Source organism: Haloarcula sp. CBA1131, assembly GCF_008728975.1.
In the GTDB taxonomy this organism is placed as follows: Archaea; Halobacteriota; Halobacteria; order Halobacteriales; family Haloarculaceae; genus Haloarcula; species Haloarcula hispanica.
This window is the reverse complement of the sequence record NZ_RPCY01000001.1, coordinates 2,890,494-2,945,621: the sequence shown is the minus strand read 5'-3', so window position 1 is coordinate 2,945,621 and position 55,128 is coordinate 2,890,494. Positions and strand designations below refer to the sequence as shown.

60 protein-coding genes, 1 tRNA gene and 1 pseudogene (2 of these 62 running past the window's edge) are annotated in these 55,128 nt (G+C 63.0%); 32 read left to right on the top strand and 30 right to left on the bottom strand.

Features of this window, described 5'->3' with window-relative positions:
* The 8 genes from Har1131_RS14990 to Har1131_RS14955 all read right to left on the bottom strand — a co-directional run.
* Positions 1-1,250: the 5' portion of an ABC transporter permease gene (locus Har1131_RS14990; RefSeq protein WP_151147104.1), read on the bottom strand. The gene continues 208 nt to the left of window position 1, outside the view; 1,250 of the gene's 1,458 nt are visible here — the first part of the coding sequence; it begins with the start codon at positions 1,248-1,250; the stop codon falls past the left edge of the window.
* Positions 1,250-2,290 (bottom strand): ABC transporter permease, encoded by a 1,041-nt coding sequence (locus Har1131_RS14985; protein WP_014039512.1) that lies wholly within the window; start codon positions 2,288-2,290, stop codon positions 1,250-1,252. Before Har1131_RS14985 ends, Har1131_RS14990 begins: the two co-directional genes overlap by 1 nt.
* 111 nt (positions 2,291-2,401) lie before the next feature.
* On the bottom strand, positions 2,402-4,252 hold the full coding sequence (locus Har1131_RS14980; protein WP_050037545.1) for an ABC transporter substrate-binding protein: 1,851 nt from the start codon (positions 4,250-4,252) through the stop codon (positions 2,402-2,404).
* A gap of 268 nt (positions 4,253-4,520) precedes the next feature.
* On the bottom strand, positions 4,521-4,862 hold the full coding sequence (locus tag Har1131_RS14975) for a hypothetical protein (RefSeq protein ID WP_014039514.1): 342 nt from the start codon (positions 4,860-4,862) through the stop codon (positions 4,521-4,523).
* Positions 4,863-4,919: 57 nt separating this feature from the next.
* Positions 4,920-5,705 (bottom strand): MOSC domain-containing protein, encoded by a 786-nt coding sequence (locus Har1131_RS14970; protein ID WP_014039515.1) that lies wholly within the window; start codon positions 5,703-5,705, stop codon positions 4,920-4,922.
* Between the two features lie 39 nt (positions 5,706-5,744).
* Entirely contained in the window at positions 5,745-6,293 is a 549-nt protein-coding gene (locus Har1131_RS14965) for a peptidylprolyl isomerase (RefSeq protein WP_014039516.1), read from the bottom strand.
* Positions 6,294-6,459: 166 nt separating this feature from the next.
* A complete protein-coding gene (locus Har1131_RS14960; RefSeq protein WP_014039517.1) occupies positions 6,460-7,392 on the bottom strand; it encodes an alpha/beta fold hydrolase in 933 nt (310 codons plus the stop codon).
* A 57-nt stretch (positions 7,393-7,449) separates the two neighbouring features.
* Positions 7,450-8,535, bottom strand: coding sequence for an anthranilate phosphoribosyltransferase (locus Har1131_RS14955; RefSeq protein WP_014039518.1), 1,086 nt, complete (start codon positions 8,533-8,535; stop codon positions 7,450-7,452).
* 109 nt (positions 8,536-8,644) lie between these two features.
* Here Har1131_RS14955 and Har1131_RS14950 point away from each other — a divergent pair, with 109 nt between their 5' ends.
* From Har1131_RS14950 to mptA, 3 genes are all read left to right on the top strand, one after another.
* Positions 8,645-9,682: an AsnC family transcriptional regulator gene (locus Har1131_RS14950; protein WP_014039519.1), complete on the top strand. Its 1,038-nt coding sequence runs from the start codon at positions 8,645-8,647 to the stop codon at positions 9,680-9,682.
* Between the two features lie 72 nt (positions 9,683-9,754).
* The gene (locus Har1131_RS14945; RefSeq protein ID WP_023843125.1) at positions 9,755-10,354 is read left to right on the top strand and encodes a response regulator; all 600 of its coding nucleotides are present in this window, start codon (positions 9,755-9,757) and stop codon (positions 10,352-10,354) included.
* Positions 10,355-10,451: 97 nt separating this feature from the next.
* Positions 10,452-11,390 carry a GTP cyclohydrolase MptA gene (gene mptA, locus Har1131_RS14940; RefSeq protein ID WP_151147101.1) on the top strand — a complete coding sequence of 313 codons (939 nt, stop codon included), beginning with the start codon at positions 10,452-10,454 and terminating at the stop codon, positions 11,388-11,390.
* A 210-nt stretch (positions 11,391-11,600) separates the two neighbouring features.
* Here the strand turns inward: mptA and Har1131_RS14935 are convergent, their stop codons facing one another.
* Together Har1131_RS14935 and Har1131_RS14930 are read right to left on the bottom strand one after the other, a co-directional pair.
* Positions 11,601-12,407, bottom strand: a complete 807-nt coding sequence (locus tag Har1131_RS14935) for a TrmB family transcriptional regulator (protein WP_008310877.1) — start codon at positions 12,405-12,407, stop codon at positions 11,601-11,603.
* 76 nt (positions 12,408-12,483) lie between these two features.
* The gene (locus tag Har1131_RS14930) at positions 12,484-14,097 is read right to left on the bottom strand and encodes a DUF255 domain-containing protein (protein WP_151147098.1); all 1,614 of its coding nucleotides are present in this window, start codon (positions 14,095-14,097) and stop codon (positions 12,484-12,486) included.
* 81 nt (positions 14,098-14,178) lie between these two features.
* Here Har1131_RS14930 and Har1131_RS14925 point away from each other — a divergent pair, with 81 nt between their 5' ends.
* From Har1131_RS14925 to Har1131_RS14910, 4 genes are all read left to right on the top strand, one after another.
* Positions 14,179-15,555, top strand: a complete 1,377-nt coding sequence (locus Har1131_RS14925) for a cytochrome P450 (RefSeq protein WP_151147095.1) — start codon at positions 14,179-14,181, stop codon at positions 15,553-15,555.
* Positions 15,556-15,628: 73 nt separating this feature from the next.
* The gene (locus Har1131_RS14920; RefSeq protein WP_151147092.1) at positions 15,629-16,186 is read left to right on the top strand and encodes an FxsA family protein; all 558 of its coding nucleotides are present in this window, start codon (positions 15,629-15,631) and stop codon (positions 16,184-16,186) included.
* 81 nt (positions 16,187-16,267) lie between these two features.
* Positions 16,268-16,341: transfer RNA gene (locus Har1131_RS14915), tRNA-Ile, on the top strand.
* A 250-nt stretch (positions 16,342-16,591) separates the two neighbouring features.
* Positions 16,592-17,449: a hypothetical protein gene (locus Har1131_RS14910; protein WP_050037549.1), complete on the top strand. Its 858-nt coding sequence runs from the start codon at positions 16,592-16,594 to the stop codon at positions 17,447-17,449.
* Here Har1131_RS14910 and Har1131_RS14905 read toward each other — a convergent pair whose 3' ends face one another.
* Positions 17,450-17,866, bottom strand: coding sequence for a low molecular weight phosphatase family protein (locus Har1131_RS14905; protein ID WP_129756027.1), 417 nt, complete (start codon positions 17,864-17,866; stop codon positions 17,450-17,452).
* 459 nt (positions 17,867-18,325) lie between these two features.
* Between Har1131_RS14905 and Har1131_RS14895 the strand changes: the two genes are divergently transcribed.
* Positions 18,326-19,192, top strand: coding sequence for a DUF4013 domain-containing protein (locus Har1131_RS14895; protein WP_129756029.1), 867 nt, complete (start codon positions 18,326-18,328; stop codon positions 19,190-19,192).
* Positions 19,193-19,234: 42 nt separating this feature from the next.
* Here Har1131_RS14895 and nreA read toward each other — a convergent pair.
* A pseudogene (gene nreA, locus Har1131_RS14890) lies at positions 19,235-20,523 on the bottom strand (DNA repair protein NreA).
* A 100-nt stretch (positions 20,524-20,623) separates the two neighbouring features.
* Here nreA and Har1131_RS14885 point away from each other — a divergent pair.
* The 3 genes from Har1131_RS14885 to Har1131_RS14875 are packed head-to-tail and all read left to right on the top strand — an operon-like array spanning position 20,624 to position 22,210.
* The gene (locus Har1131_RS14885) at positions 20,624-21,019 is read left to right on the top strand and encodes a hypothetical protein (RefSeq protein WP_008310867.1); all 396 of its coding nucleotides are present in this window, start codon (positions 20,624-20,626) and stop codon (positions 21,017-21,019) included.
* Positions 21,020-21,066: 47 nt separating this feature from the next.
* A complete protein-coding gene (gene rnhA / locus Har1131_RS14880; RefSeq protein ID WP_004964067.1) occupies positions 21,067-21,663 on the top strand; it encodes a ribonuclease HI in 597 nt (198 codons plus the stop codon).
* On the top strand, positions 21,656-22,210 hold the full coding sequence (locus Har1131_RS14875) for a hypothetical protein (protein ID WP_014039530.1): 555 nt from the start codon (positions 21,656-21,658) through the stop codon (positions 22,208-22,210). The genes rnhA and Har1131_RS14875 overlap by 8 nt, the downstream gene beginning before the upstream one ends.
* 83 nt (positions 22,211-22,293) lie before the next feature.
* On the opposite strand, the gene Har1131_RS14870 is transcribed toward Har1131_RS14875, so the two are convergent.
* Entirely contained in the window at positions 22,294-22,653 is a 360-nt protein-coding gene (locus Har1131_RS14870) for a PadR family transcriptional regulator (protein WP_064287836.1), read from the bottom strand.
* Between the two features lie 297 nt (positions 22,654-22,950).
* Here Har1131_RS14870 and Har1131_RS14865 point away from each other — a divergent pair, with 297 nt between their 5' ends.
* From Har1131_RS14865 to Har1131_RS14860, 3 genes are all read left to right on the top strand, one after another.
* A complete protein-coding gene (locus Har1131_RS14865) occupies positions 22,951-23,484 on the top strand; it encodes an inorganic diphosphatase (protein WP_004593839.1) in 534 nt (177 codons plus the stop codon).
* Between the two features lie 131 nt (positions 23,485-23,615).
* Positions 23,616-23,741, top strand: coding sequence for a hypothetical protein (locus Har1131_RS22555; RefSeq protein ID WP_004518538.1), 126 nt, complete (start codon positions 23,616-23,618; stop codon positions 23,739-23,741).
* 86 nt (positions 23,742-23,827) lie between these two features.
* Positions 23,828-25,171, top strand: a complete 1,344-nt coding sequence (locus tag Har1131_RS14860) for an alkaline phosphatase family protein (protein WP_014039532.1) — start codon at positions 23,828-23,830, stop codon at positions 25,169-25,171.
* Between the two features lie 47 nt (positions 25,172-25,218).
* Here the strand turns inward: Har1131_RS14860 and Har1131_RS14855 are convergent, their stop codons facing one another.
* Together Har1131_RS14855 and Har1131_RS14850 are read right to left on the bottom strand one after the other, a co-directional pair.
* Positions 25,219-26,292, bottom strand: coding sequence for a tubulin/FtsZ family protein (locus Har1131_RS14855; protein ID WP_008310846.1), 1,074 nt, complete (start codon positions 26,290-26,292; stop codon positions 25,219-25,221).
* Between the two features lie 128 nt (positions 26,293-26,420).
* A complete protein-coding gene (locus tag Har1131_RS14850) occupies positions 26,421-26,696 on the bottom strand; it encodes a helix-turn-helix domain-containing protein (protein WP_014039534.1) in 276 nt (91 codons plus the stop codon).
* Between the two features lie 142 nt (positions 26,697-26,838).
* On the opposite strand from Har1131_RS14850, the gene Har1131_RS14845 reads away from it, so the two are divergent.
* Positions 26,839-27,369: a type II toxin-antitoxin system RatA family toxin gene (locus Har1131_RS14845; RefSeq protein WP_050038270.1), complete on the top strand. Its 531-nt coding sequence runs from the start codon at positions 26,839-26,841 to the stop codon at positions 27,367-27,369.
* Between the two features lie 15 nt (positions 27,370-27,384).
* Here Har1131_RS14845 and Har1131_RS14840 read toward each other — a convergent pair whose 3' ends face one another.
* Positions 27,385-28,053, bottom strand: coding sequence for a halocyanin domain-containing protein (locus Har1131_RS14840; RefSeq protein ID WP_014039536.1), 669 nt, complete (start codon positions 28,051-28,053; stop codon positions 27,385-27,387).
* A gap of 127 nt (positions 28,054-28,180) precedes the next feature.
* On the opposite strand from Har1131_RS14840, the gene Har1131_RS14835 reads away from it, so the two are divergent.
* Positions 28,181-28,930, top strand: a complete 750-nt coding sequence (locus Har1131_RS14835; RefSeq protein ID WP_014039537.1) for a hypothetical protein — start codon at positions 28,181-28,183, stop codon at positions 28,928-28,930.
* A 47-nt stretch (positions 28,931-28,977) separates the two neighbouring features.
* Positions 28,978-29,160 carry a hypothetical protein gene (locus tag Har1131_RS14830; protein ID WP_014039538.1) on the top strand — a complete coding sequence of 61 codons (183 nt, stop codon included), beginning with the start codon at positions 28,978-28,980 and terminating at the stop codon, positions 29,158-29,160.
* Between the two features lie 29 nt (positions 29,161-29,189).
* On the opposite strand, the gene Har1131_RS14825 is transcribed toward Har1131_RS14830, so the two are convergent.
* The gene (locus Har1131_RS14825) at positions 29,190-29,939 is read right to left on the bottom strand and encodes a hypothetical protein (protein ID WP_050038271.1); all 750 of its coding nucleotides are present in this window, start codon (positions 29,937-29,939) and stop codon (positions 29,190-29,192) included.
* Positions 29,940-30,017: 78 nt separating this feature from the next.
* Between Har1131_RS14825 and Har1131_RS14820 the strand changes: the two genes are divergently transcribed.
* Positions 30,018-30,323 (top strand): MazG-like family protein, encoded by a 306-nt coding sequence (locus tag Har1131_RS14820; protein ID WP_050007456.1) that lies wholly within the window; start codon positions 30,018-30,020, stop codon positions 30,321-30,323.
* Here the strand turns inward: Har1131_RS14820 and dnaJ are convergent, their stop codons facing one another.
* Positions 30,324-31,478 carry a molecular chaperone DnaJ gene (dnaJ, locus tag Har1131_RS14815; RefSeq protein WP_050037554.1) on the bottom strand — a complete coding sequence of 385 codons (1,155 nt, stop codon included), beginning with the start codon at positions 31,476-31,478 and terminating at the stop codon, positions 30,324-30,326.
* 246 nt (positions 31,479-31,724) lie between these two features.
* Here dnaJ and Har1131_RS14810 point away from each other — a divergent pair, with 246 nt between their 5' ends.
* Positions 31,725-32,243 (top strand): hypothetical protein, encoded by a 519-nt coding sequence (locus tag Har1131_RS14810; RefSeq protein WP_014039542.1) that lies wholly within the window; start codon positions 31,725-31,727, stop codon positions 32,241-32,243.
* 86 nt (positions 32,244-32,329) lie between these two features.
* On the opposite strand, the gene Har1131_RS14805 is transcribed toward Har1131_RS14810, so the two are convergent.
* Positions 32,330-32,638: a HalOD1 output domain-containing protein gene (locus Har1131_RS14805; RefSeq protein WP_014039543.1), complete on the bottom strand. Its 309-nt coding sequence runs from the start codon at positions 32,636-32,638 to the stop codon at positions 32,330-32,332.
* A 622-nt stretch (positions 32,639-33,260) separates the two neighbouring features.
* Here Har1131_RS14805 and Har1131_RS14800 point away from each other — a divergent pair.
* Positions 33,261-34,070 carry a TrmB family transcriptional regulator gene (locus Har1131_RS14800; RefSeq protein ID WP_050037555.1) on the top strand — a complete coding sequence of 270 codons (810 nt, stop codon included), beginning with the start codon at positions 33,261-33,263 and terminating at the stop codon, positions 34,068-34,070.
* 37 nt (positions 34,071-34,107) lie between these two features.
* Here Har1131_RS14800 and Har1131_RS14795 read toward each other — a convergent pair whose 3' ends face one another.
* The 9 genes from Har1131_RS14795 to Har1131_RS14755 form a co-directional block, all read right to left on the bottom strand.
* Entirely contained in the window at positions 34,108-34,425 is a 318-nt protein-coding gene (locus tag Har1131_RS14795; protein WP_151147089.1) for a hypothetical protein, read from the bottom strand.
* A gap of 455 nt (positions 34,426-34,880) precedes the next feature.
* Positions 34,881-36,785 (bottom strand): molecular chaperone DnaK, encoded by a 1,905-nt coding sequence (dnaK, locus tag Har1131_RS14790; protein WP_050037556.1) that lies wholly within the window; start codon positions 36,783-36,785, stop codon positions 34,881-34,883.
* 165 nt (positions 36,786-36,950) lie between these two features.
* Entirely contained in the window at positions 36,951-37,637 is a 687-nt protein-coding gene (locus tag Har1131_RS14785; RefSeq protein WP_014039547.1) for a nucleotide exchange factor GrpE, read from the bottom strand.
* Positions 37,638-37,712: 75 nt separating this feature from the next.
* Entirely contained in the window at positions 37,713-37,904 is a 192-nt protein-coding gene (locus Har1131_RS14780; RefSeq protein WP_014039548.1) for a DUF1328 family protein, read from the bottom strand.
* A 44-nt stretch (positions 37,905-37,948) separates the two neighbouring features.
* Positions 37,949-38,569 carry a hypothetical protein gene (locus Har1131_RS14775; RefSeq protein ID WP_014039549.1) on the bottom strand — a complete coding sequence of 207 codons (621 nt, stop codon included), beginning with the start codon at positions 38,567-38,569 and terminating at the stop codon, positions 37,949-37,951.
* Positions 38,570-38,659: 90 nt separating this feature from the next.
* Complete coding sequence (locus tag Har1131_RS14770) at positions 38,660-39,550, bottom strand: RNA-guided pseudouridylation complex pseudouridine synthase subunit Cbf5 (RefSeq protein WP_151147086.1); 891 nt, start codon at positions 39,548-39,550, stop codon at positions 38,660-38,662.
* 4 nt (positions 39,551-39,554) lie between these two features.
* Entirely contained in the window at positions 39,555-40,133 is a 579-nt protein-coding gene (gene cmk / locus Har1131_RS14765; RefSeq protein WP_008310814.1) for a (d)CMP kinase, read from the bottom strand.
* Between the two features lie 45 nt (positions 40,134-40,178).
* Positions 40,179-41,069: a DUF106 domain-containing protein gene (locus tag Har1131_RS14760; protein ID WP_014039551.1), complete on the bottom strand. Its 891-nt coding sequence runs from the start codon at positions 41,067-41,069 to the stop codon at positions 40,179-40,181.
* A gap of 87 nt (positions 41,070-41,156) precedes the next feature.
* On the bottom strand, positions 41,157-41,807 hold the full coding sequence (locus tag Har1131_RS14755) for an adenylate kinase (RefSeq protein ID WP_151147083.1): 651 nt from the start codon (positions 41,805-41,807) through the stop codon (positions 41,157-41,159).
* A 104-nt stretch (positions 41,808-41,911) separates the two neighbouring features.
* On the opposite strand from Har1131_RS14755, the gene Har1131_RS14750 reads away from it, so the two are divergent.
* The gene (locus Har1131_RS14750) at positions 41,912-42,364 is read left to right on the top strand and encodes a peroxiredoxin (RefSeq protein WP_050037559.1); all 453 of its coding nucleotides are present in this window, start codon (positions 41,912-41,914) and stop codon (positions 42,362-42,364) included.
* Between the two features lie 45 nt (positions 42,365-42,409).
* Here the strand turns inward: Har1131_RS14750 and Har1131_RS14745 are convergent, their stop codons facing one another.
* Positions 42,410-43,285 carry a homoserine kinase gene (locus Har1131_RS14745; RefSeq protein WP_129756039.1) on the bottom strand — a complete coding sequence of 292 codons (876 nt, stop codon included), beginning with the start codon at positions 43,283-43,285 and terminating at the stop codon, positions 42,410-42,412.
* A 123-nt stretch (positions 43,286-43,408) separates the two neighbouring features.
* Between Har1131_RS14745 and Har1131_RS14740 the strand changes: the two genes are divergently transcribed.
* Together Har1131_RS14740 and Har1131_RS14735 are read left to right on the top strand one after the other, a co-directional pair.
* Positions 43,409-45,640, top strand: coding sequence for a histidine kinase N-terminal 7TM domain-containing protein (locus Har1131_RS14740; RefSeq protein WP_050037561.1), 2,232 nt, complete (start codon positions 43,409-43,411; stop codon positions 45,638-45,640).
* Between the two features lie 11 nt (positions 45,641-45,651).
* On the top strand, positions 45,652-47,010 hold the full coding sequence (locus tag Har1131_RS14735; protein WP_151147080.1) for an NAD(P)/FAD-dependent oxidoreductase: 1,359 nt from the start codon (positions 45,652-45,654) through the stop codon (positions 47,008-47,010).
* Positions 47,011-47,049: 39 nt separating this feature from the next.
* Here the strand turns inward: Har1131_RS14735 and Har1131_RS14730 are convergent, their stop codons facing one another.
* A complete protein-coding gene (locus Har1131_RS14730) occupies positions 47,050-47,658 on the bottom strand; it encodes a DUF6149 family protein (protein WP_064287829.1) in 609 nt (202 codons plus the stop codon).
* Between the two features lie 131 nt (positions 47,659-47,789).
* Between Har1131_RS14730 and Har1131_RS14725 the strand changes: the two genes are divergently transcribed.
* The 9 genes from Har1131_RS14725 to carB all read left to right on the top strand — a co-directional run.
* Positions 47,790-49,040: an NAD(P)/FAD-dependent oxidoreductase gene (locus tag Har1131_RS14725; protein ID WP_014039558.1), complete on the top strand. Its 1,251-nt coding sequence runs from the start codon at positions 47,790-47,792 to the stop codon at positions 49,038-49,040.
* 49 nt (positions 49,041-49,089) lie between these two features.
* Entirely contained in the window at positions 49,090-49,314 is a 225-nt protein-coding gene (locus tag Har1131_RS14720; protein WP_050007783.1) for a hypothetical protein, read from the top strand.
* A gap of 52 nt (positions 49,315-49,366) precedes the next feature.
* A complete protein-coding gene (locus Har1131_RS14715; protein WP_151147076.1) occupies positions 49,367-49,783 on the top strand; it encodes a hypothetical protein in 417 nt (138 codons plus the stop codon).
* Between the two features lie 74 nt (positions 49,784-49,857).
* Positions 49,858-50,631, top strand: a complete 774-nt coding sequence (locus Har1131_RS14710; protein WP_004963969.1) for a hypothetical protein — start codon at positions 49,858-49,860, stop codon at positions 50,629-50,631.
* A gap of 54 nt (positions 50,632-50,685) precedes the next feature.
* Positions 50,686-51,219, top strand: a complete 534-nt coding sequence (locus Har1131_RS14705; protein ID WP_050037565.1) for a DUF5815 family protein — start codon at positions 50,686-50,688, stop codon at positions 51,217-51,219.
* 49 nt (positions 51,220-51,268) lie between these two features.
* A complete protein-coding gene (locus Har1131_RS14700) occupies positions 51,269-51,778 on the top strand; it encodes a hypothetical protein (protein ID WP_225308126.1) in 510 nt (169 codons plus the stop codon).
* Positions 51,775-52,029, top strand: coding sequence for a hypothetical protein (locus tag Har1131_RS22170; RefSeq protein WP_225308125.1), 255 nt, complete (start codon positions 51,775-51,777; stop codon positions 52,027-52,029). Before Har1131_RS14700 ends, Har1131_RS22170 begins: the two co-directional genes overlap by 4 nt.
* Before the next feature lie 87 nt (positions 52,030-52,116).
* Entirely contained in the window at positions 52,117-52,347 is a 231-nt protein-coding gene (locus tag Har1131_RS14695; protein WP_014039561.1) for a hypothetical protein, read from the top strand.
* Positions 52,348-52,503: 156 nt separating this feature from the next.
* A protein-coding gene (gene carB / locus Har1131_RS14690) for a carbamoyl-phosphate synthase large subunit (protein ID WP_151102923.1) crosses the window boundary here: on the top strand, positions 52,504-55,128 show its 5' portion. 627 nt of this gene lie beyond the right edge of the window; 2,625 of the gene's 3,252 nt are visible here — the first part of the coding sequence; the start codon lies at positions 52,504-52,506; its stop codon lies off the right edge, out of view.

The window sequence follows — 55,128 nt, the reverse complement described above, 5'->3', positions numbered from 1 at the left end:
GTCGGGGCGGTGATCCCGAGTCCGAGGAACGAGAGTGCAGAGACGGAAATAATCACGCCACCGAGCGTCAGGGAGGCGTAAACCAGGAGATAACCGAGGATATACGGTGCCATATGTTTCCGCATAATCACAGTGGGTCGCTGGCCGTAACTCTTTGCCGCGTCGACCCACTCCTGTTCACCGACCTGTAGTGCAGGGCCACGGACCGCTCGCCACAGCCCCGGCCAGCGTATCAACGCGAACAGGAGGATGAACAGCATGGCCCCGCTGTATAGCTCTGCTATCCAGTGGTTCCTGAACACCACCGTCGCAAGAATCACCAGCAGCAATGCTGGCATTGCCTGGACGGAGTCGCTGGTCAGCACCACGATGAGGTCAGTCACCCCCTTGTAGTAGGCGGTAACTAATGCCAGCGTCGTTGCGATAAAGCCCGCAATCGCCATCGACCCGAGCCCGATGAACAGTGACACCCGTGCGCCGAACGCGAGGAAGGTGAACAGGTCCTTGCCGCTGACGAGCGTTCCGACAGGGTGGAACCGCCCGAAGTCGTCGTAACTCCAGACTCCGACGTTGCTGTCCCCGCTACCGCGGGAAGCGGAACCGAGGTTCGCTTCACCGATGGTAATTGTTTCGACCGTCTCCGTGTCCTCGTCGTAGTACTTCATATCGTGGGAGTACGGTCCCTCGATATTCTCTTCGGCCGTGGTTGGGCCGACAACGGGCGCGAACGCGGCCATCGTGACGAAGAAGACGACGACAGTGAGCCCGAACAGGCCCCAGTAGTGGCTTCGGAGTCGGTCGATGACGTCGTCAGTCGGCGTCCAGTCAGCAGCGCGGTAGTGCCGACGGAAAAGGACGTAGCCGTACCACAGCCAGCCTAGCAACGCTGCAACGTATGCATACACAAGCAGGAAGCGGATGAGCCACGCGTATTTCGGCTCAAGGCCGAGGAAGGTCCCCTTCCAGGCGCTCCCGTCGTAATACCCTCGGTTGGGTACCAGTTCCCGGCTCAACAGATGCGGCAGTTCGCTGAAGAAGGCTGACGCACTGGCGAACGCCTCGGCGCCGGGTGCTCCCGGGAGCAACCCGAGTCCGGCGCCTATCGCGCCAAGCAGCCCATCGAGGTATGTCGGTCCTTCAAGCAGCAACAGGATACAGAGTCCTGCTCCCCACAGTAGTGCCGGTCTGGGGTGTGCCCTGAGTCGGTCCTTCAACGGCTGATCGATGTCATCGGTGAGTTCTGTTTCCATCATCCGTCGTACCCCACACGCGGGTCGATAATCGTGTACGCGAAGTCCTGTACGATATTCAGGCCGACAATAAGGAGGATGAACAGGTACATCAGCGTCCCGACAAGCGGGAGGTCACCCTGCTTTGCCGCCTTGACGAACAGCAGGCCGATACCGTTGATAGAGAAGACAGTCTCGACGAGCACTGATCCGCCGATCAGGATGAACGCTTCCGCAGTGATGACCGGCACGAGCGGAATCAGGGCGTTCCGGAAGATGTGCTTCCACACCAGCACTCGCGGTGAGACGCCTTTGGCCTTGGCCGTTTCGACGTACTTCGAGTTGATTGTCTCAAGGACGGCGGTTCGGCCGATACGCATCTCTGTGCCCATCGACGCGGACCCGAGCACCAGTGCGGGCGGCAGTATCTGTTTTGTCGCTTTCGCCAGATTGGTCCATGCCTGCCCGGGATCAGTTATCAATCTCGTCGGGCTCCTGAGCACGGCGAGGTTCGGAGAGGTCACGACATTGGTCTCCACGATGAAGCTGGTCCAGCTGAACCCGAACAGCTGCTCTGTCTGTGAAAGCACCGTAACCAGAATCACCGCAAGCCAGAAGTTCGGCATCGCTCGCCAGACAATTCCACCGAAGGAGGCGAAGTAGTCAGAGAACGTATTGGGATTCAGGCCGGCGTAGAAGCCGAGTGGAATTCCGATTCCGAGGGCGATCAGGACCGCCCAGAACCCGAGCCAGATCGTCCGTGGGGCATAGCTGATGATGAGGTCGATGGCCGGCGTTCCGGAGTTGACGACCCACGATTGGCCCAGATCAAACAGGAACAGATTACCCATGAAATCGAAGTACTGCTCCCAGAGGGGCTCGTTCAATCCCAATCGTTGCTCGATCTGTCGAATCGCACGCGCATCGCCTTGCGGTCCGAGGATCGCTGCCGCGGGGCTAAGCGGCCCCAGCCGGATGATTGCAAACGTTACTGTCGTCCCGAAAATGATAACGGGGATTGACAGAGCCACACGCTTGAACAGGTATGTGAAGCGGCTCATGGCTTGTCTTGTCTCGGTTGTACGGGTATTTGTGAGTTCATAATCTTTGAGGGCTGCGAACTTGGTACCGTCACCGGGTATGACGGAAACGAAACGCTAGCGGGAGCGGGACTACTCTCTCTCTCCGAGAGACACAGTGTTCATCTTCTGGCGGCTCGGCCCCATCCCAGCCGGCGGGGTAAAGTCGACGTGGTCGTACCAGAACAGCTCCCTCAGTTCGTGATACACCGGCAGCATTGCGACGTCTTCCCAGTTCGCGTTCTCCAGTTTGATGTACGCTTCGTTCCGGGCGGCCTGAGCTTCTTCTGTCGGTGCCGGGTTGTCGCTGAGCGACTGGTATGCCTCCTCTGCCTGCTGTGCGGCGTCGCCGTTCTCCGGCTGCCAGTTGACGTAGGAAATCGGGAAGTCGAGGCTCGTATCGGTCTGTGGCGGGTTCAGCAGCTGGAGGAAGTTGTCCGGGGCGGGCCAGTCGGCGACCCAGCCAAGCGAGTACATCTCTAGCTCGCCGTTGCGGCCACGTTCGAGCAGCGTGTTGAACGGCGCCTGATTGACTTCGAGGTCGATGTAGACGCTCTGAAGCTGGTCCCGGAGGATGCTTGCCGTTTCGCTCCAGACACCGGACTCGTAGATTGTCAGCTCGACGGCGACACGCTCGTTTTCGCCGTAGCCGGCCTCCTCCATCACCGAGCGGGCCTCCCCGAGCTGGCTGTCGTCGTAGCCGTACGGGTACTCGTTTTCGGCGCGGTCGTTGTAGTTCTGGGCACCGCCGGGGAAGATCGACTTCGGCGTGAAATTGTACGCGGGCTCGCCGCGCTGCTTGAAGACCTGCTCGACAACGGTGTGCTGGTTCATCGCGTACGCGACCGCCTGACGGACCGGCTTTGGCACGTTGGCCATGTTAAATCCGAGGTAGAACACACCGATGGTCGACACACCGGAGTAGTTGGCCGTCGCGCCGTTACGCAACTCGCCGTAGGTCCCGATCTGACGGCCTTGGTCGTCTTCTTCCTCGACAGATACCTTCCCGGGGTCGTACTGCGCCGTGGGCAACTCGAAGATGTCGGCATTGCGGTTCATCGCGTAGTTGTAATTGGCCGAGTCGCTCTCGATGACCGAAAAGTGGACGCCGTCGATGCTTGGGCTTTCGCCATAATAGTCGTCGTACGCGCCGACTCTGGCCTCAGTTCCGGAGTCCCACGTATCGAACTCGAAGGGGCCGTTCCCGACAGGGTTCGAACTGGAGAACTCGGCCTGAGTCATCTCGCCGTCGTACCCTTCGATGTCGCCGACCATGCCCTCGGGAACCGGTGAGAAGGAGGAGTACGCGAGCATCTCCAGCGTGGAGGCGAACGGCGCGTCTAGCTGGATTTCGAGCGTCGTTTCGTCAACGGCCGTGACGCCGAGTGTCCCGGGCTCGTACACTTCCTGTTCTTCGCCGTCGACCGTCTCGGTCGTCGTTTCGTGTGTGACGCCCAGCGAGTCCAGAACGAAGTAGGCACGACTGGAGTTGTCAGATGCAGTCAGCCGCTCGAACGCGTAGACGAAGTCACTGGCGGTTACGGTGTCCCCGTTGTGGAACGTCGCGTCCTTCAACTGGAACGTATAGGTCGTGAAGTCGTCGGATACCTCGTAATCCGCAGCCATAAGTCCCTCTACAGCGGGCTGCGCGTCGGGATAGTTCATCAGCGGATCGAACATCTGCTGGATGACGATCCCCGACTGGGTGTCGGTCGCCTCAATCGGGTCCATCGTCGTCATCGTCCCCGTATTGACTCGCCAGAGGTCACCGTCCTCTTTCAGGTCGGTCCCGACATCGCCCCCACTGCTGTCCGTCGAGTCCATACCGTCTCCGGTCCCCGCCTCGTCCTCAGTTCCGTCACTATCACTATCACTTGAACATCCTGCCAGTGCTGCGGCGGCCGCAGCACTGCCCGTCGCTTTCAGAAACGATCGACGCTCCATGCTACTTGAACGTGGCATATTGATACCCAAATTGCCCCCCATAAATAGAAGTTATGTCATACAGTAGCTTGAAATATTAAACTGCTTGCATCAAGAAATTCAGTTTATTATCTATAGTAATCTTACATGATATATCCTGTGGTGGCTGATTTCTGGGGGCGGAGATTCACCCCCGCAGAACCGAGTTCTCGGTGTCGCTGACCGCGCGCACAGGATACCGCCGTGGACTGATAGGTGGCAGTAACGGCTGTCGCTATCAGAAACTGCGCTACCAGTCGACGGAGAGTGACCCGTCGCCGTTCGGGTCTGGGGCGATCTCTTCGTTCGTTCGCCGGTCGATGACGTGGATGATGCCCCGGTCTTTCTTCGCCGGGCAGGCCTCCGCGGCCGCGACATTGTGATCGAGGTCCTCCTCGTCGATGAAGTAAGTCTCGGGCTTGGCGATGCCGGTGTCGAGGTCGAGCGTCCAGTTGCGCGACTTCTCGGCGCACTTGCCCGCGCCGAAGCACTTGTTGGCCTCGAAGATGATCTTGTAGGGCTTCTCCTCGACCGGGGGACCGTCCTGTTCGCCGAACTCGCTCGGGTCGACGTGGTCGTCCGCGTCTGCCATTACGCCCCGTTCGAGGCGGACCGCCTTTCGATTGTCGGTCTCGGCCGCGTTCGCCCGCTACGTCTCATCCGTCGACACGACCTCGACGAGGTCCCCGACGGCGAGGTCCGCACCGCGGTCGCCCTCGGGAACGCGGGCGATGAGCATCAGGGTGTAGAAGTGATCGAAGGCGTCCCGGTCAGCCCACTCCGGAAACGTCTCTCGCCGGCGTTCGATGAACCGCTCCCGGAACTCCGGGGTTTCCCTACCGGTGTCAGGGTCCCGCTGGGGGACGACACAGCGACCGCAAGGTGTCACCCCTTCGAAGCGGACGCCGCCGGCCCGGAAGGCAGGAGCGTCCGTACCGACGAAGCGGTCCTCCCAGAACGCCGGAACGCCGCCGATTTCGACGTTCGCGCGGAGCCGCCGTCGCAGCCCTTCGACGGTCACGTCGTCGAACCACGATGCCACGGTCTCAAGCGTCGCAGTGCTGATGACCGACGGGCCCATCTCCCGCCGGTCGACGTATCCGAGCGTCTCGTCGCGCTCGACGGTCAGGTCCACGTCGAAAAACGCGCTGAGCCATTCGGCTGCTCGGGCGCGGTCATCCGCATCCCGGAGTTCGAACGACACGCTATCGCCGTCAGTGGTGACCGACAGCGTTCCCGTTCCGGTGTCGTAGCTGGTGTCGATGTCGTGGACGCGGTCGGTCCGCTTCCCGTTGACCACGTCGCCGTCGGCGTCGAACATGGCGAACTCGCGGTCGTGCGCCAGCGTCCCGCCCGGGCGGATCGATACAGAGTCGCAGTCCATGCCGTCCAGTGCCTTGACGGGGTAGACGGTGAGTCGCTCGACGTGTGCCACTATCGGTTGCTCGCTCGGAACAACGAAAACGTTGTGTGGTTACCGGTGAATCTCGACGGATTCGAGCAGCATCTCCTCGGTCGGCGCGTCGTTGCGGTCGGTGTCGACGCTGCCGATGGATTCGACGACCTCCATCCCGTCGATGACTTTCCCGAAGACGGCGTGTTTGCCGTCGAGGTGGGGCTGGGCGTCGAGCGTGATGAAGAACTGCGAGCCGTTGGTGTTCGGGCCGCTGTTGGCCATGCTGAGGACGCCCGGGCCGTCGTGACTGAGTTCGTCGTGGAACTCGTCGTCGAAGGAGTAACCAGGGCCGCCGCGGCCGGTGCCGGTCGGGTCGCCCATCTGGATCATGAAGTCCTCGATGATGCGGTGGATGTCGATGTCGGTGTACAGTGGGTCGATGCGCTTCTCGCCGGATTCGGGGTCTTCCCACGCACCGGTCCCCGGACCGACTTCGGTCCCGTCGTAGTCGTCGGCACCCTCGGCCAGGCCGACGAAGTTCTCAACGGTGGTCGGTACGCGCTCGTCGTACAGTTCAACTTCGATCTCGCCCTCTGTCGTGTGGAGGGTCGCAGTCAGGTCACTCATACTCAATCGGAGGGAAGCCCGGCAGAAAAGCTTGCCCACTGACCGAGAGTTCAAGTACCGATACGAGGCCATCGCCGCCATGATCTGAGTAGCCGTCGCGTGGCGGGTCGCGGGAGCCCGACACGTCGCCACGCGAGCGGGAGTGTCGGCTGTTCGCTATTCCGGGCTACGGCAGGTGTGACAGTAGCAGCTTCGACACCTGCTCGGGGGCGTCGAACTGAACCCAGTGGCTCGCCGCCGGGAGCCGCTTGACTCGACAGTCCGGGACCCACTCGTCGAGGTCCTCAGTCAGGGCGAGCGAGAGCGCGTCGTCCTGAACACCCCAGATAAGGAGCGTCGACGCTGTCACCGGCTGGTCGCCGATGCCGCCTGCTGTGAGCGTCAGCTTTGCGTTCCGTCGGCCGAGTGCCCGGTAGTAGTTGACTGCGGCCGTGCGCGCGCCCGGCTGCCCGAGCGCCCGCTTGTACCGCGTCACGTCGGTATCGGTGAAGGCGTCGGGGCGGGTCGGCCCGTCAGCGAGGATGCGCTCCAGCACGGTGCAATCCTTCCAGCGGAGGCTGGCCTCGGGAAGGACGGGAAGCTGAAAGAACAGCACGTACCAGGACCGCAGAACCTGGTCGAACGAGCGGCGGAGCTCTCGCTCGTACGCCGACGGGTGGGGTGCATTCAGGACCGCTAGCTGGTCGACGATATCGGGACGGTCGATGGCGGTCTGCCAGGCGATGACGCCGCCCCAGTCGTGCCCAACAATGTGGGCCTGTTCGCGGTCGAACGCCGAAACGAGACCCGCGACGTCGGCGACCAGCTCGTCGATGTGATACGCCGCGACGCCGTTGGGCTTGTCGGAGTGATTGTACCCCCGGAGGTCCGGCGCGACCACGCGGTAGCCGGCGTCGGCGAGCGCCGGGATCTGGTGTTTCCATGCGTACCAGAACTCCGGAAAGCCGTGCAACAAGACGACGAGGTCGCCGTCCGGCGGCCCAGCGGTCACGGTGTGGAGCCTGATACCGTTGGTGTCGACCAGCTCGTGGACGCCGGGTGTTTCTGATGCGGGTACTGTCCACGCAGTGCTGTCGCGAGCGCTGGCGTGTTGTCCCATTAGAATCACTTCGCCCGCTCGGTAGAAGTGGGTTCCGCTCCGTACCCCGTCGCCGGATTAGAAGGCCCGGAGGTCGTCGAGTATCTCCGCTGCGCTGCCGTCGGCAATCGCTTCACGGGCCTGTTCGAGGCCGTCCTGAATACTGTTGGCGTCCTCGCGGGCGTAAATGCGGAGGGCGGCGTTGAGCGCGACAGCGTCGGCGAAGCCGTCCTCGCGCTCGCCGGCCAGCACGGCCTCGGTTATCGCCGCCGACTCTTCGGCTATGTCGTCGACCTGCAGGTCCTCGCTTTCGATGTCCATTCCGTACTCGCCGGTACGGATTTCGAAGTCCGCGATGTCCTCGTCGTCGGACTCCTCGCCGGTGACGGGCCATTCGGCCACGACCGTCTCGCCGGGGCGAACGTCGTCGTAGCCTTCCATTCCCTGGAAGAACAGGGCACGCTCGACGCTGCTGGTTTCAGATCGTGCGAGCGTTCGGACCATCTTCTTCGCGAAGGCCAGATGGTAGAAGCTGCCGAGATGTACGCTGGCGTTGGCCGGGTTCGCGAGCGTCTCGACGGTGTTGACGAAGGTCCGGACGCCCATGTTGTCGCGGCGCTCGAACAGGGCGTCGATGCCGGGATTGAACGCCGGCTGGTAGTAGAAGCCGAAGCCGACCTCGTCGACCATATCGGCGCTTTCGCTCGGTTCGATCTCCGTTCGGACGCCCAGTTCGTCCAGAACGTGCTTGTAGGCGTCCTGTTTCTGCGTGGGGACGCGGTCGCCGGAGTGAACGACAACGGGCGTGCCCGCGGCGGCGGCGACGACGCCCGCGGCGACGCCAAGAATCGCGGACCGACCTTTGCCGTCGTAGTTGGCCCCGCAGTCGACCGGGTCGGCGTCCGGAGCGGCTGTCTCGACCGATTCCTCGGACATCACGTCGACATAGGCAGCCAGTTCCTCTGGGGTGTTGCGCTTCCAGCGGTTGGCGAGCCAGAACGCGCCGAGCGTCGTGTGGTCGGGTTCGTCGCCGAGGATGCGTCGGAACGCCTCCCGGGCCTGCGTGCGGGACATATCGTCGGCCGATTTGTGACCGGAGCCGACGACTTCCGTCATGAGTCGTTTGAGCGGCCATTCGCCGTACTCCCGGGTCGCTTGCGCCATGGAAACGTGTTCGGGCCAGAGTTCAAAAGCCCCTGCGTTTCGTTCTCAATTTGCGGGAACTGGCTGCGGTCCCGAAAGGGATACACGACTACACTCCTAACCGAATACAATGAGTCTCCAGTCGGGCGAGTGGCGCGAGCAGATCGATGAGGTAGACGCTGCGCTCATCGACGAGTTCCAGAGTGACTTCCCGATTCAGGAACGTCCCTTCGAGGCTGTCGGTGAAGCGCTGGGGGTCTCAGCAGGGACAGCACTTGACCGGGTCAAAACGCTCCGTGATGACGGCATCTTCCGCCGCTTCGGCCCGGTTCTGAACCCGCCGGTCATCGGCTCTTCGACGCTTGCTGCTGTCAGTGCCCCGGAGGATCGGTTCGACGAGGTCGCCGAAATAATCAACGAGTACCGGCAGGTGAACCACAACTACGCTCGCGACCACGAGTGGAACATGTGGTTCGTCGTCACTGCAGGGTCCCGAAAGCGACGCGACGAGATTCTGGCCGAGATCGAGGAGCAAACCGGCTGCTCGGTGCTCGTCCTGCCGATGCTGACAGACTACTACATCGATCTGGAGTTCCCGGTCGTCAATGGGGACCGGTTCGCCCGGGAGAGTCTGGAGACAACTGACGCCAGTGCAACGCGAATAAGCGAGGACGCCGCCGTCGACCTCTCAGAACTGGACCGGCGATTATTGCTCGAAATCCAGAGTGGGTTCCCGCTCGTCGCGACGCCCTACCGGGACGTGGCGGACGCTGTCGATGCCGACGTGTCCGAAGTACTCTCGGCTATCAAGCAACTCCAGCGGACCGGCTGTATCAAGCGCATCGGCTGTGTCGTGAACCACATCGTTACCGGGTTCGACAACAACTGTATGGTCGTCTGGAACGTGCCGGACGACGCCCTCGACGAGCGGGGACAGGCAGTCGGGGAACTCCCCTACGTCACGCTCTGTTATCACCGGCCACGCCGCCCGGAGCAGGACTGGCAGTACAACCTCTTTACCATGATTCACGGGCGCGAAGCGAGCGTGGTCGACCAGAAGATAAACGAACTCGCCACCGAACACCTCCCCTACGAACACGACCGGCTCTACTCGACGGCGACGCTCAAACAGACCGGAGCGCGGTACGACGATATCGTCGGCCAGTAGGGCCTGGATAATAAGGCAGCCAGTTGGGACAGCCGGAATCCTTTTGCAATTCTGTTCTAAACATGCTAGCTAATGACAATGGGTCGGCAAGCGACAATCCTCGTCGTTGACGACGAACCAGCCGTGGCCGACGTGTACGCGGAACAGTTGCGGGACCGGTACACAGTCGAGACGGTATACAGCGGTGAGGCCGCCCTTTCGAAGCTTGATTCCGCAGTCGACGTTGTCTTGTTGGATCGGCGGATGCCGGACCTTTCCGGCGACGAGGTGCTGTCGGCGATCCGTGAGAAACGCTACGATACGCGCGTAGCCATGGTGACCGCGGTAGACCCCGACTTCGACATCATCGAGATGCCTTTCGATGACTACGTCCTCAAACCGGTGTCGAAGGAGGACCTCTTCGGGACAATCGAACAGTTGCTCCTGTACGCCGATTACGAGGAACGCCTGCGTGAGTGCTACTCGCTCACGGCGAAATACGCGGCACTGGAATCGTCGAAACCACAGGCCGTCCTCGATGAGAGCGAGGAGTTCTCCGAACTGAAGGCCGAACTCGCGGAGGTCCGGGCGGAGCTTGACGATATCACCGATTCCTTCGACGCCACTGACTTCGAGTTGCTGTTCCGGGACTTCGAGACGGGCGAATCGATGCCGGACAACACACAGCTCTGACCCGGTTCGGAGCGGGTCGTTTCTACGGTGGCGATGCTCACGGCGACCCGCCCACCCTTTCGAAAGCACTAACCGATTCTCTTCCATAGGAAGGGCAATGAGTCAGCAACTCCCGGACGTGCAGGCGTCGAGTCCGGACGTAACGGTCGGTCTCAATCGCGTCGGTGTGACGGGCGTCGAGAAACTCGTCAAACTGGGGCGTCGTGACCGCGACCCCATCGTACTCATGGCGGAGTTCGAAGTGTTCGTGGATCTGCCGTCTTGGCGCAAGGGGGCCGATATGTCCCGCAATATGGAGGTCATCGACGAGACGCTGGAAACCGCCGTGTCCGAGGAAGCCTATCGGGTCGAGGATGTCTGTGGCGACGCCGCCGAACTTCTGCTGGAGAAACACGACTACACGACGAAGGCGGAGGTCCGGATGGAAGCGGAGTACGTCACCCACGAGTCCACGCCGGCCTCCGGGATGCCGACGCAGTCGACCGCCGATATCATCGCCTCGGCGACGGCGACCGAAGACGGGACGAGCGAGGAGATCGGCGCTCGCGTCACCGGGATGACTGTCTGTCCGTGCTCCCAGGGGATGTCAGCCTCCCGTGCCCGCGAGACGCTCCAGCAACTCGACGTCGACGACGACGTCATCGAGGAGTTCCTCGAAACAATTCCCCAGGCCGGCCACTCACAGCGCGGCCACGCCACGCTCACAGTCCAGAGCGACGGCGCGCCCGAAGTCGACCTGAACGAACTCATCGAAGTCGCCCGCGACTCGATGAGCGCCCGCATCTACAACCTCGCAAAGCGGCCCGACGAGGACCACATGACCTACGAGGCCCACAAGGACGCCAAGTTCGTCGAGGACTGCGTTCGCGCGCTTGCCGAGGGCGTCGTCGAGACGTTCCCGGACCTGCCGGACGACGCCGTCGTGACGATGAAACAGTCCAACGACGAGTCCATTCACCAGCACAACGCCCACGCCGAGCGTGTGGCGCAGTTGGGCGATCTGCGGCAGGAAGTTAGCGAGGACAGCGAGGACTGAGCGCAGCGAAGTACTCGGAACGTCGGAGCGGGGAGCATAGCGACCCGCGAGACAGCGGTAGTTTTTGAGCACAGCGAAGTCATCAGGACGTTGAGCGAGGAGCGCGAGACGCAACACGTCTCGGTTACGAACGGCGAAGCCGTAGGCGTAGCGACTCGCGAGATTGCGGTCGCTGTCTGTGACGCTGTTTCTAACTCTCTGCTGACCCAGCTACGGCGGGCCGACCGGCTTCGCTTCGGCCCAGTGTTCTTCAAAGGCCTGGCTGATATCGGCAGTGAAATCGGAGTCCTTCATGTCGATGACACCGAAGGTTTCCTCGCGGCCGAGGGGGTGTGGGACCTCGATACAGACCTCGACGCCGTCGAGTAGCTCGAACGTGGTCCTGATGTTCGGGCTAGCGCGGGCGCTGTAGTTGTCGTAGTGGAAGAGGCGCTCGTAGTACTCGCGGTTGGCCTCCTCGGGAAGGCTCTCGAACAGATCCGGTCGGACGAGCAGGGACACCTCGACGCCTCGTTCCAGCGCCGCCTCGAGTTCATCGACGATCCGCTCGGTGCCGGAGAGGATATCGACCTGTCGAGCGGGTGCCGAGCCGACCATGATGATCTCGTCGTCGGCGGCAGCCAGCCGTTCGAGCAACAGGTCAAGCGAGTCGTTGGGGCCAACGGCGGCCGTCCAGAACGGCTCCTCGACGGGGTCTGCCGACTCCAGTTGTGACGAGAGGTCGTCGACGATTTCCTCGTACTGGCCGACCTTCTCTTGGAGTTCGCGCTTCTTGTCTTCGAGCAGGCGGTCGAGGGCGGTGTCCGGCTCGACGGCGACGTATTTCTTGGGTCGGCTGGCGGTCTGGCTGCGGACGAGATTGTACGTTTCGAGGCTGTTGAGCACGTCGTAGATGCGGCCCATCGGGACGTCGCTGGCCCGCGATAGTTCCTTGGCCGTTGTCGGTCCCGTTTCCAGTAGCGACCGGTATGCTCTAGCTTCGTACTCGGAGAGGCCGAGATCTCTGAGACTGGACATACCCATACATCAGGGTACGTGTGCAAAAACTTGTCGGGGGTTTACCGTTTGTCCACGTTTGCTGCCGTTGTTCGTGTCAGCGTTCGCCAGTTATCGAGGCTTCGAGGTCGGTCGGCGTCGTCCCCTCGGCGACGATAGCGTCCCCGTCGAGGAGTCGCGCCGTGCCGTCGCCGTCCGGCTCCGGGACGACGGTGGTCTCGTGGTCGGCCAGCCGAAGTGCCGCGCGGTGGAGGTCCGTTCCCGCTTCGGCCCCGACGGTGAGCGTCTGGGGTTGCTGGAGGCGGGCCGCGACGCCGGCGTAGCCGGCCACCTCGACGCCCATCCGTTCTGCTGCGCCGGCGAAGGACTCGACGGCTGAAAGCGCCGCGTTGCGGTATCGGTCCTCGCCGGTGAGTGCCGCGAGGTCGACAAGGGCGTCAGCCAGTTCCACTGTCGCGTCGAGCGGATGGAGCGAGCGGTTACAGAGCCCCGCCCCGCTGGCGGGACCGTCGCGGAACGCGCCGCCGTCCTGTTGACGGTTCTCGATGGTCCAGTCGGCGACAGCTCTGGCCGGCCCCGGCTCACCGAGGACCTGCCAGCTCGTCGTCAGGCCCTGGAGGAGCTGGGCCTGGTCAAGCAGCAGACCGGTATCGCTGTCCGCGCCGTCGTAGTGGGCGACTTCGCCGCCGTCGACCAGCGACTCACAGACAGCGTCCCGGGCGCGACTGGCGTACTGCTGGGCGCGCTCGTCGTCAGTGTAGGCAGCGACCCACAGCAGGGCATCGATGGCGAGCCCGTTGCGGTCGGCGAACACCGTCTCGTCGACGTTTGGCGACACCGTTCCCTCGCGTTCAGTCGGTTCCAGTCGGTAGTACTCGTCCGACCCGGCTTGGCTCGCGGCGAACGCGTCGTCGGCCCACAGCGTCGTCGTGAGGTAGTCGACGGTCCGCTGGGCGGCGTCCCGGTACGCCTCAGTCCCGGTGTACCGGTAGCCGTGAGCGAACGCCCGGACTAGGGCGGCGTTCTCGTCCAGCAGTTTCTCGCGCCGTGGGTTCCCCCAGTTGCGCTCCGTCGAGTATCGGAAGAAGCCGCCGTCGTAGGTATCGAGCAGGTGCGTGCGAATCGCTTCGAGTGTTCGGGTGGCCTGGTCTCGCGCCCGGACGAGAGCGAACTCGACGGTCCGCGGCAGCGGGAACTTCACGTCGGTTCCCCAGCCGCCGAACTCGTCGTCGAACGCGCCAAGCAACTGTTCGACCATGTGTTCCTCGATGCGCGGCCGGAGTTCGCCAGCCGGCGGCGATTCGTCCTGTAGCTGCCGGGGAATCGAGCCCGCCGCCGCGCCCTGGGCGTCCCACGACTCCCGGACGGAGTCCAGAATACCGCGGAACCCGTCCGGCCCGAGGAACGTCGCGCCGGTGATGACCTCGCCCTCAGGAGTCAGGAACACCGTCGACGGGAATCCACCCATCGTGTACCGCTCCCGGACGCGTGGGTTCCGGTCGGCGTCAACGCGGACCGGGACGAACCCGTCGTTGATGTTGGCCGCGATGCGGGGCTCGCCATACGTGCCTCGGTCCATCGCCCGGCACTCGGCGCTCCACGGAACCGTCAGCGCCAGCAGCACCGGTTTCCCCGACTCGGCGGCGTCCTCGAACGGGGCTGTGCCCCACTCGCGCCACTCGACCTTGGTGTCGCGTGCGTATTCGTCCATACCAGGTCTGGGCGGTGGGCGTACAAAGGCCCTCTCACTCCCGGCGAAAGACCGATTGGCGGGGCGGCCCAAACGTCGGCGATGGATTCCCAGCAGGCGATTCCCGAACCACCGGAACCAGTCATGCCGGGCGACCGGCCGCCCCGTCTCGGCCGTGTCCCGTTCGTCGACAACACCGCTGCGATGTTGCGTGACCCGCTGGGGTTCTACGACCGCGCTGGTGCCCACGAGGCCGACGTCGTGGGGTACAACGTGGCCGGGACGACGGGCTGTTTCGTCTGCCATCCAGACCTCGTCGAGCAAGTGCTGGTAACCGATGCTGACGCCTACGAGAAGGGACAACTCCTTCAGGATACGCTCGGGCAGTTCATCGGCGAGGGGTTGTTCCTGCTGGAGGGCGAGGAGTGGCAACGCCAGCGAACGGCGCTCCAGCCGGCGTTCTACCGGGAGCGCATCGCCGCCTACGGCGACACGATGACTGAGTTCGCTGACCGGACGGCGGCGGGCTGGAGCGACGGCCAGCGCATCGATGTACTCCCGCACATGCAGTCGCTGACGCTGAACATTCTCGGCAAGACGCTGTTAGACGTAGACATCGAGACCACCGCTGACGCGCTGGAACCCCTACTCGACGCGCTACGCAAGCGGCTGGACCCGCGGTCGCTGTCGGCGTATCTCCCGCTGTGGGTTCCGACGCCGACGAACCGTGCCGTCAATCGCTCACTCGCCGAGTTCCAGTCGACGCTCGACGACGTGATCGCCGCCCGCCAGCGCGAGGCCGAGCACGCCCGCGAGGCGCGCGACGACGTACTCTCCCTGCTGCTCTCGCTCGACGACGAGACGATGGACCGCGAGCGACTGGGTCACCAGCTCTTGACCTTCCTCGTCGCCGGCCACGACACGACGGCGCTGACGCTCACGTACGCCTGGTTCCTGCTGGCGAACAACCCCGAGTGCCAGCAGCGCCTGCACGAGGAACTCGACGCGACGCTGGGGAACAGCCAGCCGACGCCCGAAGACCTGTTCGAACTGCCGTATCTCGATGCCGTGCTGAACGAGGTCCTGCGGCTGTACCCGCCCGCGTTCACGGTGTTTCGCCAGCCGACGGAGCCGGTGACGCTCGGCGGGTACGAACTCTCGACGGACGCACAGCTCACCCTCCCGCAGTGGCTCGTCCACCGGGACGAGCGCTGGTACGACGCGCCCGACGCGTTCCGTCCCGAGCGGTGGGACGACGACTTCGAAGCGTCGCTCCCGGAGTACGCCTACTACCCCTTCGGCGGTGGCCCGCGCCATTGCATCGGCATGCGCTTCGCCCGGATGGAAGCCAAGCTCGCGCTGGCGACCATCGCCCAACAGTACGCCGTCGAAGCGGTCATCGAACCCCCGCTGTCGCTGGCGATGCAGATTACGCTGAGCCCCACAGAGCCAGTCGAAGTCCGACTGCGGGAACGCTGACCCGCTACCCCGGTGGCCGACAGCCGGGTCCCGCTCTCGAAAGGCGTTTGGGGGCGGGCCTGCAAGCAGTGGTATGCTCCGGGTCATCGGGCTGTTGCTGCTCATCCCGCTGTTCGACATCGTGTTGCTGGTGACGGTTGCGATACCGTTCCTCGGCTCGCTCGTGACGGTCGCCCTCGTCGTCCTGACGGCGCTGGTCGGTATGCTGCTGGTCCGCGCCGAAGGCCGTGCGACGCTTCGGAAGATCCAGCAGCGGCTCGCGGTCGGCGAACTCCCGACCGACGAACTCATCGACGGCGGGCTCCTCATCGCCGCCGGCGCGTTCTTCCTCACGCCCGGCCTGGTTACGGACTTCGTCGGCCTTCTGCTTGCGGTGCCGTTCACCCGCTACCCCGTCCGTGCCGCCACGCGCCGCTGGGTCGTCCAGCCCTACGTCGACGCCAAGACCGGCGGTTTCGCCAGCGGGCAGGTGTACGTCGGCGGGTTCCCTAACGACGAGAACGGCCCGGCCGGCCCCGGTGCGACCGGTCCAGATGGCGGCCCCAGTTCGGGGTCCGGTTCCGGCTCCGGCACCTCCTTCGACCCAAACGACGCCACCGACGTCGACTTCGAAGACAACGACGAAAACTGAAGCCCTGACGCGGTTTCACATCCCCAACCGGCCGCGAAACGTTACCCTTTTCAATACCCCTCGGGTACAACTGAATGCGTTGGGCCAATAGCTCAATCAGGTTGAGCGCTCGGCTGATAACCGGGAGGTTCGCGGTTCAAATCCGCGTTGGCCCATACCGAGTTCTTCCCGTTCCTGACTTTACCAGAACCGGCGCTAAAGTGCCGTAGTCCGTCGATTTCGGCGGAATTGAAAAACCCTGTTGAAGGAATTATTTATCAACTCGCAAGGGAACCTTGCGGACCCTGCCGCCGTCTGGCGCTTACTGCAGCTCAGGCTGTTCCCTCGAGTGAGGCGTGTCTGCACGATTCCGACCGGAAAAAAACACCCGGAAAACTTTCCTTTTGACTGCCTGTCAGTAAGCGCATGCGACGACGTCAGTTCCTCGCGAGCGGAACAGCCCTCCTCTCGGTCGCTGTCGCCGGCTGCGGTCATCCCTCTGTCGTGCTTGACATGGACGACGCGACAGCGGCCGACATCGCCGACGAAGTTTCGATGTCGCCCGGTCCCGAGTCGGCGGAGTACACGGTCGCCTCGGAGGCCATCGAAAACGGCTCTGCGACGCGCCGGGGGCGATACGAACTGTTCGACCAGACCGATACCGTCCGGATCGACGATGCCTTCTACGAAGTTTCGGAGACGGCACTCGAAAGTAGCGACGTGACGGTGTACGAGGTACGGATCGACTTCGATCCGGCTAACTCGACGGCTGAAATCGGCGAAATCGCCTACGAAGAGCTGCCGACGGCGGACCGCCAGCGCCTTGACTCGATCATCTCGGATGACAACCCACCCACCGGGGACGGGTACGACGTGGGTGTCGGGTACGGAACCGCCGAGGAAGTCGGCGACGGGTCGGTGTTCGTTCCGGAGCGCCAGTACGATATTATCGTCCACGACGGCGACCGCTATCGGGTTACGGTCAGTACACGAACGACAACAGAGACCGAATACCGGTACGAGGCGACGGAAGTCGCGTCGGGTGTTGCCTCGTTTGCTGACCAGATTCGAGACCAGTACTTGTTCACCCTCTCAGGCCTTTCCGACGCCGAACGAGAGGTCGTCGAGGAGGCCATCGACGGCGGATACTTCGAGGACAACGAAGCCTTCCAATCGGTCACTGACCGCATTCGGGAGCACGAGGGAATCGAGGTCACGGATAGCTACGGGACGTGGCTTCTGGCCTACGAACAGGGCGAGTATCTCACGTACGTCGAGTGGTAGCTATCCGGTGTACTCGTCGAACAGGTCGGCGACACGCTTCTCTATCTCGTCGCGGATTTCCCGCACCCGCTCGACCGACTGCCCGTGCGGGTCCTCTAGCGCCCAATCACGCACTGCGACGTCGGCATCGAGTTCGAGCGTCGAACACCCCATCGTCGCAACGACGGTGCAACTGTTGAGTTCGTCGTCCGAGACCGGTCGTGGGGCCCGGTCAGACAGATCGATGCCCAGTTCTTGCATGGCTTCGACGACTTCCGGATGCACTTCGTCCGCGGGGTCTGTGCCGCCGGTCAGGATTTCGACCTCGTCTTCGAGTCCGCGTCGGGTGCGTTCTCGCTTGGCAAACGCTGTGGACATCTGACTTCGGCCCGCGTTCTGGACACAGACGAATCCGAACTTCAGGGGCGTATCAGTCATCGCGTAATAGTTCCGAGCGAGCGGAATAACCCTTCCTAAGACCGCTATTGTGGTCTATATATCCGAGACTCTCCCCACTGTACGGCACCAGTGGTCGGCAAGCCGACCCGCGGCGGTGCCGCCTCGCGCACCTATATCCCCTCCACATTGAGGGGGCAGTTCCTTCGGCTATCCCAGTCCGTGCCTGAGTACATGCCGGAGTACCGCTTCACATGCCCGAACTGTGATGCGTGTGCAACGGTCGACGGTGGCGTTCGAGAGCGCCTGTTGGTTGTTGGATGCCCAGTCTGTGCCGGGCCAGTCGATACCCCGGCGTTCGTCGAGGTTTCGCCACACAGCACCGATCGCACCTGAGCCACGCCGTTGCCCGCACTGAATTGGTCCGAGAGCTGCGATGTCTGGATCGCAGCTTTCACTGATTACACAACTTATTTGAACCTATCTTAAGACTGACTGAACATGATAGAAGACGCACTTCGCTACCAGACACAGGGCGATGACTGGGTCAAACGCGTCGCCCTCGGTGGCGTCGTACTGTTTTTCGGCTTTTTGCTCGTTCCGCTGTTCACGTTCCAGGGATATATGCTCGAAGTGATGCGCCGGGTCCTCAGGGGCGAGACTGACGCTCCACCCGCCTGGGACGAACTGGATCTGGTCGACATAACTGTCGACGGAGTCCGGCACGCGGTCATCGTTATGGGGTACGGTCTCTTGCTCACCCTCGTGCTCGCTCTCCCGGTCCTGCTGATTATCGGCGGTGGACTCGGCGACTCAGGGGGGCTGCTGCTCCTTGGCTTTCTCATTGCTGCCTTGCTCTACTTTATTGGCGTTCTCGCAATGGCAGTGATACTGCCCGTCGCGACAGGGAACTTCGTCCGGGCTGATAGTATCGCTGCGGGTTTTGACCGGGATGTTCTCTCGTCTGTCGGGACAAGTCGAACGATGCTGATGGCCGTGGTGATGGCGTTTGCGGTCAACGTCATCGTCTCCGTTGGAGCGACCATTCTGGGATTCACCATCGTCGGCTACCTCGCGGTTCCGTTCCTCGCGTTCGTCGGCCAGTCGGCCATCATGTACGTCTGGGGGCGTGGCTTCGCGGACGCATACGAGGAGGAGTACGGCGAACCGCCGCTCGCACCCACGACTGCGACCGGCGGGACACACGGGTCCGGGCCAGCCACGACAGGGACCACTCCGAGCGTGGATGAACCGATAGGAGACAGCGATACTGACCAACCGAGTTGGAGCGACGACACCGACGAGAGCGGATTCGGCACTTCAGCCTGGGACGACGCCGGTGACGGTGACAGCGGGCGACGCCGATAACGGTTGCTGGATACGGGTCGTTTACCGCAACGCGAAGCGCTGTTAGAAATCGCTTAACTGCGACTGGAGCCCGGCGACCAGTTCGGACTTGCGCCGTAATTGCCCGAGGGTGACGGGGAGTTGGTCGGCGATGGCCGTCAGCGTCTCCTTGAAGGACTGGGCGGTCCCGGGTTCGCCGTCGAACGCGTTGCGGACACCCTCGCGTACCTGCCAGACGCCGACCGGGGCCCAGTAGTCGTCGGTGATCTCCCGCAGCACCAGACACTTCGCCTGTCTGTCGCGCTCCTGCAGGTGTTCGAGGACGCCGAGTCGAGCCGCGTAGTACGCCCCTGCAGTCTCCTCAACGTAGGCGGTCCGTCCCTCGTAGCCCTCGTGAGCACTGGACATGTAGTAGCCCGTCTCGGGACGGGGGTTCCAGACGCTCTGGGGGCTTTCATCTCGACGAGTTCGAACTCCCAGCGGCCGGGCGCAAGCACCACCCAGTAGCGGTTTCCCATGTACTCGTTGTACCACAACTCCGGCTTATCGATGGTGTCGGCGTTGCGGAGCGTCCCGCGGACGTACTGCCCGACCGTGTCGTCGACGGCGGTGATCGACCACCGCGTCGGCACTAGCGACCGCTCGCTGGCCTGCCCGAGCGCACCCGCCGAGAGGATGGTGTTGATGTCGTACACGTCGAACCCACGGCGGTACAGATACGCCATCGCACCCTCCGCGCGCCAGTCGTCGTCCGACAGCGTCTTTTCGACGGGTCGGGGAACGTGGGGGTTCTCCGCCAGATCGGCACCAGTCGCGTGGGCGCGCGGCCCCGTCGGCGTCCCGACGTCGTCGAAGTTCACATCCATCTCGGGAGTGCCGTCGAGACCCACCTCCACATCGACGGGATGGTCCGCGATAGCGACTTCTCGCTGGACGCCGACGAAGCCGTTCCAGACGTCGTGAACCCCGCCACCGCCCCGCCCGCCGCCGGCGCTGACGGAATCGACTGATGTCGTCTGGGTGGAGTTCACCATGCCGGTCCGGCGCTGGAGGACGTCCTCGATACCAAGTCCCTCCTGGTACCAGTCGCCGCTGGTCGCGAACCCGGCAGCGGCGGCGTCGGTATCGACCGGGGAGAGCAGGCCCGTCGAGACATTGGGATACCCCGACCGGCCGACGAATATCTCCGGGGCTGTCGATCCGAACAGCGAATCGCCCTGCACTGCGGCCTCGAACTGCTGCTCGACGTCTTCGAGGTGGTCCGTGATGGCGTAGGATTTCTCCGCCGCAAGGCGGCGCCGCTGTGCGGCTTCGTCCTCCTCGAACCCCTCGATGAACTCGTCGAGTTGCATCTGTCACGCCTTCGGTCCTCCCCGATAAGAACCTTTCCGGCGGTCCGTGGGAGAGCAACTCTTACAGGGTTGGATTGAGTAACAACAGGTGATATAAATCATGGTAGATACAACGAAGTGGTTCCTCCTCGGCGCGACGCTGGTCAGCATGGTCGTCGTATTCGTCTCTGCCGTCATTCCCGTCGCGTACCAGCAGGCGCTGGTCAACCTTCTCGTCGGAGAACTCGCGGCCCTCACGCTCGCACACTCCACCTACCGCGTCTCGTCGGGGAAACAGGTAAGCCCCGTTGCAGCGGCGATAGCCATTCTGTCCGGGATTGTCCTGTTTCTCTCACCCATCCTCATCGAGCCTGTCGACCCAATCCTGTCGATAATGTTCGCCGCCGGAGCCGTTGTCACCGTCGGCGGGCTGGTCGGTGTTCTCGGTCGGGTACTCGGCGGTGAAGAGGGTCGACAGACCGGTGCCGAGCGAATCAGCAGAAACGCCGGAAACTGACGGGCCGACCACAACGTCTATACCGACGGGTCAGCCACCCTCGGACAATGCCGGTCATCGAATGCGACGAGACGACGGCCCGCGAGCGACTGGCGGACGCGGGACTCGACATCCAACAGGGAAACACTGACCACGAGCGCTGGCGCGTCGAATACGGCGGCGCGACGGCGGTCGCCTACGACGGAAAAGTCGTCGTACAGGGTGAGGGGACTGCACGACTTGAGGCCCTGCTGCGCGGCACTGACGGCGGGCGCGTCCATGCATATTTTGATGGCGCATCGCGGGGTAACCCGGGACCAGCCTCGGTCGGCTACGTGCTGGTCAACGACAGCGGGATTGTCACGGAGGGTGGAGAAACGATAGGAACGGCGACAAACAACCAGGCGGAGTACAAGGCGCTCATCCGCGCGGTTGAAGTCGCACGCGATTACGGATTCGACGATGTCCATATCCGGGGTGACTCAGAGCTTATCGTCAAACAGGTCCGTGGCGAGTGGGATACGAACGACCCCGAACTGCGCGAGCACCGTGTCCGTGTCCGCGAGCTACTGACAGACTTTGACGACTGGCAGATCGAGCACGTTCCGCGGGAAATAAACGACCGTGCAGACGAACTAGCTAACGACGCACTCGACGATGACTGACCTGCCGACAGATGTGACCGAACAGGCCGAACGGCTGACCAGGCTCGCTCGCGAAGTAGTTGATGATGCCGAGGCCGACGCCTACAGGACTGAACGCGACGAAATCCTCGCGGAGTACGACTACACTGCCCGTATCAGAAACGACGAGACGGGTGACGTACTCGTCTGCCATCCCGTCGAATGGGTCGATGACGGCGTCATCCGTCCGGAGCGGGTCGACGACATCGACCGTGGCGTCGAGATACGGCTTTCGGGCCCCGGCGACCCGGACGAGTGGGCGGAAATCGACGCTGCAAACCGAGCCGTCGTCGAAGCTGTGACCGAAACACACGGTGAGACACACGGCGCCAACGCGGAGCTGCTCGCCGATTTCATGGGTAACCACTACGCGAAGCCCATCTCGGAGGCGACACCGGACGAAATTCAGGAGTTTCGGGACGACTACGTCCGACGGAACGCGTGGCCAACTGCGGAACAACAGTCGGCCCTCGACCAGTCGATCCGTCTCACTGTGGAAGAAGCCGGTGGCCGCGTCCCCGACGCGTAACCGTTCGGTATACCCGCCGGTAGCCAGGTTTGGTTCGCGTTAAGAATTGATTAACAGTAGTTCGCAGGTGCCCAGATGCGAGTCTACTGCTGCGCCGTGATCAGATCACGGAGTTCGTCGGCTCGACCGTCATCGGAGATGAACTTCCCGAACACCCATCCGAGCTGGTCGAGGACTGCGTCCTTGCCCGACTCGGTCAGGGAGTACTGGTTCGTTCGCTTGTCGAGTTCGCTCTTCTCGACGAGCCCCATCTCGACGAGGTCGTCGAGGTTCGGGTACAGGCGACCGTGGTTGACTTCGTCGTCGTAGTATTCTTCCAGTTCGCGCTTGATAGCGAGACCATACCGTGGCTCTTCAGCGAGTATTACCAGGATATTCTGCTGAAAAGCGGTAAGCTCTTTTGCGATGCCCGGACTGTCAGTAACTGTTTGTGCCTCTGACATAGTTGAGTAAATGTCAGCAAGCTATTTAACACTTGTTAACTCTGGCGCACAACGCCTGCTGTGGGGCATTAACCACCACACAACTAGCAGGTACAATAATTTCGAGAAAGTTATATTATATGGGTTCAGTTAAATTGAGTTTCCGATTAATCTGCTTTCAGATTGTCGTTTACAGGTAGTAAGTGTAATCTAAGAATATATCTATAGTTAGATATTATTGGGTTATATAGCGCATAATACCGAATAGCTGTGGCTATTACGAAAGGATTTTTTGACGGCGTCGCGCAGTCGCCGGTGATGACGAACCTCTGGGAAGACCTGGAAACTGGACCGAACCCGCCCGAAGAGATCTACGCTGTCGTCGAGTGCCTGAAAGGCGAGCGCAACAAGTACGAATACGAGAAGGACATCCCTGGTGTCGTCCTCGACCGTGTTCTCCACTCGAACGTTCACTACCCGTCTGACTACGGTTTCATCCCGCAGTCGTACTACGACGACGAGGACCCGTTCGACGTGTTAGTCCTCGTCGAAGACCAGACGTTCCCCGGCTGTGTCATCGAGGCCCGTCCCGTGGCCCTGATGAAGATGGATGACGACGGCGAGCAAGACGATAAGGTCATCGCAGTTCCGATCGAGGACCCGCGCTACGATCACATTGAGGACCTCGACGACATCCCGCAGCAGACCCTCGACGAGATCGACGAGTTCTTCTCGACTTACAAGAACCTCGAAGAAGGCAAAGAAGTCGAAACGCTGGGCTGGGAGGACAAAGAAGCCGCAAAGGACGCTATTGTCCACGCCCAGGAACTGTACGACGAAGAGTTCAACTGACGCTTCCGGGACCACATTTTTGCGGTTTTGTTCCACCGCCGCCGTATTTCCAGAAGTAATACCGGCAGGTGTCTCCGATTATGTATGAGCATGGGTAATTTTTTGTCCGTGTAACTACTATCGATACGTGTATGGCTACTGATGACACCGACACGGCGCTGGACCACACGACTGTCGTTCCGCGAGTCGAGCGGCGGTCGACACCCGGAATCGCACATCTGACCGTGGTTCCGGAGAACGCGGACCAGTCGTCCTGAGCGTGGGCTGTATCGATGGTTTTGCCGCTTTCGGTGACGCGGCTCCGAAAAGAAGTTTCTTGTTCCTGACCTGACTAACGGGTCGTATGGGATTATTCGACCGATTGAAGGGAGACGACGCACCGCGTGTTGCCTTCTTCGGCATTGACGGCGTACCGTTCAGCCTCATCGACGAACACCCCGACGTGTTCCCGAACCTCACGGAGATGGCATCGGACGGAAGCGCCGGCCCCATCGACAGCATCGTCCCGCCCGAGTCTAGCGCCTGCTGGCCGGCTTTGACGACTGGCGTTAACCCCGGACAAACGGGTGTCTACGGCTTTCAGGACCGCGAGGTCGGGTCATACGACACCTACGTCCCGATGGGGCGTGACGTGCAGGCGACGCGTCTCTGGGACCGCGTCACCGATGATGGCCGCAACGCGACGGTTCTGAACGTCCCGGTCACGTTCCCACCCCAGCGGAACGTCCAGCGGATGGTCTCGGGCTTCCTCTCACCGGGCGTGGACAAGGCCGCCTACCCGGACGAACTCCGAGATCACCTTCAGGACAGCGACTACCGGATCGACGTCAACGCCAAACTCGGCCACGACGACGACAAGAGCGATTTCGTCGAGGACGCCCACAAGACGCTAGAAAAACGCTACGAAGCGTTCAAACACTACGTCGAGCAGGACGACTGGGACCTGTTTTTCGGGGTGTTCATGACCACTGACCGGGTCAACCACTTCCTGTTCAAAGACTACGAGCGCGACGGCGAGAACCAGGAGGCGTTCTTCGAGTTCTACAAGCAGGTCGATGCCTATCTCGGTGACCTACGCGACCGACTCCCCGACGACGTGACGATGGTCGTCGCCTCGGACCACGGCTTCACCTCCCTCGACTACGAGGTTCACTTCAACGAGTGGCTCCAGCAGGAGGGGTGGCTCGACTATGCGACCGACGACCATTCCGAACTCGGCGACATCAGCGAGGACACGAAAGCCTACTCGCTCATCCCCGGCCGCTTCTACATTAATCTGGAGGGCCGCGAACCGAACGGCAGCGTTCCCGAATCCGAGTACGAGTCCGTCCGTGCGGACCTCAAGGAGAAACTCGAATCGCTGGAAGGCCCGGACGGCAAGAAGGTCGCCGACCGTGTCGTGACCAAGGAAGACGCCTTCCGCGGCGACCACGATGACATCGCGCCGGATCTCACCGTCGTTCCGAACCACGGGTTCGACCTGAAGGCCGGATTCAAGGGCTCCGATGACGTCTTCGGTGTCGGGCCGCGAAACGGCATGCACAGCTTCGACAACGCGACGCTCCTGGTTGATGACCCGGACGTTCGCATCGAAGACGCCGACCTCTACGACATCGCGCCGACCGTTCTCGACCTGCTCGACCACGACTTCGACCGCGCGAAGTTCGACGGTAGCAGCCTCGCCTGAGGCTGCCGTCTCAGTCGAGTGATTCCGGTATCTGCGCCGAAAACAGTTTAGAACAGTCCGTCCAGTTTGTCGTTTGTGAACTCGTCCGGGTCGGTCGTCCCGCCCTGGGAGTCGGCCGCCTCGCGGGCGCGCTTCATGAACTCGTCGACCCGTTCGGACCGTTCGACGCCCGAAAGGACGATGAGCGACGCGATTTTGTCGGAGCCGAGCGGGAAGTCCCCGCCCCGGACCTCCATGCTCCCGGTCTGGTCTTCCACCCAGCGGCGCGCTCGTTCGACGCCCTTCCGCGAGAGGCGTTCGGGGTCGCCCGCGACGACGAGGAGGGCCGAGTCGGCCTTGACCGCGTTGGGCAGGCTCATGCTCGTGAGGAGGGCTTTCCGGGTGACGCTGGTGATGGTGTTGACGTTCTCGCCAGCGTCCTCGCTGGCCTCGGCGCTGGCGTAGCCGATGGAGGCGATGCCGCCGCCCCTGAGCGTGTTGATGATCTCCGAGGAGTCGACGACGCTCTCACCGACTCCCTCGACAGCCTCGCCGGAGGCAAACAGCAGGCCGACCCGCTGGGAGATAGCGTCGTTGACGCGTTCGAACCCGGCAGCGACGCTGTCGCCGCTGCCCCGCCAGGCGTCGTTGTCGACGAGGAGGAGGGAATCGGCCTCGCGGGCGGCGGTCTTGAGCGAGCGACCGGCGTTTGCCTGGTACAGACCGCCTTCGTCCCGGCCGGGGAGGATGCCGAGGACGTACACCGGCTTCTCGTAGATGCGCTTGAGTTCGCGGGCGAGCATCGGTGCGCCGCCGGAGCCGGTGCCACCGCCGAGTCCGGCGACGACGACGATGGCCTCGGCCTCGGTCGTGATGCGCCCGTCGAGTTCGTCGAGCACCTCGGTGGCGTTCTCCTGCATAATCTGGGCCCCGAGTTCGTTGTCACCGCCGACGCCGTGACCTTTCACGCGGTCCTGTCCGATAAGGGCCGTGTCGATATCGAGGTTCTGGAGGTCGGCTCGCGCCGTATTAACGGCGAGGGCCCCCCGGACAGCGTCGAACCCCATGTCGTAATCGAACTGGGCAAGCGACTGGGTTACTTTCCCGCCAGCCTGCCCGACACCAATCAGGACGACTTTCATACCAGATGTCTTGTGAGGCTGACTAATCAACGTTGTCCTCACACTGTCAACGGGCGACAAGGAGCGGTAAAACGGTTCTTGGCGCGGAATACAGGGTTCGATTACTCGACGTGAGTCGTGTCGGGTGGCTACTCGACCTGCAGCGTGTAGATCCGTTTTCGCGCGTCGGCGAAGGAAAACCGGGAGTCGATAACGCCGACATCTTCGAGGCGGGAGAGTGCGTACCGGACCGTCCGCGGTGGCAGCAGCGTCTCCTCGGCGAGTTGGCTCTGAGTCAGAGTCTCGTTGTACTCCAGGACTTTCGCGACGAGTTTCGCGCTCGGCGGGAGATCGCGGACGGCGTCCCACCCGCTGGTCTCGTGCTCGCTGTCGGTATCAGCGGACTGGATATCGGATGCACTCATGGTACTGTCACTATATCCAATACAGAGTGATAATATTTTCTGTTCGTAATTATGCTCTGTGGAAATGTTTCGGCAAAAAGCGCGGCCACGGCCGGGGTTCGATGCCCGAAAGTTTACCTTCAGTACATCCGGTGTCACAGACGTGGACGAAGTCGAGGTCAGCACGGTCGTGTACGTCCCACCCGAAGAGGTCTACGAGTTTCTGTTGGACTTTCCGGGCTACGCGCGATACTCGGAGTATCTCGATCGCGTGGTACAGGACGGCGACGGCTCGCCGGGGACGAACTACGACCTCGTGTTCTCGTGGTGGAAGCTCTCCTACACCGCTCGGTCGGCGGTGACTGACGTTTCACCGCCGACGCGCATCGACTGGCGGATCGTCAAGGACATCGACGCCGAAGGGTACTGGGCAGTCGAGCCTGACCCGGACGGCGTCCCGGCGGACGTGGAGACGGCGTCACGGGTGCGGTTTCACGTTGCGTTCGACCCCGGGTCGGCCTCGGACAATGCCGTCGACCTCCCCAGACTCGTTTCGATGGACTGGGTCATCGAGAAAGTCAAGCCGCTCATCCGCAAAGAGGCGACCAAAATCGTCGAACGTGTCGTCGAGGACCTCGAAGGGCAGGAACGGGACGTCGATCTGGATATTCACGCCGGTCCGGATTCGGTGTAACGCGGCGACGGAGCGTTACTCGGGCGTCTCGTAGTCGCCGCCGTACCGGATGAAGAAGTACGCGAGTCCGAGCGTCGCGACCATCACGAACGAGGTTGCGACGCCGAGCGTTTTCGCGCTGTTTGGCACTTCCGGCGGGCCGGAGCTCCCACTACCACCACCGCCGCCGGAGGACTTCGCTGGGTAGTCCGTCCCGACGACGACGGCCCCCTTCATGCCGAGGCTCTCGTGTGGCACGCAGACGTAGGGGTAGATGCCGTCCTCCTCGAAGGTGTGCTCGTAGTTGACGCCGGCGCTTGAGACAGCGCTACCGGAGTCCAGCGGCCCGTCGCCGTCCGAGACGACGTTGTGGCCGCCGCCGTTACCTGTCCACTCGAACTGGACGGTCGCGCCGTTGTCGACGTGAATTGCGGGCGGGCCGAAGCCGAAGGCTCCGCCGTTGGCCTGCACGCCGACCTCCACCGTCGCTGTGTCCTGTCCGGTTGCGTCGACGGTCGACCCGTCGAAGTTCCCTACCTGGTCCAGGAAACCGCCGTAGTCCGGCTCGCCGCCGCCTCCACCGCCGTCGCCGCCCTCGGTGCCTTCCTGTGCGGTCGCGGTGCCTGCTGCGGCCGACGCAGCCGTGGCCCCTGCCGCCGTCCGCAGGAAGCCCCGACGGGACACGTCCGCTCTACCGTCTGTCATACCTGACCGTTTGTGACTCCCCGTCCTGAATATGTCGGTTTCGAATCGGGGCAGTACTCTTCACAGCATATCACAACTGCCACGGCTGCCGTGAAACATTTAACGCCGGTAGAACGAAACCACCGGTATGTCTACCGGAAGCCACGGGGTCGTCGGCGGGATCCGTATCGACCTCAATAGATTACACGAAACGTGGATGGAACTCGTGTATCCACGTCAGCGAAACGCTAACGACACCGTCCTCGGGACGTGGACGCCGGACTCCTCGGTCGGGTTGGCCCTCTATCGCCTCTGGTCTGCGCTCGGGGTCCCAGTCATCGCGCTGGTGTATCCGCTGGTACTGTGTGGCGTCGTCCTGCGCTACCAGACCCGTCGCATCGACGGCACGGCGACCCGCCTGGGCGTTGTCGGTGTCGTTCTCCTCTCCGTCGTCGCCTGGGGTGGCCTGGCGGCTCTCGCGCGACTCGAACCGGGGAGTATCGACCTCGTGTCGGGTGGGTTCACCGCCGTGGTTGTCGCCGGCGGCGTTGCGACGCTATCGAGCGCGCTCGCGGTCACGTTCCGGCGGGTCGGCGGCCGTGGGACGACGGTCGCGCTGGCATATCCGTTCGCTATGACGGCCATTTTCCTGCCGCCGGTCGTCGCAGCGCTGTACTCGACGACCGTCGCCTCGGTCGTCATTCCAGCGAGCGACTCGCTGTCGCGGTGGTTCCTCTACGAGGTGCTGGCCTCCGTCGGCGTCGCTGAGTTCTTTATCGAGAACTTCGACCGGGAAGGTATCGCCTACGTCATCATCTGGCTCGGCATCTCTATCCCGCTGGGGTGGGTGCTCGGCCTACTGGTGACGCTTGCGGACTTCGTCCGCCCGACAGAGTAACCGCAAAGCCAACGTTTAGACGACCCGGGCTCCAATGATCGGCTGTTATGGAATTCGATACGACAAAGACTGCAATCGCCTTTCTCGTCCTTGTCGGGGTAATGGTGAGTGGCTCGTTCATGGGAATGCCTTCGAGTATCGCACTTCCCGTCAGTGTCGGGCAGATAGTCGTCTTCGCGCTAATTCTAGCGCTCGGCGTCAAACACGGCGAGTACCGCGCGACTCGCTAAACGGCCCCGTAGCGGACGATTAAAAGGAGCTACGACGGCGTCGTGTCGTCTGGCCGAACAACGGTTTCTTCCGGCGCATCCCCGTCAGCAACAGCGATATCCCCAGTCTCGTCGCCACCGAACACCACCGTCGCGCCGGCCCGCATCGGTGCAAGCAGTCCGGCGATGATTGCCCCCGCCGTCGTCATCGGTGCCCGGAGCGCGACAGTCGTCTCCGCGCCGATATCGTAGTCTGCGACGACACGACCGCTTTCGGCCATGAGTTCGCCGTGCGTGTACGTTCTGTCGGCCGCCAGCACGTTGTCCTCGGGCGCGACTTCGCCCGGCGGCTGGAGCGGGTTCTCGCTCCACAGCTCCCGCTCGAACTGGGCGATGGTGGGATCATCGACTGGGCCGCCGTATGCTAATCCTTTCGTTCCCGGCCCCTGCGTGTAGCGGTCGAGCCACGCCGCTGGTGCGACCAGTGCTGTCGCATCGACCGCATTCGGCGGGTCCATATCGACGACCGCGCCATCGAGCGCGGCCGCGAGGAAGGCAAGCAGCGCGTCCGGCCCGTCCCGAAGGTAGCCCAGCTGGTCCTCGTCAGTCGGCTCTTTCGGGCCGACGACGACGGCGACCCGCGTCCCGTGCCGGACGCCGTAGTGCCGCAGCAGATTCCCGCCTTTCCAGGCGTTCGTGGCGAAATCGGAGTAGCTGTACGGTGTCGACCGCTCCGGCGAGCGAAAGAGAACGCCGTCGCGGTCGCGGGCCTGCGCGACAAGGTCACCGAGTACCTGCATGTGTCGTCGTTCGGTCCCGCCGATGAAAAACAGCGCGGCCACAAAGCCGATATAAGTGGCCCCCTCCACGCTCTAGAAATGAAAAGGCAACAACAAGTCGCCGACGTGCTCAGATACAATGACTTCGACACACCGCCCGCCCACCGGCTGCTCGACGTGGTGGCTGAACTCGGTGACATCGCGGCCGAAGTCAACGAAACGACCGGCTACGGTACCGACTCGACGGCGCTGTCGATACGGGAGGAGGAACTCGGCGACGCCCTGTTCGCGCTGCTCGCGCTGTGTGAACAACTCGATGTCGATGCCGACGCCGCGCTCTCGGCGGCGCTTGCGAAGTACGAGGGTCAGTCCGGCTCAGACGGGACGCCGGCGAGCGGCGACTGACTACAGCGAGTTCTTCAGTTTCTCGAAGAAGCCTTCCTCGACGTCGACCTCCTCGCCACCGGCCTCCGCGAACTGTTCGAGGGCCTCCTTCTGTTCGGCGTTGAGGCTGTCGGGCGTGACGACCTGCACCTGTACGTAGAGGTCACCCTTGCCGCGTCGGCGGAGTCGCGGCATTCCTTTGCCCTCCAGTCGGAACACCTCGCCGCTCTGGGTCCCGCTGGGCACGTCGACTTCGACTTCGCCGTCCAGCGTCGGGACAGTGATGGTGTCGCCGAAGACGGCCTGCGGGAACGAGATGGCCTGCTGGTGTTGCAGGTCGTCGCCGTCGCGCTCGAAGTCCGGGTGGTCGCGCACGCTCACCTCGATGAGCAGGTCGCCGTTCGGGCCGCCGTTCTCGCCGGGCGCGCCCTCGCGCTCCATCCGGAGCGTCTGCCCGTTGGCGATGCCGGCCGGGATCTCGACTTCGAGGCTCGCGTCGTTCTGGACGACGCCGTTGCCCCGACAGGTCGAACACGTCTCGTCGTACAGCGTTCCCTCGCCGTCACACCGGCGGCAAGTCGTCCGCTGCTGAACCCGGCCCATCGGCGTCTGCTGGACCTGCGTCGTCTGGCCCTGCCCGTTACACTCCGGGCAGGTCTCCGAGTCGGCCCCCGGCGGATGCCCGGCCCCGTCACAGTCGTCGCAGGCTTCCGGCCGGGTGACGTTCAGCTGCTTTGTCGCGCCGTTGTACGCCTCTTCGAGGTCGATTTCCAGTCGCGTCTGGAGGTCCTGGCCCTGCCGCCGTCGGCTGCCACCGCGCCCACCGCGGCCACCGCCGCCGAAGAACTGGTCGAAGATATCCTGCATATCGAAGCCGCCAGCGCCGCCGCCGAACGGGTCCCCGCCCATGCCGCCGCGGCCGCCGCCACCGCCAGCGCCGCCGCGCTTCTCGGCCTGCTCGAAGCGCTCGTGGCCCATCTGGTCGTACATCTGGCGCTTCTCCTCGTCGGTAAGGACCTCCTTGGCTTTCTTGGCTTTCTTGAACTTCTCCTCGGCGTCGGGGTCGTCGCTCACGTCCGGGTGGTATTCCCGGGCTTTCTCTCGATAGGCCTCCTTGATCTCGTCTTCGGAGGCGTCCCGAGAGACACCGAGTATCTCGTAGAAATCCTGACTCATTCGTTGTACGAGGCTTAGACGATTGAGCTACTTCAAAAGAACGGGTTGCCGACTAGTAGTGTTTGACTGTACTGCTTACACACTGATCACACTGCTGTCGTGCGATCAGGTGTGCATTGCTGTTCAATGGCTACTATAGCTCTTTACCGTGGTCCAATTGAACGGGTCCTCGAACATTCAACTAACGACTCCAGCGTTCGGACCGTACCGGGGCGCTTATTTCCGTGCCGGGGGAGGATTCGGGCAATGAATCCTGAGTCGTCGCGTGGTCACCGGGGTCTCGTCACGGTCGAGCGAGTCGCAGTCTGGGGGCTCGCGGCGCTGGCCGTCGTCGGGCTGGCCGCACTCGTCGTCGGCCCCGGCGCGGACCTGCGGACGGCGTCCCCGTCGGTCACCATCGACGGCCAGTTCGACGCCGAGGCAGGGGCGGTCACGCTTACCCACGCTGGCGGGGACAGACTCACGGACACCAGCACGCACGCGCTGGCGCTCGTCGTCACTGATGCCGACCGGAACCGCTCGACCACGCTGACGTGGGCTGAGGCGGACCAGCTACCCGTCGAATCTGACGATACAATCGTTCTTGACGACCCGCGCGTGGACTCAGACGGTGACGGTAACTACCTTGACGGCGACGTCTCCGTCGGCTTCTTCCTCGACAGCGGCGATACGATTGCGGTTCGCTGGACCGGCCGCCCACTCGGTGCGCCGGGCGAGCGGACGACGACGCTCGACACAGTGACGCTCGGTAACGAGACTGGCTGACTGTTTGCACCTCACGGGCGGGTCCGTATAGCGTCTCCGGGAAGCGTCACCGGCCGCCATCGGTGGTGTGCCTGTCCTGCAAACGGTCACGAACGGACGGGCCCGGTGCGGACATACACGTCCCCGGCTCCGGTCACGGTCACTGCGTAGTCGTCCAGCTGAAACGAGAGCGAGACGGCTCTGTCCGGACCTGATGCATGGACAAATAGCTCGTCAAGCGCGTCCGGATCGAGCGTTTCGATGAGGGGCGATAGCTCTATGGCCTCTCGGTCAGCCGCGATCGCGACCGTTTGCATCACCGCGACTGACGGTGAGACAACGTCCCAGTCGAACTCCGCGTGGAGGGTGTCCGGGTCGTCAGATGTCCGGTCGGGCCGCCTGTCGGACCCACTCATTACTGGAAATATGTCTATCTATCATATTAATTCTACTGTCAATTCATCAGTTGGATATGTGATGTATAATACGGCTACCTAATACCCGAGTGAACACCGGTTACGTGTCCGCGAATGTACAGTACTGGTTACAGTTTATAACCGTAGGCTGATACAATAGCTATCTGATGAACTTGCTTTTCGGAGTGAACTGTTTCCATCGGGCGGTGAAGTTACGGGCAGCGAGATGACTGCTGAGTTCTATCTGACAGCGATCCGCTTCGGCCGAATCACGTTCCGGACACATCGCTCAAAGCCTGTCGGACCGACTTTTTGAAAGTAGCACGCAGCAGATGTGGTTGGGACACATAGATTGCTGCGTGCCAACTACTCATAGTCAGGACCCATGTATAACAGTTGTGTGATTAATTGAGTAAATATAACTGTCGCGTAGAAACAACGTCGACACACATCACCGATTACAACGGCTAGAGGCCCATTCAGTTACGATACACCGTGGATCGTTCGTCGACCACCGCTCACTGAGACGAGAGCCGACAGTGTTACAGTAACAACGTCTTTTACCTGTGGGCGTCATCTCTCTACACATCCTCGGCTTCCACCGAGATGAAGGTTGGGACACATGACATCTGATGCAACACACGAAGAAGCAGTAAGTTTACTCCAGGAGTTGGGCCTGAAAGAGTATGAGGCGAAATGTTTTGTCGGACTCTCTCGGATGTCCAGCGGTACAGCGAAGGGACTGAGCGAGGTGACGGAGGTCCCGAGAACGCGGGTCTACGACGCCGTCCGGATTCTCGAAGCGAAGGGGCTGGTCGAGGTCCAGCATTCCAGTCCCCAGCAGTTCCGGGCCGTCCCGCTCTCCGAGGCCACCGAAACGCTCCGCGATCAGTACGAAGAGCGCGTCGAACGCCTCCAGTCCGCGCTACGCGAGATGGGAAGCATCGAGTCCGACGACGACGAGGCCGAGCTACAGGAGGTCTGGTCGCTCACCGGGTCCGAAGCTATCGAGAACCGTGCCGCGGCAATCATCGGCGACACGACCAACGAAGTGGTCCTCGTCATCGGTTCCGACGCGGTCCTCACCGAGCCACTGATCGAGCAACTCAATTCCATCGACTCGGATATCGACCTTATCGTCGGAAGCGGGTCCGCTTCGATACGGGACCGCGTGGAACAGGAAATCCCACGCGCGACCGCGTTCCTGTCGGAACTGGACTGGCTCCGCGGCGAGATGACACCGCAGGAAGACGCTGCTGTCGGCCGGCTCCTGCTCGTCGACCGGTCGGCAATGCTCGTCAGCTCAATCGACCCGCAGAATGGCGACGAACAGGCCATCTTCGCGACCGGACTCAGAAACGGACTCATCGTCATCGCGCGCCGCCTCCTCTCGCAGGGCGTCGTGGAAATGACGCCACTCGAACAGGATTAGCGAACAACGCAGTTCGGGATTTTGCCCTCCCTATCTCTCACTCGTCGTAGTTCTCGGAGAGGAACGCAAGGAGCGGTCGGACCTGCTCGTACTCCGGGCCGCGTGTTACCCAGTGGGTCTCCCGGTCCCATTTGATGAGCCCTATCTCCGCTAACTTCGGGAGATGCCGGTGATAGAGGTCCGCCGGGATTGCCGGCTCGCCCACTGGTGTCCGACCGCCGTCGAACTCCGAGATGGACGGCCGCCACCGCTCCGTGTCACGTATCGCTAAGAGTATCTGCCGACGGTCTTCGTGTCGCACCGCGTCGAGGTGGGTGCTCAGCCGCTGCGCTTGTATCTGTTTCTGGTTGCTCACTGTGCGGCCGTACGCTCGACTATCTGATATATATGCGCTATTTTCATTATCTTATACTGTTTTGATTATCAGGGTTACCTGCGCTAGGCGATCCCTACTAATACTCCGATTCCTTGGTTAGGAGGATCGGAACAGCGATGTGCCCGCTCACAGCGATTGTCAACTCAACATGATGGAACGCAGCCATGTACTGAACAGATACTCCTACTGACCCAATCCGACCGCTTCGTGAATCCGACAACGCTCCCCAGACCCGTGGATTCAGCTTCAGCACTTCCGGCACTCAAAAAATATGTGCCGTTCACCGTTGCGAGCCCACCAGACACGTCTAACGAGCTGGTGAAAACGACTTATTCTTCGTCATCGTCTTCGAGACGTTCGCTCCGCTCACGTCTCGAAACACCGGAAGATATCGCTTCGCTCATCTTCCGAGCCGACGACTCGGCCTCGTCCTGTTAGTCCTCGTCCTCGTCGTCGACGTCTTCGAAGTCGGCGTCGACGTACTCCTCGCCCTGCTCTGCAGCGCCGCCTGCTGCGCCACCTGGTCCAGCGGCTCCGCCGGCCCCGGCTGCGCCGCCCGGACCAGCGCCCGCGGCACCGCCGGCGGCCTGCTGGGCCTGGTCCTGGTACATCTGCTTGCCGATCTCCTGCAGTTCCTCGCTCAGGGTTTCGGTGACCTCCTCGTAGTCTTCCTTCGTGGCGTCCTCGTCTTCGAGGACTTCCTCGACGTCCTCGATTTTCGCCTCGATGTCGGACTGGAGGTCTTCGTCGATCTCCTCCTCGTTCTCGTCGAGGAGCGTCTCGGCACGGCGGACGGACGCTTCGGCCTCGTTGCGCGCTTCGATGCGCTCGCGGCGCTGCTCGTCCTCTTCGGCGTGCTGTTCGGCCTCCTGTTGCATCTCCTCGATCTGGTCGTCGGAGAGGCCAGCACCGCCTTCGATGGTGATATCCTCCTTGTTGCCCGAGCCCTTGTCCTCGGCTTCGACGTTGACGATCCCGTTCTCGTCGATGTTAAAGGACACTTCAATCTGGGGCGTGCCCGCGGGGGCCGGCGGGATGCCGGAGAGCGCGAACGCGCCGAGCAGTTCGTTCTCCTCGGCAATCTCACGCTCGCCCTGGAAGACGCGGATCTGGACCTGCGTCTGGTTGTCTTGAGCGGTCGTGAAGATCTTCGACTCCTCGGTCGGAATGGTCGTGTTCTTGTCGATGAGTCGCTCGAACAGGCCGCCCTTGACCTCGACACCCAGCGATAGCGGCGTCACGTCGAGCAGGACGATGTCGTCCACGTCGCCCGAGAGGACGCCGGCCTGAATGGCCGCGCCCAGCGCGACGGCCTCGTCGGGGTTGACGTTCTTCTTTGGCTCCTGCCCGGTCATCTCTTCGACCTGGTCTTGCACCTGGGGCATCCGCGTCGAACCGCCGACGAGGATGACCTCGTCGATGTCGCTCTTGGTGTAGTCCGCGTCGGCGAGCGCCTGCTCCGTCGGGCCGACGGTGCGCTCGATGAGGTCCTCGGTGAGCGACTCGAACTTCGCACGCGTGATCTTCTGTTCGAGGTCCAGCGGCCCGTCGTCCGTGGTCGCGATGAACGGGAGGTTGATGCGGGTCTCCTTGCGCGAGGAGAGTTCTATCTTGGCTTCCTCGGCGGCTTCGGTCAGCCGCTGGAGGGCCTGCCGGTCGTCGCGCAGGTCGATGCCGTGTTCGGCCTCGAACTCGTCGGCGAGGTAGTCGATGATGGCGTGGTCCCAGTCGTCGCCACCGAGGTCGTTGTCCCCGTTGGTCGCGACGACCTCGTAGACGCCTCCACCCAGGTCGAGGATGGAGACGTCGAAGGTGCCGCCCCCGAGGTCGTACACGAGGACGGTCTGGTCGGACTCGTCGTCGAGGCCGTAGGCCATCGCGGCCGCGGTCGGCTCGTTGACGATGCGCTCGACCTCGAAGCCGGCGATCTCCCCGGCGTCCTTGGTCGCCTGGCGCTGTCGGTCGTTGAAGTACGCCGGGACGGTAATGACGGCCTTCTCGATCTCGTCGCCGAGGTACTCCTCGGCGTCGTGTTTGATCTTCTGCAAGATCATCGCCGAGACCTGCTCCGGCGTGTACTCCTCCCCGTCCAGTTCGACCGAGTAGTCGTCCTCGCCCATGTGGCGCTTGATCGACTGGATGGTCTCGTCGGGGTTCTTTACCGCCTGGTTCTTCGCCGGTTTCCCGACGAGTCGCTCGCCGTCGTCGAACGCGACGACAGAGGGTGTCGTCCGCTCGCCTTCGCCGTTGACAATGATTTCGGGGTCGCCACCTTCCATGACCGCGAACGCGCTGTTCGTGGTCCCAAGGTCGATACCCAGAATCTTGTTGCTCGCCATCTTACCCGCTCATAGCGGATTGCGCCGGTTAAAAGTTGCTAGATGTACTGACCGGAAAAACGGACAAAGGGGCCTCCTCCGGGCGGTTTTATACTCGGTGGCGTTCCCTGACCGGTGATTATTTAATGTACCGCAATACGACCGCTATACCATCGTGGTCGCCCGCTACTCCTCGCTCTCGCTGACGGTGACCTGTGCCTCGCGTAGCACTTTGTCGGCCATCTCGTAGCCCGGCCGGTGGACATCGGCGATGGCTCCGTCCGGCTGGTCGCTGTCGACGCGGGCGAGCACCTGATGCTGTGTCGGGTCGACGTCTCCGCCGGGCTCGGGGTCGATGACCTCGACGTTCTCGGCGTCGAGCACGTCGTCAAGCTGACGGAGCGTGGACTCGACCCCGCCTCTGATATCGGTGTCCTCGTCCTGTCCGAGCGCGCGCTCCAGATTGTCCCGAACGTCGAGCAGCCGCGTCACGAGGTCTTCGGTGGCGCGCTTCTGTTCCTGTTCGCGGCGCTTGTCCATCCGCTTTTTGTAGTTCTGGAACTCCGCTTGCTTGCGCTTGAGCTTCTCCTCTAGCTCCTCGATGTCGTCGTCCTGCTGTTCGACCTGCGATTCGAGACTGTCTACGCGTGTCCGCAGTGCGGAGAGTTCCCGAGCGACGTCTTCGGGGTCCGATTCGGCGACCCGGTCGACCAGATCGTCGTCGACGTCGAACTCGCCCAGGTCAACCTCGTCCGCGGTGACGTCCTCGGGGGCGTCTTCGAAATCCGCGTCGACGTTGCCGTCCGCTTGCGCCTCGCTCGCGGTCGACTCCTCCGTCGCGGCCGTGTCGTCGGCTGCGTCCTGCTCGGTCATACCCGATAGAAGTCGTCACATGGATAAAAGGATTCAGAAACGGTGTGGCGGTGACACTACCCACCGAAGCCGGCGTCACAGGAGGAAGCTAACGACCATCAGGACGAGGAACACGACGACGAGTATCTTCGCTATTCGCATGCTGAGCCCCGCCACGCCCCCCAGGCCGGCCAGCCCAGCAACGACGGCGAGGACGAGAAACAGCAGCGCCAGTTCGAGGAACCCGCCACCGGGCTGAAGCGGGACCGCAGTTAGTAGGTGCTTCATGCCGTTGTGTACCACCCCATCCTGATTTATTATAGATCCCCTAATCAGGGACCGATGGCGAACGCGCCGGGGTCGTACTGGAACCGCGTTCGATAGGCAGTCCACTCACCGAGTTCTTTCAAGCGGTATTTCGCGAAGGAGGGGTTCCGAACCAGTTCCAACTCTGCGAGCCGTTCCCGGACCGGGTCGAAAAGGGTCGCCCAGTCGAGTTCCCGGAGCGATTCGTCCGGGTTCGCCTCGCTCTCAGTGAACGTTAGTCCGTCGTCTGTTCGCTCGATGGTCCCGTACTGGTACCGGGTCCAGACGGTATACTCACCGAACGGAACGGTCTCAGTGGGTGGCGGCGGTCGACGGTACTGCGCCTGAAACCGCTGGTGTAGTTCGTCGCCACCCCACAGCACTCCGCGGGTAAGGAGCTTGATCCGTCGGTTGGCGTCAACACCGCTGTTGTAGACGATACGTGCGTGTTTGTATTCGCTGGACCGGAACTGCTCGGCGACGTCGTCGTCATGGTGGATATCGATCTCGTACTGATACGGCAGTGGCGTCCGACTTGCGCGTTCGAGCACTGAGACCGTCTCCTCGCCCCGGCGCAGGTCGTCGTACGGTCCCGTTCCACGCCACTGCGCCGGGTCGGCCTCGTCGGGGTCGACCCATCGGTCCATACTAGTACTATGCGTGAAGCGTTCTTAGCTTTTCCCGCGGCTCATGAGTCCCTGACCCGGAATTATCGACGTTGGCCCCGGAACGACGACCTACACCAGCACGCGGTCGAGTTCGACAACGAGGCCGCTGTCGGCGTCCGGGTCGCCGACGAGCGTTCCCAGACAGACCGCAGCGCCGTCGGGCGTGACACAGACAACCTGCGAACCCGTCTCGGGCGTCGCGTCGCCGGCTTCGGCCGGCCCAGTTTCGATGACACCCGGCGCATACACCGGCGCACCGTCTTCGACTTCCCGAGCAGCACTCGGTGCAATCGTGACCCGCGGCAGGTGGACCAGCGCGCGCTCCGCCGGCTGGACAATCTCGCGGAGTTTCCCCTCGTCACCCTCGTCGGCAAACGCTAGCGCGTCGACGAGGTCGTGCATCGTCGACAGCGACGCGTCGTCGAAGGTACCGGTCGCCGTCCGGCGGAGATCGCCCATGTGTGCGCCGGTCCCCGCCGCCAGCCCGATATCGTGACACAGTTTCCGGATGTACGTGCCCGAAGCGCACCGGACGCGCAGGAGCAGCCGACGCTCGCCCTGTTCGAGGATGTCCAGCGAGTGAATCCGCCGCGCGCGCAGTTGGCGCTTGACCGCGCTCTTCCGGGGCGGCTTCTGGTAGACCTCGGTCTCGAACTCGGCGACGATATCCGCGATGTCGGCGGGGGCCTGGTCGTGGAGTTCGAGCACCGTCACGTACTCCTTGACAGCGTCGTCGAACACCTGCGCCATCCGGGCGGCGTCGCCGAGCAACACGGGGAGACAGCCGGTCACCTTCGGATCGAGGGTCCCGCCGTGGGCGACCCGGTCCTGGTCGGTGGCGTCGCGAATCCAGGCCGCGACCTGGTGGGCCGAGGGTCCCGGGGGCTTGTCGAGGTTGACGACGCCGAAGGAGCGAAGCGAGTCCAGGTCCCGGTCGTCGGGCGGGGCACGGAGCGTCATCGACTCAGAACTCGTACCGGATGTTCTCGACCGGTGCCTTCCCTTCGTCGCCGTCGGGGCTGTACGATTCGACGGCGTGCAGGGTCACGCTCAGAACGCCCTGCGGGTCCCAGCGGGCGGTGTTGACCGCCAGATCGTAGATAGAGAGGTCGTCGAAATCGATGTCGTAGTAGTCGCTGTAGCGCTGGGCCTCGCTCTCGCCGCGCTCCCGGGTTTCAGTCTTTGCCTGCTCGAAGGGCTTGTTCTCCCGCGTCGCGATGCGGTCGGCGCGTACATCGAGCGGCGCGGTCAGCCACAGTTTCATGTCGGCGTACTCGCCCGCCATCCAGCCGGCGAGACGGGACTCCAGTACGAGGTCGTCGCGCTCGGCGGCGATATCCCGGAGCCGGCGGTCCAGATCGCGGTCGATCTGGTCGTCTTCCTCGGCAGCTTTGTTCAGCTCGAGTGGTGTCATCCCGCGCTCTTCGGCCAGCGAGCGGAAGATATCGCCGCCGCTGACGTGCTCGTAGCTCAGGGCGTCGGCCAGGCTCTTGGCAAGCGTGCTCTTGCCGCTGCCGGCCGGGCCGGAGACGGTAATCAACATAGAGGTGTTCGGGGGGCCCCGATAGAAAGGGCTGTCTCTTCGCGCCTACCCGGTCGGCGTCGTCTCGACGTTGAGCGCCTTCCGGATGATCTGGGTGAACGACAGCGAACACAGGAAGTACCAGACAATCCACGCCTGGACTGGGCCGGCGACGCTGTTGCTCCACGCTTCGACCTCGCCGAAGATGGGGAGCGTAATCACCGGGCTCGCGTCGACGCCGGCTCCGAAGACGATCCAGTAGAGCCAGAGGAACAGCGGAATGTTGACCAGCATGATCCACACCATCGGGCGGAACTGCTGTTTGAACATCCCCATCTGGTCGGTCATCAGCTCCATCTGCTCCTCTTCCAGACGGTCAAGCGCCTCTTGGTCGTCGCGTTCCTTCGCGGCTTTGCGGCGCTCTTTCAGGTCCTCCATCTTCTCCTGATGGTCGCCCATCCCCGACATATCCATGAGGTTGTCCTGGAGAATCGTCGAGGTGGTGCCGGTGATGATCGCAAGCACCAGGATGACGACATAAAAGGGAAGCATATCGTTGAGCGGCCCGAGGACAATGTCGATGACCCCGCCTGCGATAACGTCACGGACCGAGGTCATCGAGTAGCCTGCAAACAGGCCGAGCGTCCCGAGGCCGGCGAGCTTGTCCCACTTCGACCAGCCGCTGTCGTCGTCATCGTCGCTGGGCTCGGCGTCGGACTCTTCAAGCGCCTCGCGGACGCCCTCGGGATCGTCGATGACGAACCCCTCGCCGTCGGCGTCGATGAGCAGGCCGGATTCGATGAGCCGGCCCCACTCGCCGCTCGTGAGGTCGTCGCTCACGTCGCTCCAGGTAACGGTCCCGTTCTCTTCGGCCGCAGCGAGTACCGTCGAGAGCGCATCAGTCATTGCCTCGCCGTCTTCGGCGAGTCGTTCTACCTTCGGCGCGGTACGTGCCATTGTGTGTGCTTGAGGTGCGACGGCATATCAACGTTTTACTCTGACTGTCTCGACGATATCGGCCTCGAACGGCGGTTCCGTCGCGTCTCAGGCCGTCTGTGCGTCGACGGCGTCCTGAATGTCGCTCCAGACCTCGTCGGGCGTCTGTTCGCCATCGACGGCGACGAAGCCGTCGTGGTCCCCGTAGTGGTCGATGACCGGTGCGGTGTTGTCGTCGAACACGTCCAGTCGGTTGCGGACGGACTCCTCGTTGTCGTCGTCGCGCTGGATGAGGTCGCCGCCACAGTCGTCACAGACACCGTCCTCTTCGGGCTGATTGAACTCGACGTGGTAGTTCGTTCCGCAGTCGTCACAGACCCGCCGGCCCGTAAGTCGGTCGACCAGTTCCTCGCGGGACACGTCGAGTGAGAGGATCACGTCGAGTTCGGTCATCCCTTCCAGTTCCTCGGCCTGGTCGAGATTGCGCGGGTAGCCGTCGAGTACGAACCCGTCGGCCTGGGAGAGCGCCTCGTCGACGATGGCGTTGACGACCGCGTCCGGCACGAGGTCGCCCGCTTCCATGTACTCGCGGGGCGTGTCGTACTCGGTGTCCATGTCGCTGATGTCCATGTCCTTGTTCCCCCGGAGCGCGTCACCGGTCGTGATGTGTTCGACGCCGTACGCCTCGGCGAGGTTGGCGCTCTGGGTTCCTTTGCCGGCTCCCGGCGGCCCGAGAATCAGGATTCGCGGATTCGACATATCTCTGGTATCCCCCGGGTCGGTTAAATGGTTGTCCAAATCCTGCCGTCGGGTCGTGCTGCCGCCACCCAAAGGTGTGTCGGCCCCGCCGACCAACCGACGGTATGCTCGAACCCGGAGCGCCAGCGCCCGACGTCAGCGCCCAGAACCAGTTCGGCGAACCCGTCTCGCCCGACTTCGAGGAGCCGACGGTGGTGTACTTCTATCCCGAAGATTTCACCGGCGGCTGTACCATCGAAGCCCGCGACTTTCAGGAACACCTCCCGCAGTTCCGCGAGGGCGGTATCACCGTCTACGGCGTCTCGATGGACGACGTGGCGACCCACGACGAGTTCGCCGAGGAGGAGGGCCTGCTGTACGACCTGCTGGCCGACTCCGACGGGACCGTGGCCGAAGCGTTCGGCCTGGACACCAGTGGCGGCCGGACGGACCGCCGGACGTTCGTGCTGGCCGACGGTGAAGTCAAGTCCGTCTACGACCCAGCCCCCTCGAACCCCGAGGGCCACGCCGAGGAAGTGCTCCACGACGTTCGCAACGAGTACGTCCAGGGTGGATAGACGGCTGTAGCCTGTTTTGCCGCGACAGCATACCGACCACCAGTCTCAGAACACTTCAGCGCCGCCGCCGATTCGGGTCTGGTACACGCGGGCATCGACGCCGCGGTCGCCGAAGGCATCGAGCATCGTGCTCGCGATTTTCCGGCGGTCTTCCTCGGCGCAGGCGGCGATAACGGTCGGACCAGCCCCGGAGATGGTGACACCGGTCGCACCGGCCGCCAGCGCGGCCTCGCGGACCTGTTCGTAGCCGTCGATGAGTTTCGCGCGGGCCGGCGTCACCACGGTGTCGTGCATCCCCTGACCGACGAGTTCGGGGTCGTCGCGGTGCATCCCCGTCGTCAGCGACGCGGCGTTGCCGACCGTCTCTACCATCTGATCGACGCGGGCGGTCTCGGGGACGACGTTGCGCGCGTCCCGCGTGGAAACGACGATGTCGGGGAGACAGGCGACGAGGGGGATGTCGGCATCGACCTGCGTGACGCCCTTCTCGGTCGCGATGGTGAACCCGCCCATGATGGAGGGGGCCACGTTGTCGTCGTGGGCGTCCCCCGAGACGACGGCCTCGCCCTTGGCGGCGATGGGAACCAGCTCCTCGCGGGAGTAGCCGCGGTCGTACAGTTCGTTCAGCCCGACGGCCGCCGCGGCGGCGCTGGCCGCGGAGGAGCCCAGCCCCGATGCGGGACGGACGCCCTTGTCTATCTGAATACGTGCCGGCGCATCGAGCGCCTCGGCGACCGCGCCGACGGTGTTTTTGTCGGGGTCCTCAGGGATATACTGGCTGCCAGCGCCAGTCATTTCGATGGTGACCCGGTCGGCCTTCTCCAGACGGACGACGTCGGCCGGACGCTCCAGTGCGACGCCGAACACGTCGAAGCCGCTCCCGAGGTTCGCACTGGTAGCCGGCGCCCGGACTGTCAGCATGCCTGCGAATTTCAGCAGTGTAGGCAAAAAGGTAGCGAACCGACACTGTGGCCGTTTCGCAGTACTGAGAACGCGGCCCAAAGGCATAATACAGGGAAACCTGACGTTGGAATAGGTATCGATATGGATGTCGACATCGCCACGGTCGCCATCCTCGGGAACGCGGGTGGGGCGCTCATCGGTTTCGCAATCGCTGTCGTCGCCGCCCGAAACCAGGATGTCCCCGGCGCTCGCCAGTACGGCTGGCTCGCGGTCGCTGGGGGCTGCTGGTGTGCTCTCTCGATATGGCAGATACTAGTTTCGGACCCCGCCGCTGTCAGGACAGTGTACCTGCTGTCGCGAACCGCCGCTATGCAGGTCATCGGGCTCTGGGTCGTCTTCGCGCTCGTCTACACCGGCCGACAGTCGTGGCTTCGGCCATCGTCTCTCGTCCCGCTGTTTCTCGTGGTGAACGCGGACGTGCTGTTACTGCTGACGGACCAGGCACACGACCTCGTCGAAGTGGTGGCCGTGCCTGTCACTCAGCTCGGTACGACGCTGGTCGCCATCCAGCGTGGTCCCACGTTCGCGGTACTTCTCGCCGTCAGTTACGGGCTGTTACTGCTCGGATACGCACTCCTGATTGAGTTCTTGTTCCGGTCGCAGAACGTCTATCGGCGACAGACAGCGGCGATCATTATCGGAACCGGCCTTCCGATATTCGTCGCTGTGCTGTATGATTTCGGCTACACGCCGCACCCGGCCATCGACTTCACGCCGGTAGCGTTCTCGCTCAACGCGGTGCTCGTCGGCTGGGTACTGTTCAAGGACGAGTCGCTGTCTGTGACGACGCTGTCGGGTGACACCCTCGTCGACAACCTCCCCGACCCGGTCATCGCTCTCAACGACGACTGTGTCATCATTGATTACAACGCCGCGGCGGCCAGCGCACTGGATCAGCCGGACCCCGACGGAGAGTTGCTTGACGACCTCGTCCCGGGGCTCGTTGACCACATCGAGCGTGGCGAGGTGTTCTCGTTCGGAGATTCGTTCACGTACTACAACCCACAGACGACGAGCCTCACCGACCAGTCCGGGACGGAACGCGGTCGGCTCGTCGTTCTCAGGGACGTGACCGGCCAGCAGCGCCGCCAGGACCGACTCGAAGCGTTACAGGCCGCGACCCAGCAGTTTATCGAGGCCGAGACCGCCGAGGCGGTCGCGGAGATGGCTGTCGAGTTCGCGACGGCCGTCCTCGACCAGAACGCGGCGGGCGTGTTCCTCGAAGACGACGGCATCCTCGAACCGGCCGTCATTAGCGAATCGATTGCGGAACACGTCGAGGACGAACTGCTGTACGCCTCGCCGACGGACGAGCCCGAAAGCAAGCTCTGGAAGACATACGAAACCGGTGAGATACAGGCCGTCTCGCTCGATAAGGACGGACTCGACCCACTGGACAACGCGCTGATGCTGCCGCTTGGCTCCCACGGCGTGATGGCGATTACGTCCCACGACAGCACCCTCGCCACGGAGGACAGGCGATACGCCGCGATTCTGGCACAGACGACGCAGGTCGCCCTCGACCAGGTGGAACGCGAGCGCGAACTCCGCCAGAGCCGCAGTTCTGTCCAGCGACGCCGCGAGCAGATCGAGTTCTTCAACGGCGTCCTCAGACACTCGCTGCACAACGCGATGGTCGTCATCCGCGGCCGCGCGGAGCACATCAGAACCGACGTGCCGCGGTCGAAACGACGGCATCTCGACAGCATCAGCAACTGGTGTGGGAAGCTCACGGAGATGAGCGAAACGATCCGGGATATCAACAACACCGTGACGGCGAGCGAAGCTGAGCGGTTGGACGCCGTCGACCTCAACGCCACACTCCGTCGCTCGATTGAGTCGCTCCGGGTCGAGTACGATTCGGTATCGATCTCCTGTGAACTGGACGGAGACTACAGCGTGCAGGCGAACGAACTGCTCGAAGAGGTCCTCCTGAGCATCCTCCGGAACGCGGTCGACCACAACAACGCTGACACCCCGCAAGTGACCGTCTCGGTCCAGCAGGCCAGCGACTGGCTGCAGGTCCGTATCGCCGACGACGGCCCCGGAATGAGCGACGAACTGAAGACGACGGTGTTCGAACGCGGGCTCTCGCCCGACCAGACCGCTGGCGGCTTCGGCCTCTACTTCGTCTCGGTCATGATGGACCTGTACGGCGGGACGCTCTGGTTCGAGGACAACCACCCGACGGGGACCGTCGCGATCCTCGAATTCCAGCAGGCGGTGACGGGTGATGAGGCGGAAGATGACTTCGGACCCGACGACACGGAGACGGCGGCGACCGAAGCGCAAACTAAATCCCACGACCGCTGATAGGTCGGGGTATGATTGGCGTCGTCGGTGGCGGTATCGCCGGCCTCTCGGCAGCGTACCGGCTCCAGCAACGCGGCCACGAGGTCCGTGTGTTCGAAGCGAGCGAGGATCTGGGCGGCCTGGCAGCGACCTACGAGACGGCCGGGGACCCCATCGAGAAGTTCTATCACCACCTCTCGAAATCCGAGGAAACCATCGTCGAACTCGCCGAGGACCTGGGCCTCGGTGACGCGGTCGAGTGGCACATCGGGGAGAACGCCTACTACGTCGACGGCGTCGTCCACCCCATGGACAAGCCCTGGGAGATCCTCTCGTACCCGCATCTCTCGCTGTACGACACGTTCCGGCTGGGGATGCTCGTCCTCGACATCGACGTTCGCGGCGGCATCCCGTCGTTCGACACCTACGAACGCTTAGAGGACTTCGAGGACGTGCCTATCGAGGAGTTCGTGGTCGAACACACGACGCGGGGCGTCTACGAGAACTTCTTCGAGCCGCTGCTCGACGCGAAGTTCGGCGACCGGAAAGGCGACGTGAGCGCCGCGTGGCTGCTCGGGCGGGTCAAGTTCCGCGGCGAGCGGGACATCCTGAACGGCGAAATCCTGGGCTACTTCGACGGCGGATTCGGTCGCCTGCTCGACACGCTGGTCGACGCCGTCGGCCGCGACAACATCGCCACTGGCACGCGCGTCTCCGACATCGATACGAGCGGCGGGACCGTCTCGTCGTTGACGGCCACGGACGGAACCGAGACGACGGTTCACGAAGCCGACGACGTCGTCGTCGCGGCGATGCCGAACGTACTGGAGGAGTTGACCGGCTACACCTGCGATATCGATTTCCAGGGGACGGTGTGCTCGGTCATCAGCATGGACGAACCCCTGCTGGATACGTACTGGCTGAACATCGCCGACGACGCCCCCTTCGGCGCGCTCATCGAACACACGAACTTCGTCTCCGCCGAGCGGTATGGCGGCGAACATCTGCTGTACGTCGCGCGCTACATCCAGGACGAATCAGAAGCCATCTGGCAACAGAGCGACGACGAGGTTGCCGAGACGTGGCTGGACGGCATCGAATCGCTGTTCCCCGAGTTCGACCGGGACGCCGTCAACTGGATTCGGACGGGGCGCAATCCCCGGACGGCACCGGTGTACGAGCGTGGCTATCTGGACATGGTCATCCCCTACGACCTCGGCGACGCCGTCGCGGACGGCCTCTACTACGCCGGGATGGCCTCGCGCGCCCAGTACCCGGAGCGCTCGCTCAACGGCGGTATCGTCGCGGGCTTCGAATGCGCCGACCGGATCGCAAGCGGACCGACAGCGGCGACGGACCACGATTCGCCGCTTTCGGAAGCCCAGCGCTGAGAGCGTCCTGCCGAAGAAATCCTGTAATCGCCGCCCGAGTCAGTCGCCAGCCGCGCCTTCCACGTCGTCCTCGTCGATGACCGGCGCGTCGGTCGGGCTCACGTCCTCCGGCTCCTCGCGGCCGCCGCCGACGATCATCTCGCCGTCCTCGGTTTCGACGTACACGTCGTCGGCGAACCCACCGACGGCGTGGGGGTGTTCCGGCTCGTCCAGTCGCTCCGGCGTCGACGGTGCGTCGGCAACGCCACCGGCCGGGCGGAACGTCCCGAGCGGGTCGTCGATGGTGATGTCGTGGGCGTCGAAGAAGTCCGCGTACCGCTCGTAGTGGGCTTCGAGTTCGTCGGCCGGGAACTCCATCATCTCCGTCCAGCCGTGGTTGTAGAAGTCGAAGTTCGCCTGGATGTGGGTTATCTCCCGGGCCTCGGCCTCCGAGTAATCTGCCTGGAGCGTGGCCACGTAGGTGTCCATCGTGGCGTCGAAGAAGTCGTCGAGGTGGTCACGCCGCTCCTCCCGGTGGGCCTCGTCGGCCTTCCCGAGGAAGATTTTGGTGTGGAGTTTCACCAGCCCGTAGTTGGCCACCGACCGGACGCCGGGCGTGGTCAGCGCCTTCTTGCTCGCCCAGTGGCGCGGGTTCTGGTATATTTTCATTTCGATCACCGATACGGGCCCCAGCGCCTTCAAATCCTCGACTATCGGCGTCCTTCGCGGTGTTCCGCGCAATATCGCAAACGATACGCAGATAGCAATCCACATTAAGCCCGATTTCGTATCGGCCGTACATGAGCACGTCGCACGTAATCATCGGTGACGGCATCGCGGGTGCGTCCGCAGCCGAGACAATCCGGGAAGCGGACCCGGACGCGTCGGTCACAGTCCTGACCGACGAGGGGGAGGCACTGTATAACCGGATCCTCATCAAGGAGTTCGCCAAGGGGAAGCTGCCGGAAGCGCCGATCTCCATTCACGAGCCGGAGTGGTACGACGAGCGTGACATCGACCTGCAGCTGAACACCCACGTAACGGACATCGATCCCGACGCTCACGAGATCCACACCCACAAGGGGGACACCTACGAGTACGACAAGCTGCTGGTGGCCACGGGCGGGACGCCAGCACAGCTACCGGTCGAGAACAGCGACGCCGACGGCATCCACCACTTCTGGACGTTCCAGGACGCGCGTGGCATCCGCGAGCACGCTGATGAGTCCGATCAGGGCATCATCGTCGGGGCGGGCCTGCTCGGCATCGACCTCGCGGCGGTCTGTGCCGCTCAGGAAATCGACGCGAAGTACCTGATGCGTGGCAACCGCTGGTGGCGCTACGCGCTCTCGGAGGACGGCGCGGAGATCATCCACGAGGCCCTCGAAGAGAACGGCGTCGAACCCGTCTTCGAGTCCGGCGTCGACCACTTCGAAGTCGACGACGACGGCCACGTCACCGGTGCCGTCGACCCCGACGGCAACCACTACGACGGCGAGTGGGCCGGCGTCGCTATCGGCCTCGATTTCAACACCGAGTTCCTCAACGGAACGGGGCTCGAACTCGACGACGGCGTCGTCGTCGACGAGTACATGCAGACCAACGTCGAGGACATCTACGCCGCGGGCGACCTCACCAAGTTCTACGACACCATCCTCGACTCCCAGGCGCAAAACGGCGCGTGGGGCTCGGCCAAGGAACAGGGGTCGGTCGCCGGGACGAACATGGTCGCAGACGCCGAGGAGAAGGAGTTCCGCTGGGTCTCCTCGTACTCCATCACGCACTTCGACTTCCCGTTCCTCTCCTTCGGGCACCCGACCCGCGGCGACGACGAGGCCGAACGGAAGTACTCCGACAGCGAGTGGCGGCGTCTCGCCTTCGAGGACGGACAGCTCATCGGCGGCGTGCTGATCGGCGACCTCTCACAGCAGTCGGCGTTCAAACAGCTCATCCGCGAAGAGCGGCAGGTCGCCGACAAGAAGGAACTGCTGCTGGAGAAGGAAGTGGACCTCGAAGAAGTCAAGGCACAGACGCCCGCACCGGCCGAATAAGGCTCGCCGACACCGATCTTTTTCAGCGCTGCGGACGTTAGCGATGCGTATGCGTGACGCCCTCTCCAGCATCGTTGTCCGGCTCATTCGTCGTGACGGCCAGTCGGGTGCGGCAGACGCAGCAGCCGATGACAGCGGTAGCTTCGCCGGCTCGCTGCTCGATGCGTCGGTCAATTACAGTCACGGCCAGAGCGACCGTCAGGCCTCCAGCGAGATGGCGGAGCTACAAGAGGAGGCTAACCGGCTCGCCGAGCAGGACCAGCACCGAAAGTAACTGCCCGCGGGAGAACGACGCTCTTTTTTCGGCCTAAAGCGGAGTGTCGCGTATGGATGGCGGCAGCGGCGATATGACACTCGCGTTCGACCTCGACGCCCTCAAGCAACTGGCCTATCCGGACAGCGTGTTCAACGACGCGCGCCAGTGGTCTGAGTACGTCGGCGTCATCTCCGAACAGCCCACCTACGTCGTGACCAACTTCACCCGGAAACACCGGATCAGACAGGACTTCTTCTCGGGGCCGCGCGGCCGCGAGGAGAGCCTCGAAAACGTCAAAGAGCAGTTCGACACTGACCGGCACGTCTTTGTCGGCGCGAACGACGAGGACGCCGACCTCGCCGAGACGGCAGGCTGGGAGTACCTCCCCGTCACGCAGGCCGCGGAGGCGGCCGACTGGGACCTCGGCGAACCGGAGACGCCGGACGCGACAACCGACGCGGACGAGGAGCGCGACGACTGGCCGTAGGCGGCACGGCTCCGCTGTCGGCGGGAACCTTCGATTCGAATAGTTTTATATTTTCCCGGAGAGCGACTGAAGATATGGCCCTCCAGATCGGCCGTGCTTTCCAGGACGGTATTGACGAACTACTCAGCGAACGTGGGGCGATGTTTGCCGGCGTATTCATCGTCTATGGATTGCTCAGCTCTGTTGTCTGGGCGTCACTTTCGCAGGCGTTCACAGAACTGTTTCTGGGGCGACTGCCGAGCGATGCACAGGTAAATCAGGCAGCAATGGCTGGGGGTACCCCACTGGCACTCGACCTGCCGCTTGCAGTTGCTGGCGTCGGTGCGCTCGTGTTGCTTATCCTCAATGAGGCGCTGAACATCGTCGCAATCCGTGCCTTTGCCAGTGATGACCGCGAACCGATTCCCGACAATGTGGGCCGACGGCTCGGGAGGACCGTTGTGGTCGCGATCGCAGCCGGCATCCTCACCACTATCGCAGTGGGTATCGGCCTCATTCTACTCATCATCCCCGGACTGGTGTTTGGACTCCTGTTCTTCTTTGTCCGACAGGAGATTGCACTGAACGACAGCGGCGTTATCGAATCAATTAGCAACAGTGTCAGCGTCGTCACCGACAACCTCCTCGCCACGTTCGTTCTGGCTATTGTGCTCGTGGTGCTTGGATTCGTTCTCGGAGGTGCCGTCAGCTTCCTCCCGATCTCGTTGCCGCCGATGGTGTTGGCGACAGTCTCTACTGTCTTCTCAAGTGTCGTCAGCGTCTTCTCAATCGCTGTGACGACTGTCGCGTACCTCCAAGCAACGGGGTCCAGCTACACACAGGATACAGAGTCCATCGGCGGGCTCTAACCCGCTGTAGTCCGTATCGCGGCCTTTAACCACGCGAGCGACCAATCACGGGTAATGGCTGAACCGCGCGTGCCCGGTGGGCGCGAGTCCGAACTCGAACTGGCCTGTGGCGAACTCGTCGACACGCATGACCTCCATCTGGGGATGCGGGAGTTCGCGTGTGACTGTGGGCAGACTCACGCCGTCGTGCTCGACCCGCACCCGCTGGCACGCTTCGTTCCGGAGTTTCTCACCGAAGTGCTGCACGCGACTATCGAGACCAACGACGACTACGACGAGTTCACCACTGTCCACCTGATGGGCGTCGTCATGGAGGAGTTCCCGGAGAAAGTCGTCGCCGCCGACACCAGCGAGGACGGGTCGGTCGGCTTCTCGCTGGCGTGGGTGAGCGACTTCGACTCCCGCCGCCTCCACGAAATCGTCGTCGAACTGCTCGTGGAACTGATGGAACACGCAATCAGCCACGCCGAGGACGACGACGTGATGGCGGAGTTCGAGGAGCAGATGCTCCAGTTCGACGTCGACGCGTTCGTCGAGCAGTACCGGGACGAGCGGAACTTCGACGGCCGGTCGGACACCGCCATCTGAGGCCGACTGCGACCTGAGTACTTAGTTGGTCCGGTCCCCACGCTGACGCATGGCGGGTCGCGTCGCGGTCGTGCTCTTGCTTCTGGTTTTTGCGGGCTGTGGAGCCTTCGGCGGGGCGGAGCGACAGACGGTGACGCCAGTTCCGGTCCCCGAGCAGTCTCAGGACGACCGGGTCGAACCCGCCCTGACCGAGGACGCCGTCGACGCCAGGCGACTCGCGGCGGCACATCGGCGTGCAACGCGGAACCGCTCGTACGTGCTTGGAATGCGGCTGTCGCTGGAATGGGGCACGCAGGTCGTCTCGCTCGTCGTCGAAGACAGGTATCACTACCAGTTCCGGACCGAAATCCTCGATCAGAACTACACTAAGCGGGTGTACACCAACGGGAACCGACGCTACGTCTACGACGAGCGAGCACAGGGGGCCGGACCGCAGCGAGGCGGCCAACTCCGGTCAGCGGGGTACTCGACCCCGACCCCGCGCGACTCATCGAAGCCTATCTCGCGACAAACGTCAGCGTTGAGCGACCCAGAGACGACTGCGACACCTGTCGCGTGACGCTGACGGCGACGGACCCACCGGCGGCGTTCGAACCGGCCGACAATTACAGCGCACGGGCGACTGTCCGGCCGGACGGACTCGTCCGGTCGCTCACCGTCTCGTACTGGGACCGCTCCAGAAACTCGCTGGTCAGCTACGAAATCCGGTACTCTGCAGTCGGCGAGACAACCGTTTCCCGACCGACGTGGGTCCGAAAGCGCTGGGGGAACGCGACAGACAGCGACCCCGAACTGTCCGACAGCCAGTGACTCGCCGCTGTCGGTCGATTTCCCGAAATCAGCCGTCTGACTGTTGTCTGACGGTGTTATATGATGGTTGCGGTGTTGTAACTGTGTATGGCTATACGTGAGGGAGAGTTCGAGCGCATCCTGACAGTGCTCGAAGAAGCTGACACCGACGGCACGCTGACGGCCCGCGAGATCTGTGACCTGCTCGAAGAGCACGACGAGGCGTTCGGGAGTGCCCACCGGGTAGCGACTGTCCTCGGTCGCCGTGCGCAGTCCGGCGAGGTCGAGGTCATTCAGGGCCAGCCCTACCGGTATCGCGTTCCCGACCGCGACAACTGACGCCTCTCAGCACCGCTGCCGTCGGAATTCTAACTTGTGGCTTCTCTGTGAGACAGCCAATCGTATGACACTCATACGTTACGATATTCGAAATTAGGCTTCGAGCTTCGCATTGTTTCGCCGGGCTTATTACGATGTATAGACTCCGCTCGTACAATGACAGCGGACGAGGACCGTACAATCCTACTCATCGGCAGCGGCCCGATCAAGATCGGACAGGCGGCCGAGTTCGATTACTCCGGCGCACAGGCGTGTCGTGCCCTTCAGGAAGAGGGTGCCCGCGTCGTGCTCGTGAACTCGAACCCGGCGACGATTATGACCGACCCGGAGATGGCGGACAAGGTGTATCTCGAACCCATCAACACCGAAGCCATCTCTGAGATTATCCGGAAAGAAAACCCCGACGGCGTCATCGCCGGTCTGGGCGGCCAGACCGGCCTGAACGTCACGGCCGAACTCGCCGAGGAGGGCGTCCTCGACGAGTACGACGTGGACGTGATGGGGACGCCACTGGACACCATCTACGCGACGGAGGACCGCGACCTGTTCAAACAGCGGATGGAGGACATCGGTGAACCGGTGCCGCGCTCGACGACCATCACGCTCGACGAGGGCGAGTCGGTCACCGATCTGGACGAGGAATCGCTCGTGGACCGCGTCGAAGCGGCCGTCGACGAGGTCGGCGGGCTCCCCGTCATCGCACGCACGACGTACACGCTCGGTGGCTCCGGCTCCGGCGTCGTCGACGAGATGGACGAACTCATCGAACGCGTCCGCAAGGGCCTGCGCCTCTCGCGCAACAACGAGGTCCTCATCACCGAATCCATCTCCGGCTGGGTCGAACTCGAATACGAGGTGATGCGCGACGCCGACGACTCCTGTATCATCATCTGCAACATGGAGAACATCGACCCGATGGGTATCCACACCGGAGAGTCGACCGTCGTCACCCCCTCGCAGGTCATCCCCGACGAGGGCCATCAGGAGATGCGCGACTCCGCGCTGAAAGTCATCCGCGACCTCGGCATCCAAGGCGGCTGTAACATCCAGTTCGCCTGGCACGACGACGGCACGCCCGGCGGCGAGTACCGCGTGGTCGAGGTGAACCCGCGTGTCTCCCGCTCCTCTGCGCTGGCCTCGAAGGCAACCGGCTACCCGATTGCCCGTGTCACCGCGAAGGTCGCGCTCGGCAAGCGCCTCCACGAAATCGACAACGAAATTACCGGCGAGACGACCGCCGCTTTCGAGCCGGCTATCGACTACGTCGTGACGAAAGTGCCGCGCTGGCCTATCGACAAGTTCCGCGACACGGAGTTCGAACTGTCGACGGCGATGAAATCCACCGGCGAGGCGATGTCCATCGGTCGGACCTTCCCCGAGAGCCTGCTGAAGGCCCTTCGCTCCTCGGAGTACAACCCGGCTGCCGACTTCAACGAGATCGCCGATGCGGAACTCGAAACGGAGTACCTCGAAAAGCCGACGCCGGACCGCCCGTACGCGATGTTCGAGGCGTTCTGCCGCGGCTACACCGTCGAGGAAGTCGTCGATATCACCGACATCAAGGAATGGTACGTCGAGCGGTTCAAAGAGGTCGCCGACGCCGCCGACGCCGCCCGCGAGGGCGACTACGAGACCGCCGCACAGGCCGGCTTTACTGATCAGGAGATCACCGCGCTGGCCGGCGGCGAGTTCAACGACACGCACGTCTCCTGGCTCCCGGCGGACCTCGACGAGGACGGCGGCGACGAGCCGGAAGTCGAAGCGGCGACGGATGGCTCTGGTGTCACAGTTGACGCCGTCGAGACCGAAACGACCGACCGCGACTTCAAACTCGTCGACACCTGCGCCGGCGAGTTCGAGGCGACGACGCCGTACTACTACTCAACGCGGGACCCACTGTCGGGTATCGACCGCGACGAACTCCAGATCGACCCGGACCTCGAAAGTGTCGTGGTCGTCGGTGGCGGCCCCATCCGTATCGGGCAGGGCGTGGAGTTCGACTACTGCTCGGTCCACGCGGTCCGCGCACTGGAGGACCTGGGCATCGACGCCCACGTCGTCAACAACAACCCCGAGACGGTGTCGACGGACTACGACACCTCCGACGGGCTGTTCTTCGAGCCGGTCACCGCCGAGGAAGTCGCCGACGTGATCGAGGCGACCGAAGCCGACGGCGTGATGGTCCAGTTCGGCGGCCAGACCTCCGTCGACATCGGCCACCCGCTCGAACAGGAACTCCAACGCCGCGACCTCGACTGTGAGATCATGGGGACCTCCGTCGACGCGATGGACCTCGCCGAGGACCGCGACCGATTCAACAAGCTGATGGACGAACTCGGCATCTCACAGGCCGAAGGTGGCTCGGCAACGTCCAAGGAGGAGGCCCTCGACCTGGCCCACGACATCGGCTACCCCGTCCTCGTGCGCCCGAGCTACGTGCTCGGCGGCCGCGCGATGGACGTGGTGTACAACGACGAGGACCTCGAAACGTACATCGAGGAGGCCGTCCGCGTGAGCCCGGACAAGCCGATTCTCGTCGACGAGTTCCTCGCCGACGCCGTCGAACTGGACGTCGACGCCGTGGCCGACGAGGACGACGTCCTCATCGGCGGCGTGATGGAACACGTCGAGACGGCGGGTATCCACTCGGGCGACTCCGCCTGTATGATTCCGCCACGGTCCCAGGAGATCAAAGACGTGATGCCGCGCATCCGCGAGGTCGTCGAGGACATCGCCGACGCGCTCGACACCGTCGGTCTGCTGAACGTCCAGCTCGCCGTC

Bases quoted from the DNA above. Each gene is read 5' to 3' on its own strand.
- Har1131_RS14705 (WP_050037565.1), top strand. From the start codon at position 50,686: ATGGCTGAACCGCGCGTGCCCGGTGGGCGCGAGTCCGAACTCGAACTG.
- Har1131_RS14840 (WP_014039536.1), bottom strand. From the start codon at position 28,053: ATGACAGACGGTAGAGCGGACGTGTCCCGTCGGGGCTTCCTGCGGACG.
- Har1131_RS14850 (WP_014039534.1), bottom strand. From the start codon at position 26,696: ATGAGTGCATCCGATATCCAGTCCGCTGATACCGACAGCGAGCACGAG.
- Har1131_RS14905 (WP_129756027.1), bottom strand. From the start codon at position 17,866: ATGACTGATACGCCCCTGAAGTTCGGATTCGTCTGTGTCCAGAACGCG.
- rnhA (WP_004964067.1), top strand. From the start codon at position 21,067: ATGCCGGTCATCGAATGCGACGAGACGACGGCCCGCGAGCGACTGGCG.
- Har1131_RS14855 (WP_008310846.1), bottom strand. From the start codon at position 26,292: ATGAAAGTCGTCCTGATTGGTGTCGGGCAGGCTGGCGGGAAAGTAACC.
- Har1131_RS14920 (WP_151147092.1), top strand. From the start codon at position 15,629: ATGCTCCGGGTCATCGGGCTGTTGCTGCTCATCCCGCTGTTCGACATC.
- Har1131_RS14820 (WP_050007456.1), top strand. From the start codon at position 30,018: ATGAAAAGGCAACAACAAGTCGCCGACGTGCTCAGATACAATGACTTC.
- Har1131_RS14875 (WP_014039530.1), top strand. From the start codon at position 21,656: ATGACTGACCTGCCGACAGATGTGACCGAACAGGCCGAACGGCTGACC.
- Har1131_RS14925 (WP_151147095.1), top strand. From the start codon at position 14,179: ATGGATTCCCAGCAGGCGATTCCCGAACCACCGGAACCAGTCATGCCG.
- Har1131_RS14770 (WP_151147086.1), bottom strand. From the start codon at position 39,550: ATGACGCTCCGTGCCCCGCCCGACGACCGGGACCTGGACTCGCTTCGC.
- Har1131_RS14930 (WP_151147098.1), bottom strand. From the start codon at position 14,097: ATGGACGAATACGCACGCGACACCAAGGTCGAGTGGCGCGAGTGGGGC.
- Har1131_RS14785 (WP_014039547.1), bottom strand. From the start codon at position 37,637: ATGACCGAGCAGGACGCAGCCGACGACACGGCCGCGACGGAGGAGTCG.
- Har1131_RS14800 (WP_050037555.1), top strand. From the start codon at position 33,261: ATGACATCTGATGCAACACACGAAGAAGCAGTAAGTTTACTCCAGGAG.
- Har1131_RS14720 (WP_050007783.1), top strand. From the start codon at position 49,090: ATGCGTGACGCCCTCTCCAGCATCGTTGTCCGGCTCATTCGTCGTGAC.
- Har1131_RS14965 (WP_014039516.1), bottom strand. From the start codon at position 6,293: ATGAGTGACCTGACTGCGACCCTCCACACGACAGAGGGCGAGATCGAA.
- Har1131_RS14730 (WP_064287829.1), bottom strand. From the start codon at position 47,658: ATGAAAATATACCAGAACCCGCGCCACTGGGCGAGCAAGAAGGCGCTG.
- Har1131_RS22555 (WP_004518538.1), top strand. From the start codon at position 23,616: ATGGCTACTGATGACACCGACACGGCGCTGGACCACACGACTGTCGTT.
- dnaK (WP_050037556.1), bottom strand. From the start codon at position 36,785: ATGGCGAGCAACAAGATTCTGGGTATCGACCTTGGGACCACGAACAGC.
- Har1131_RS14910 (WP_050037549.1), top strand. From the start codon at position 16,592: ATGCGACGACGTCAGTTCCTCGCGAGCGGAACAGCCCTCCTCTCGGTC.
- Har1131_RS14700 (WP_225308126.1), top strand. From the start codon at position 51,269: ATGGCGGGTCGCGTCGCGGTCGTGCTCTTGCTTCTGGTTTTTGCGGGC.
- Har1131_RS14810 (WP_014039542.1), top strand. From the start codon at position 31,725: ATGAATCCTGAGTCGTCGCGTGGTCACCGGGGTCTCGTCACGGTCGAG.
- Har1131_RS14745 (WP_129756039.1), bottom strand. From the start codon at position 43,285: ATGCTGACAGTCCGGGCGCCGGCTACCAGTGCGAACCTCGGGAGCGGC.
- Har1131_RS14860 (WP_014039532.1), top strand. From the start codon at position 23,828: ATGGGATTATTCGACCGATTGAAGGGAGACGACGCACCGCGTGTTGCC.
- Har1131_RS14950 (WP_014039519.1), top strand. From the start codon at position 8,645: ATGAGTCTCCAGTCGGGCGAGTGGCGCGAGCAGATCGATGAGGTAGAC.
- Har1131_RS14975 (WP_014039514.1), bottom strand. From the start codon at position 4,862: ATGGCAGACGCGGACGACCACGTCGACCCGAGCGAGTTCGGCGAACAG.
- Har1131_RS14985 (WP_014039512.1), bottom strand. From the start codon at position 2,290: ATGAGCCGCTTCACATACCTGTTCAAGCGTGTGGCTCTGTCAATCCCC.
- Har1131_RS14755 (WP_151147083.1), bottom strand. From the start codon at position 41,807: ATGTCGAATCCGCGAATCCTGATTCTCGGGCCGCCGGGAGCCGGCAAA.
- Har1131_RS14895 (WP_129756029.1), top strand. From the start codon at position 18,326: ATGATAGAAGACGCACTTCGCTACCAGACACAGGGCGATGACTGGGTC.
- Har1131_RS14835 (WP_014039537.1), top strand. From the start codon at position 28,181: ATGTCTACCGGAAGCCACGGGGTCGTCGGCGGGATCCGTATCGACCTC.
- mptA (WP_151147101.1), top strand. From the start codon at position 10,452: ATGAGTCAGCAACTCCCGGACGTGCAGGCGTCGAGTCCGGACGTAACG.
- Har1131_RS14935 (WP_008310877.1), bottom strand. From the start codon at position 12,407: ATGTCCAGTCTCAGAGATCTCGGCCTCTCCGAGTACGAAGCTAGAGCA.
- Har1131_RS14740 (WP_050037561.1), top strand. From the start codon at position 43,409: ATGGATGTCGACATCGCCACGGTCGCCATCCTCGGGAACGCGGGTGGG.
- Har1131_RS14695 (WP_014039561.1), top strand. From the start codon at position 52,117: ATGGCTATACGTGAGGGAGAGTTCGAGCGCATCCTGACAGTGCTCGAA.
- dnaJ (WP_050037554.1), bottom strand. From the start codon at position 31,478: ATGAGTCAGGATTTCTACGAGATACTCGGTGTCTCTCGGGACGCCTCC.
- Har1131_RS14825 (WP_050038271.1), bottom strand. From the start codon at position 29,939: ATGCAGGTACTCGGTGACCTTGTCGCGCAGGCCCGCGACCGCGACGGC.
- Har1131_RS14760 (WP_014039551.1), bottom strand. From the start codon at position 41,069: ATGGCACGTACCGCGCCGAAGGTAGAACGACTCGCCGAAGACGGCGAG.
- Har1131_RS14870 (WP_064287836.1), bottom strand. From the start codon at position 22,653: ATGTCAGAGGCACAAACAGTTACTGACAGTCCGGGCATCGCAAAAGAG.
- Har1131_RS14775 (WP_014039549.1), bottom strand. From the start codon at position 38,569: ATGGACCGATGGGTCGACCCCGACGAGGCCGACCCGGCGCAGTGGCGT.
- Har1131_RS14805 (WP_014039543.1), bottom strand. From the start codon at position 32,638: ATGAGTGGGTCCGACAGGCGGCCCGACCGGACATCTGACGACCCGGAC.
- Har1131_RS14980 (WP_050037545.1), bottom strand. From the start codon at position 4,252: ATGGAGCGTCGATCGTTTCTGAAAGCGACGGGCAGTGCTGCGGCCGCC.
- Har1131_RS14750 (WP_050037559.1), top strand. From the start codon at position 41,912: ATGCTCGAACCCGGAGCGCCAGCGCCCGACGTCAGCGCCCAGAACCAG.
- Har1131_RS14960 (WP_014039517.1), bottom strand. From the start codon at position 7,392: ATGGGACAACACGCCAGCGCTCGCGACAGCACTGCGTGGACAGTACCC.
- Har1131_RS14725 (WP_014039558.1), top strand. From the start codon at position 47,790: ATGAGCACGTCGCACGTAATCATCGGTGACGGCATCGCGGGTGCGTCC.
- Har1131_RS14735 (WP_151147080.1), top strand. From the start codon at position 45,652: ATGATTGGCGTCGTCGGTGGCGGTATCGCCGGCCTCTCGGCAGCGTAC.
- Har1131_RS14780 (WP_014039548.1), bottom strand. From the start codon at position 37,904: ATGAAGCACCTACTAACTGCGGTCCCGCTTCAGCCCGGTGGCGGGTTC.
- Har1131_RS14715 (WP_151147076.1), top strand. From the start codon at position 49,367: ATGGATGGCGGCAGCGGCGATATGACACTCGCGTTCGACCTCGACGCC.
- Har1131_RS14710 (WP_004963969.1), top strand. From the start codon at position 49,858: ATGGCCCTCCAGATCGGCCGTGCTTTCCAGGACGGTATTGACGAACTA.
- cmk (WP_008310814.1), bottom strand. From the start codon at position 40,133: ATGTTGATTACCGTCTCCGGCCCGGCCGGCAGCGGCAAGAGCACGCTT.
- Har1131_RS14830 (WP_014039538.1), top strand. From the start codon at position 28,978: ATGGAATTCGATACGACAAAGACTGCAATCGCCTTTCTCGTCCTTGTC.
- Har1131_RS14885 (WP_008310867.1), top strand. From the start codon at position 20,624: ATGGTAGATACAACGAAGTGGTTCCTCCTCGGCGCGACGCTGGTCAGC.
- Har1131_RS14945 (WP_023843125.1), top strand. From the start codon at position 9,755: ATGACAATGGGTCGGCAAGCGACAATCCTCGTCGTTGACGACGAACCA.
- Har1131_RS14955 (WP_014039518.1), bottom strand. From the start codon at position 8,535: ATGGCGCAAGCGACCCGGGAGTACGGCGAATGGCCGCTCAAACGACTC.
- Har1131_RS14865 (WP_004593839.1), top strand. From the start codon at position 22,951: ATGACGAACCTCTGGGAAGACCTGGAAACTGGACCGAACCCGCCCGAA.